A 57,552-nucleotide genomic window follows, 5' to 3' on the forward strand; every position below is an offset into this window, starting at 1 on the left:
CTTGCCGAGTCCAGCTGGTTTATCCTGTTTAACATTGTGATTGCCGTTTCTTTTCCGTTATTGTGGCTACCGGCAAAATCAACGCATTTTTCCGATTTAATAACAGAAGCTGAGAGAGATCCGATTAGAAATAAAATTGGGCAGTTAATGCAGTTTCTTGTCTTTCGGGAATTCTCCATAAGTGTAGGGCGGCTCTGCTTTTTTCTCCTTCTCGTTGTCGGATTTGATTTCGGACTCGGTTACACCTATTATTTTATGGTCTTGTTGGCCTGTGTCATGCCGATAGGGATTTGGATTCTGAACAGGGAGATTCTACAGTAAAGGGAAAGAGGAGAGCTGTTAAGCTCTCCTCTTATTCGTCCACAAGGGCCTCGAGTTCCCCTAACAAACGTTTGAAAACGTCCAAGGCGCTTTGTACTGGTGCAGATGTTGTCATATCCACTCCCGCCCCTTTTAACAAGTCAAGCGGATAATTCGACCCTCCGCCTTTGAGAAATTGAAGATAGCGCTCGACAGCCGGTTTTCCCTCGTTCAAAATTTGTTGTGAAAGGGCTGTAGCCGCAGAAAATCCAGTGGCATATTTATACACATAAAACCCGTTATAAAAATGAGGAATACGCGCCCATTCCATTTCAATCTGATCCCCAATGACCACATGGTCGCCGTAATAATCCTTGTTCAGATCCTTATACATAGAACACAAGGTTTCTGGTGTCAGGGCACTGCCTACTTCCACCTTTTCATGGATCAGTTTTTCAAATTCGGCGAACATCGTTTGTCTAAATACGGTGCCTCGGAACTGCTCCAGATAATGGTTCAACAAATACATTTTTTCTTTACGGTCGGTTGTATTTTTAAGCATCCAATCCATCAATAGCGATTCGTTTACGGTCGAAGCCACCTCAGCGACAAAAATCGTATACTGTGCATACAGATATGGCTGTTCTTTATCGGAGAAGTAGCTGTGCATTGCGTGCCCCATTTCATGGGCAAGCGTATACATATTGTCCACATTGTCTTGGAAATTTAACAGAATATACGGATGTGTTCCGTACGCTCCCCAGGAATAGGCCCCGCTCGTCTTCCCTTCGTTCTCATACACGTCAATCCAACCCGTGTTTTTGGCTTCCTTTACAATGGAAATATACTCTTCACCAAGCGGTGAGAGACCTTTCAGCATCGTTTCATAAGCCTTATCGTAAGAAATTTTCATATCCAGGTCTTGGACCAACGGAACATAGATGTCGTACATATTTAATTCATCCAGTTTCAGCATTTTCTTACGGAGTTCCATATACCTGTAAAAGGTCGGCAAATTGCTTCGAACCGTTTTAATGAGGTTTTCGTACACTTCAACCGGGATATTGTCATCATCTAATGATGCTTGCAAGGCTGAATCATATTTCCGCACCCGACCATAGAAAACATCTTTTTTGACGCTGGCATTTAGGGTTGCAGCGATTGTATTGTTATATTTCCGGTATGTATCATACATCGCATTGAATGCGTTCTTGCGAACCTCTTGATTGGAGGATTCCATGAATTGAATATATCTGCCATGGGTCAGTTCGACTTCGTCCCCGTCCTCATCCTTGATTTTTGGGAACTTTAGATCGGCATTATTCAACATCCGAAAGATGTTCTGCGGTGCCCCTGCCATCTCTCCAGCTTGGGCTAAAATAGCTTCCTGCTCTGCAGAAAGGACATGCTGTTGCTGCCGGAATAATTCCTGAAAATAAAAACGATATAACTCTAACTCTTTCTTTTCCTGCATGAACCCTTGGACCTTTGCTTCGTCCATAGTGAGAATCTCTGGAACAATAAATGAAGTAGCACTGCTTACCTTAACACTTAACGAAGAAGCCCTATCCGCTAATGCCTGATATTTTGTATTGGCATTATTTTCATCACGGCGCATCCGCGCATATGTAAACAACCTTTCAATCAAAAGGGAGATCTCCCCTTTTAATTGCAGACACTGGAAAAGTTGTTCCGCCTGATCTAACTTCCCTTTGAATTGTTCAATTTGTGGCAACATCTCTTGTACAGCTGAAAAGTCTTTCTCCCATTCCTCTTCACTGCTGAACATATCCTCCAGCTTCCATTTTACTTGTGCTTCCAATTCTTCACGTTTTGGCAATTTACGTTTTTCTGTTGCCTCCATGATTTCTACCTCCTTGAAATGACGTTCATTCCTATACCATATCCTATTTTAGCCCAAAAAGAAAAATAAGGAAATTTCCCCATCCGTTCTATATTATTTCCAACAACTGTTAATTTCCAATTTTTCGGGCATACTACGAGGGGAAAAGATGGCAAATCATTTCACAAAAGGAGGGCTTTATATGCCTTCAATTCTTGGAGCCGGAACGGCACATCTGCCTTATACGTTCCATCAAGCCGATGTAAAACCGTTTGTTAAAGATATGTTCTCCGATATTTTTTCCGATATTGATCGCTTGATCGGGTTGTTTGAAAACACAGGAATTGACACGCGTCAATTTTGCGTACCGATGGAATGGTTTAAAAACAATCCTGGATTCAAGGAAAAAAACTCGATCTATATTGAAAACGCAGTTCTTTATGGTAAGGAAGCCTTAATCCATTGCATGGAAAAATGCCAAGTCGACATCGCGGACATCTCACACCTCTTTTTTATTTCCACCACAGGGATGGCTACACCTAGCATTGATGTGCGGATACTAAATGAATTGGGTGCTAGTACACATACGAAACGGACACCGATCTGGGGACTCGGGTGTGCAGGCGGTGCTGTTGGTATTTCCCGTGCCCTAGACTATGTAAAATCTTATCCCACAGAGGTCGTAGCTGTCGTTGCCGTTGAATTATGCGGACTGACCTTCCAACCGAATGATTTAACCAAAAGCAACCTGGTTGCCACTTCATTATTTGCAGATGGAGCCGCAGCTGTTTTAATCGCAGGGGATCAGGCGGAGATCAAGGTGAAGGCGCCAATTCAAGCAATCAAATCAATGAGTACCTATTGGCCTGATTCGTTAGATGTCATGGGCTGGGATTTTTCTTCTTCTGGTTTTCATGTTATCTTCTCCCGGGATATCCCTACAATCGTGAAAACACGTGTGGCAGACGAAGTACATTCTTTTCTGAAAGCTGAACAGATCGAGCAAATTGACCATTACATCATTCATCCTGGCGGTAAAAAAGTGTTAGAAGCTTTTCAGAAGGCGCTTGATATTCCGGAAGAAAAACTTGGCATTACAAGACAAGTTTTAAAAGAAAATGGGAATATGTCATCATGTACCGTACTATATGTATTAAATGAATTCATTAAGCAAAAGCAAATGAACCCGGGTGAAAAAGGTCTGATTTCCGCTCTCGGGCCCGGTTTTAGCGCTGAAATGATTTTGGTGGAGGGAACCCATTGATGAGCGGTTATTTTATTGTCTTTTTTTGTTTCCTGCTGATTCAACGGATAGGTGAACTTCGATTGGCCAAAAAAAATGCGGACTGGATGAGGCAGCGTGGAGGGTATGAAGTCGGCGCCAATCATTATAAATATATTGTTGCGATCCACGTCGGTTTCTTTCTCACGCTTGCTGTGGAAGTCCTTGTGTGGAATGCCGTTGCCCCTTCCTGGTGGCTTCTTCCTCTTATCCTCTTTTTCTTGACCCAACTGCTTCGTTACTGGTGCATTCAATCTCTTGGTCCCTATTGGAACACAAGGATTTATATCCTCCCAGAGGCAACTCTGATTAAAAAAGGGCCCTATCGCTTGGTGAAACATCCAAATTATTGGATCGTGATCACAGAGATTGCCTTGGTTCCGCTTATTTTCGGTGCCTACTATACTGCTTTTGTTTGGTCTCTCATCAATTTTTGCTTCTTGAAGGCCGTACGCATCCCGACGGAAGAAAAAGCACTTCTGCTTTTAAAAAGTGAGGGGCCATAGGAGAAGAGTTTTCGATATCTTCGAGTGAAGAGACCCTTAACACGTCCATTATGCAGAAAAACAAAATTCCTACGCTATTAAACGGACAGAGGATCCACGAATTGAGCATCCCCCATGCTCTACCAACGTGAAAAACAAACTAAACCATGTTACACTGAAAGAAAAGCTTGGGGGAAAAACTCTGATGATTAGGGGAATGTCCTACCCAAAGGGAATTTTTTATATGGATAAGGAATATATCGCCCATTCAGGGGTTGATACAAAGGGGAACATAGTTACACACCTTTTCACCTACGATAAAAAAGGGATGCTATTTTTCGCGAAAAGAATTATAGTAACGGTTCCGTGGTATTTAATAGTAGGTATCCTAGGCCTAATCATCTGGATTATTCGCCAGCCTGATTATCCCTTTTATCTATTGCCTCTCGCTACCTTTGGCTATCATTTCTTTTTTCCCTACCCGTTGCGGCAGTTTCATGGGGCAGAACATAAGATGTTCAGCCATCAGGGGGAGAAATCACTCGAAACCCTTCATGATATTGCAGAAAGTGATATTGTCAATTATCATTGCTCAACCAATAGTGTGGTTACTTTCTATCTATTATTCTTCCTAGGCCTTGGGCCTTTCGGCGGGAATTTGGCAGCTATCCTCGGTCTTATTGGTGTAGTCGTTATTCCCCGCTGGTTAAAGGGGCTCCAACGGCACGTCATTTTTCCAATTTCAAAAATCATTCAGCGGCAAATTACAACCGTTGAACCAGATCTGAAACACCTCAAGACTGCCCTTTTTTCATATCTTACCCTCACACGCAGACAAGTCGTAAGCGAAAAACTATTGCGTGATGAAATGAAAAAGGCGAAGGAAGAGCAAGAACTTGCCATACAAAAAGAACAGGAACAAAAACAGCTACTCCTTCGCGAGCAGATTATCCAGGAAACGGAATGGGTAGAAATTTAAAGCCCCTCATACGAGGGGCCCAATAACATGCACTAATCTCGGAATTCCTTTAATCTTTTGGTAATTCTTTCAAACCATTCTTTGTCTTTAACGTTCAGGGCAAGGTCAGCCATTTGAAATAGATGTGCTTTCTGCAATTCACGCTGTTCTCGATGTGATAGATGTTTCACCAAATCATAATGGTACATTTCACATTTATAGCCGTTATTAAATTGCAAAAGATACTTATTCGTAAATTCATCAAACATGAGGATTTCGGCTACTTCATCATAGAAATGGTTATTAGGATTGATGACCTTGACCGTGTCACCCTTTTTGAAACGAACCTTCGTTTTCATAATCCTCTCACCCTCTAATTCATTTTCCCTCAGGTCCTAACTTTTTTTTGGTCTTATATACTATGCAAGAAACCCTCGGTCTAATTCGCCCTTTTTTCGAATTATCTTACTTCAGATTCCCTTGTTGGATCGTAGCCAACTTTAATCGTTGTTTAATTGGAAATGAAGAAGGGAATCAGTTAAAATACTAAGGTATAAAAAAAGATAGAAAGGAATCGCAATGGAAACCTTTAATAATGAGGATAAACAAAAAGAACAACAAACAAAAATCTCCCGCAGAGTCCAACTGTTGTTTACTGTCGTTTTTGTCTTTTTTGCTGCCCTCATCCTCCGTTTATCCATTGTCCAGATTGCTAAAGGGGAAGAATATTTAAAGATCGCCAATGAAAAGTCAATTCAAACGATTCCGATTGCTGCCCCGAGAGGGAAGATCTTAGATAAAGGTGGACAGGTGCTAGTTGACAATAAAGTATCCTATACAGCCGTCTTTCGTGAGGAAGATTGGATGACAAAGGATTATATTTTGAAATTGGCCAAAAAAATTTCACCCCTTTTAACCATGACGGAAGAAGATATCATTAAAAAGATGGACACTGGATTTAATGAGAAAGGTGAGGCTGTTATTCGTAAGGATCCTAAGTTTTTGGAAAAAGACTTGAAATTCGATATTACCTTGAAGGAAATGTCGATTCTTTCAGAAAGACGGACAGAACTAAAAGGGATCGACGTCGTTGTAAAACCGATAAGACAATATCATGCTTTTGACAACCAATACCCATCGGTGCAAACGATTGGGTATGTCAGACCCTATGCGGTAGCTGAAACAGCCAGTGCAACAGGAGACTACTATAAAGATAAAAAAGATATTTACGTTCCCAACCAATATGTTGGGATGGATGGTGTGGAATTCAGTTATGAAGATGAACTGATGGGTGAAAACGGGAGCAAGAAATTACTTGTAAACGCCCGTGGGACATTGCTTGAAGAGCTTTCTGTAAGCAAACCAAAGCCGGGCAGTAATCTGTATTTGACCTTTGACCATCGAGTGCAGTTAGAAACACAACAATTTATTGCCAATTACCTGGAGAGTCTGCGGAAAAATCCACGCACTCCTCCAAGTGCCCGTGTAGTGAAAAATGCTTATGCAGTGGCTATTGAAACCGAAACGGGGAAAATTGCCTCGATCGTTAGTTTCCCAGATTATAATCCAAATCTATGGGTGCAGGGCGTGGACCAGGAAAAATATAATGACATCCAATTTTCTATTATCAACGGAACGATTCGACCGGCTCCTTACGATGCCCGTCCGCTCCCTTATAAAGAGGCAGAAGGACATCCACTTTCCATTTCGCCGATCGGTTCAGTTATTAAACCTTTAACTGTTTTAATGGCTTTAAATGAAAAGCTAATCACCCCGAACGATCAATGGCAAGACGCCGTAGTTTATCGCTACGGAAAAGGGTCAGATACAATTACGAATGCCAGTAGACGAGATTTGGGGCTATTGACACCTCAAAAGGCCCTGCAAAAATCCTCGAACACCTATATGGCGAGGATTGGTGAGTTATTATATGAGCAAAATAAAAGTTCCTTAAAAACATTTCAAAAGTACCACCATGCGTTTGGACTGGGGATAAAAACAGGTGTCAACCTGCCTTTTGAAAGCAAGGGGGTGGAGGATTATATCTCAACAAGTCAGTCTGTAAGTACCCTGTTTGCCTTGGTACAAGCCTCTTTCGGTCAGCAGGAAAAGTATTCTGCCATGCAGTTAGCCCAATATGCTGCGACGCTTGCGAATAAAGGAAAAAGATTGCGTCCACACATTGTTGATCGAATTGAAACAAACGGTAAATCAAAGACAGTGCAGCCGGATGTTTTGAGTAAAACGGAGTACCCGGAAGAATATTGGAAGGTTATCTACCAAGGAATGAAAATGGTTACCCAGCCAGGTGGGACTGCAGCAATTCCTTTTCAAGGATTTCCATATACTGTAGCAGCAAAAACAGGGACATCCGAACAAGATATGTTTGTTGAATATGAAGAAGGAAAATGGAAAAAAGATCGTCGAGTCGAAAATGCAACTTTTATTGGCTTTGCTCCTGCTGATCATCCAAAACTGGCAGTGGCCGTGATTGTTCCTGAAGGCGGTCAAGGGACCAATTCAGCCACATACATTGCCCGGGGGATCTTTGATATATACAATAAATACGTTGGCCTAAACGGCCAGCCTGCTGGAGAGGAAACACCATAATTTCAAATGAAAAGAGGATGGATCAATGCAACATCACGTAATTCTAAAAAAAGATAATTGGAATATGATTCTTGTCGATGTAAAGGGAACAAAAATTGAAGTGAGGGAGATCTCTACCGAATGGGGCGAAGAAAAGCACGTCTTCCACTCCAGACCGGAATTAATGAATTGGGTTCATTCGCACTATAGAGCAGTTGACTACGTAGGACAAGAAGAAGAGTACGAACAAATCATTGAGAATTTCAGTAAAGTATAAAAGAAAAAGGATGGAACCGGCTACTTTGCCGATTTCATCCTTTTTTTCCCTTCACGGCATAGATCGCTTAAAGGGCAGATCTCACAGGACGGGTTTTGCGCTTTACAATGGTATCTACCAAAAAAAATCAAGCGATGATGTGTCTCTGTCCATTCTTCGCGAGGGACCTTTTTCATTAAATTGTTTTCAACCTCTAAAACAGTATCTTTCCAGCGGCAAATTCCAAGCCTTTTGCTTACCCGCTCCACATGCGTATCGACGGCAATAGCAGGAACGCCAAAGGCGTTACTCATCACCACATTTGCCGTTTTTCTTCCTACTCCTGCTAATTTTGTCAAGGCATCATGACTTTGTGGCACCTCGCCCCCATACTCTTCAAGAAGAGTTCGACAAAGTTTTTGGATGTTCTTCGCCTTACTTCGGTATAACCCAATTTGCTTAATATCCTGTTCCAATTCTTTAAGCGGGACGGAGAGGTAATCTGATGGGGTTTTGTATTTTTTAAATAATTCCTCCGTTACTTGGTTTACCTTCTTATCAGTACACTGGGCACTAAGCAATACGGCAATGGTTAATTCGAAAGGATTGCTGTGATTCAATTCACAATGCGCATCTGGAAACATGTCTTTTAATGTATCTAAAATTCTATTCATTGTTTGTTTATTCATTACGATTCACCCACTCTATCATAACAAAAAGGAACATAAATGCACATCAATTGTCATAGAAATAAATAAGTATAGATATGGGAGGTAGGGAAAATGTACACTCACAACAAACCTTTAAACCTGTCACCCTATGATCATCCGGATATCTATCCCGGTCCTTCTCCTTCGTCTTCTTTTCTCTACTATAAAGATCAGGCATTTCCCTTATCCGGCGTTCAAACGCTGGATAAACTTCAATTAAACTATAACGGCAAAAAGCAATCGCTTGCTGCTTTTCTTGAGCAATTGGGCGCTGCCCCACTACCTGATCGCTATCCCATGTTAAGCTATGGATCCAATGTATGCCTCGCGCAACTTAAATATAAATTTCATTTAAATCCTCAAATTAGTGATATAACAATCCATATCCGTGGACGAATATGGGATACGGATGTGATTTATGCTAGTTATATGGCAAAATACGGTGCCTTACCTGCCACTCTTGGGCCAATGAAAGGAGCAAGGTGTCAAGTTTGGTTAAGCTTTCTCGATGAAAAGCAGTTTCGACTAATTACGCAAACCGAAAGTGTCTATACCATCGCCAGACATCAAGCGAGGAAGCTGGTTTTAGATAACGGTATAACCCCCTCCGAATTTTATGCTTATTTTTATCCTGACGCATTTACATTTGGCAGAGGGTTCTTTCGTTTTCCCGATATCCCTGCAACCAATACCAGGGCTCAAGCAGTTTGGGAAGCCCATATGCTTCAGCAGATTAGCAATCTGCTGGGGATGGAACGAGAATTTTTTATCAAAGAGGTTCGTAATAAAGCTGGATTCCGAAAACAGGTTCAGGAATTTCTCCGCCTATTTTCCGCCCCTATTTCGCATCCCGACTGGGAATTGGCAAAAAAAATTAAAAAGTGGAAAGAGATTAAATAAAACCCTACTGTCGATAGGGTTCTTTTTGTTTACTTATATATAAGTTTCCATCTGACTCAAGCAGAGCTAAAAAAACATTACTTGCATCATCAATCCCGTTTTCCTTTAGCTGATTATTTAGCCAGTCTTCCGTTAATTGATTTCTCATTAAATTTCCCTCTTGAACATGCCCGTCCTCAATAAGGACTGTTGGCATTTTTACTTCTGACGGAGCTATATTTTTATTCAAATCATCAAGTGTGATAGGATTTGCCTTCGCTTTTGTCAACATACTAATTTCCCCGTTTGGTTCGAGGATTGCTACTTCCACATCGGAAAGTTTGGAAATATTATTAAGTCTCGCAGCCATTAGCAACATGTCTAATGTAACTTTTGATTTTTTCATCATATTTTTCAGGATTTTCCCTTTAGATATAAGGATGATCGGCTCCTCATCAAAAAAACGGCGAAGTTTTAGTGATCTTAAAGCTAGAGTAGTAATTAGGTAATGGATTCCCGTTAATGTTAAGGCTACCGCAAATGGTCCGGTGAGATTAGTTTCCCCAGTAACTAACGGTTCCCCAATCACATCACCAATCACGATTGCAAACAAAAAGTCCTGGGCCTGTAGATTGCTTAGCGTTCGCTGGCCAAGGAATTTGATAATGCCAAACAGGAAGGCATATGCCACAACCGCTCGAACAATAAAGCCCCATACAGTCAGGTTCACGTCCCCTTGCCAGAAATCCATCATGTTCGCCCCCCTATTTTATTGTCCCTTTAATATGTACCGTTCAGTGGAATATCATCCCTTGAAGAGACAAAAGCAACATTATTCAATAATTTGTTAAAATGTTTTCGTACAAGATCCCATTTAAGTAGTATAATAATCTTGAAATACTATAAAATTCCTGTGGGGGTGCTCCGGTGTACGCCAGAGAAGTATTACAAACAGCATTAACTGATCAGGGAATCTCTACAGAAATAGTGGGAGATGCGATTTATCGTTTTACCCAGTATGAATGTGAGTGGATGGTTCCTCAGCATATCATTAATCAAATGCTGGATCGGAATGATGTTGATCAAACCACGAATTTTATTGCCTCAAAATTATTTTATCTTGTTCGTCGAATTGATGAAGAATGATTGAGGTCCTTTGAAAAGGTTTACACTTCCCTACAAAAGAAAAAGAAAAGGCTGACCCAAGTTGGACAGCCTTTTCATTATTATGATTATGCATCAATGCTTTGTACAGCGTGCTCCCAAGACGGAAAATAAAACAAGGCGTTTCTCATTAAACGAGGATCCTTTTCCTTCACTTTCTTTTTGCTTAAGGACTCACCCTTCACCTTCAACTGCTGCAACCGACTCCGGACTTCGTCTAACCTCATATCTGCTTCCACATACAACACTCCTTTTTTAGTATTGTTGTTGGAATATTCCTGAAGTTTGTCTACTATAATTATAAGACAATTGGACAGTGGATGCAAATCGGAAAGAAAGTTTATTTTTTTGTTGCGTTAGCTCCTTTATTATAGGTACAATGACTCTATATGAGTTTTAGAAATAGGAGGATTTTGGAATGCCTTGGTGGACATCAACGATTATAATTTTGGTAGTGTTAGGGGTTGCGTATTATTTTCTTTACCGTAAAATGAAACAAAGAACAAATGATTTCAATAAAATGTATTCCGCGCATAAGGAAGTTCGGGAAATCTTTGTTTTAAATAAAAAGATTGTCAAACAGCCGATCCGTCCCGGATTAAAATTCCCCAAAGTTAAAACATACCAGGTCACAGCAAGAGTCACCCTCTCCCAAGCAAAAAAGGGAGCTAGCTTCAGCACAACCCAGACCTTCTCATTCATGACCGAGAAGAAAGAGTATGAAAAAATTCAAGTCAATCGTAAATACCGTGTAGAAATCGCCGGTAATTATATAGGTAAAGTATTGGGCGGGAAAAAGGTAGGATAAATAAAAAAGGTGCTTTCGCACCTTTTTTTATTTATCCAACAAATCCAATGTGGAATGAATATCCAGTTTCCATCTTTCCAACAGGCTTGTCCTAGAAAAGATAAAAGGTAAGGTGATTTTTTCTTCCTGCTCCCCTTTTCGCTTGATCAAAATATCTGCTTGTTGTTCCACATATAAAGGAGATAGCCTTTGTTGGTTTGTCCAAACCCGGTACAGCCGAAATCCGTCTAAATCCTGTAGTTGATTGATAAATCGATCAATACTTTTTGCATCCGCTTGGTTCAACATTAATTGAATCATACTGTAATCTTGCTCTTGAGCTGCTGCAAGAAAAATTTGGATCAATTCATCAGGGGTTCCCTGTACAATTTTTTGCAATATATGACCTGATGCCTTATCTACCATTAAATCATGTCCGGGGTCTGGGTAGCTCCTTCGATGTGTCGTACTGTTTTTGAAATGAATACAAAAATGGCCTGGGAAGTTATTCCAGGTAATCGCACCGCCACCATGTGGCATGCCATGCATGGATGCTGCCAAAATCTTTCCGTTTACTTTAATCAAGATTGCTCTTCGTTTCCAACTCCACTTTCCATTATAAATCCTTTTCATGATCACTGTATCTTCTGCTGAAGCAGGTTGTACATCTGCATGCTGACTACCTGCTCTTCGCTGAACCCGGAAAGAAAGCCCTGTCTCCAGATCAATCACTTGTGCAAAATCCATGCGTGGAAATAGTTGATTGGCCTCCTCCCAGCTTACATCACGTCCAAAATGGTGTTTACGTAAGAGAAGGATACTTGATTCCAGTTCATCCTTTAACGGTTGTGATAACAAAACCTTTTTACCGGTTTCAAAGTGATATAAATTTAAAGAATAACCAATTGTATATCTTTCCGTTTTTCCCTTTTGCGTGATTTCTATATAGGCATAGGGAAGTTCTGGGAGTAAATCGCCCTGCCCTTTGCTTTGTTTCATTCCTTTTACTAACCTTTTAACAAATGATTGATCCTGTAACACCAAATGACTGACAAATCCCGAGTAAGGAGAAGATTTAACCATTATTGTTACAGTTGCATTTTCCTTTGCTTCGATATCCGTACAAAGCAGAGGGAGTAAACATAGAAGCAATGCAATCCTTTTATAGATCGTCATAAGAAATCACCCCAGGGAAATCAATTGAAAATCAACATCGTTTATCTTCCCCATCCCTCTGTTTTTCATGAAACCTTTATTTTTTTCTTCACAATTTTCATGCCAACCCATAGTACCAACAGAAATACAACAAGTACGACTACAAAACGAATCATGTTTTCCTCACTTAGATGAAAAAAATCATGCCCTAGCCATGATTGAATCCAGATTGCAGGCAATTTTCCTATTAATGTTGCAGAGATGTAAGCCTTTGTGCCAACGAGAGAAAGGCCAGCAAGAAGATTTAAGACCATGGGCGGGATGATGGGGAATAAACGGAGTAAAAATATGGTCTGAAAGCCTTTCCTGGCTAAGTACGCCTGAAGAGCTCTTGAGCCCTTATATCTTCCCAACCTTTTCTTTGCCCAATCAGCCCCAATTGTACGAACTGCCCAAAACATGAAAACAGCCCCGGTGACAGCGCTAAGCCAATTTAATAGAAATCCCCACCAAAGCCCAAACACGAAGACATTCGCAGCAGCCACAACGATAAACGGATAGATTGGGAAAAATGTTTGAAAAATAATTAAGCCAGCCCCAATTAACGCTGCCCACATCCCTAATGATTGCAAATAGGCGGAAACCTCTTCAACAGAAAAGGAAGAAAATAAATCCAGAAAAACCTCTCCTTTCATTCCCTTTCACTATTTTTACCGTTTTCTTTTTCCTGATACTCTGCTAACTTGGGCAAGTGACTATGCCCTATTTCCAATTGCCACATATGATAGTATATAAACTGACCTAAGGAGAGGATTTCTGTGTACCAGCAGCGTAAGTACCAATATGTAGCCAGCAAATGGACAAAAACCCATCTATTAATGCAAGATGATCAAGTCAAAGCCAGAATTCCGGATACCCGGCCTCTTACCTATGAAAATCTGACGGATATGTTATCTCTTTACTCTGTTCTGTATCTTAAACCCGATAATGGGATGAAAGGGCAAGGGATTATACGACTCACCCATGTTGAGGATTCCTATTTATTTCATACACGTGAGGCCCAGTGGGAATTTCTCACTTTCGAAGACATGCTTCCTATTCTAAAACAATTGACAAAAAACTATAAATTTGTTATTCAACAAGGGGTTTCTTTGCTAACTTACCAGGAGCATCCGATCGACTTTCGCGTGCTTCTGCAAAAGCCTAAAGACAAATGGGTATATTCAGGGATTGTTGGTAAAATGGGCGAAAAAAACAGTATCGTGACGAATATGGCTTTGGGTGGTAAGGGTGTTTCTTTTAAAACAGCTCTTACTCAAACGCTGCAGATGGAAGAGGAGGAGATCAAAAGTCTGCGTGATGCCATCCGCGACTTATGTTTTCGCATCGCTGACCAGCTAACCAGTAAATATCACGGTTTACGGGAATTGGGGATCGACTTGGTCATTGATCCAAATCGAGAGGTGTGGATCTTGGAAGTTAATACGACACCAGGCCACCAACTTTTTCGAAGTTTACCAAATGAAAAAATATATCAAAGGATCGTACGAAATGTTCGTTTAATTAATGAACAATATTAGTTTGATAAAACGAATCCTACAGGATCATTAATTAACCCATTCCACCGTCCGCTCATAGGATATACCAAAAAGCCGGAGGGCGGAAATAATGAAACAAGTGGACCCAATTATCCTTTGCTTCCATGAAGAACAAGAATATCTTCATTTTTGTACTAATTTGCCTAAAAAAATAAGAAAACGAATGAGACATTACCCAAGATGGCACTGTTGTGCCATGGAGAAGGACGATTATAATCACCTTAAAGAGAGAATGAATCAGGCAGAAAATCAGGAACATGAACGAAAGGTATCGATTGAAAGTAATGTCCAGTATCATTTGCATGAAACAGTGAGCGCCAACCAACAGATTACCCCTTGGGGTGTCTCCGCGGTCAAAGCCCCAGAAGTATGGAAAATATCAACAGGCAGCGGTGTACGCGTAGGTATTCTGGACACAGGGATTGACGGCAAGCATCCTGACCTGCGAGAGAATATCAAAGGTGGAGTAAACACCGTTGATCGCACAAGTCCGTTTATCGATCAGAATGGGCATGGTACCCATGTGGCTGGCACTGTTGCTGCGCTTAACAACGACTACGGGGTTGTTGGGGTAGCTCCGAATGTAGAACTCTATGCCTTAAAGGCCTTTTCCAAGGATGGAAGTGCAAGTTTAACAGATATCGCGGAAGCCATCCATTGGGCGATTGATCATAAAATCCAAATAATCAATATGAGTTTCGGCTCAAGGGAAACCAGCACCGTTTTGCATAGAGCGATCAAAGAAGCCCTAAAACATGGAATCTTGATGATTGCCTCTTCAGGAAATGCGGCGGAAACACTTGATTATCCCGCAGGACATAAAGAGGTTCTTGCCGTTGGAGCAATTGATCGAAAAGGGAAGGTGGCGGAATTCAGCAATTTTGGCCGGACATTGAATTATGTACAGCCAGGGGTAGATATTCTCTCCACATGGCCCACCCCCCCAAAATACAACGTCCTCTCTGGAACCTCCATGGCCACCCCACATCTTGTCGGACTTTGTGCCCTTCTCCTATCAAGGGCACCTCATTTAACTCCTGTTCAGGTAAAACACCATCTTGACCGCTCTACGGTTAAACTAAATAAAATATCATCTAGAAGACAAGGACGGGGCGTTGTCGTTGCCAGCAAATTGTTGGCACAGTTAAATGACTGAGGGGGGCCTTATGAGCCTTCCCCCTCCTTATCTTTCTTCTTCCATGGCGGGTCGCCGTATTCATGCAGTTTTTGATTCAGGTAGTAGACAGCGACCGGAATTACAAAGGATAAAATAGCACAGATTAATATAGCACCTGGAGGTGCATAGCCGTAGATTCTTTCCCACACTTCACCTAATCCTCCTGTAAAGGCTCTGTTTGATTCACCGTACCTGGGTTACGAACAATAACCCTCGCTTTAACATGAAGCGTAGCCTTGGAGAAGTAATTTTCCCCATGATCCCAATCCTTGCCGACTGACTTCCATAGTTCAGGATAATTCTGTGCCAGATAAGTGCTAAGACCAATAACATCAAGCTTCATCTCTTTTTGTAATTTACGAATCGTTTTTTCGGCCATGCGTTTCATTTCATCTGCCACCCTATTTTGGACAAGCACCCATTTTGCAGGGTCATTCAGGTAATCGATGGTTTCCATCGACTCCGTGATAATTCCTTCAGACTCTATCGTGAATATAAACTTCATGTTTTCCTTATCAGATATATCTGCTTTAATTTTTCGCTTGATATCACCTTTAGTCTCATAGCTGACAAGATTATCCCCTACGTTGATATTGATCGCCCCACCCTTTAGGGTTCCTTTTAAAATGGCTAACCCCATTACCTCTTCCCCTCCAAGCCATTCCACCATCTTATTTTCCTCGCCCTCAAAAACAGCGACACCGCCAATTTTCACTTCCTTACCTGCTGATTTAATGCGTGGAATAATAAAGCTTTCCCGGGTTAGTAGTTTTTCATTTAAATCCCCGATTCGCAAAGGGTCGGGGAGTGTGGCTGATGAGCTACGTTCATTTTCCGTCACAGAATCAATATACATTGCAGGGAGCTTTTCGTTCACCGGCTTTACGCCTAATACCTCTCGAGCCTCTCCCTTCGAGATCATGACTTTAACTCCCCTGCGCATTTCCGAATCCCGCAGAAAGAAATCCATGATATCAGGCAGATGTCCTGATCTGGCAACCTCCTCTGAGATAATTAAAATCTTCATATGAGGAAAGAATGGGGAACGACTGACGCGATTTGCCAGTTGTCGGTCCGTTTGAAACATCGTATCCCCTACTGATGATATATTATAATAAGCATCGCCACCGCTTCCTGCGCCACCTCCGGTTTTTGCACCTTGCGACATTGAGCCAGGAACGACCAATTGCAAAGTAAGCAGATATCGATGTTTTCCATGAGGCTTGTTAGCTGCATCTTCTTCCATCTCGTTTCCCTCGTCACCTTCTTTAGGAAAATCGACCGCCGCCCCCACGACAAACCCCCGTTCTTCAATTTCTACACGATCCCAACACCCGCCAAGGAAAACGACCAAAATCAACAAACTGTATTTCCATAGCGTTTTAGGCATTTCCTTTGATCCCCCTTAGCTTCGCAATCCCAAACAATATGGTAGGCATTAGAATAGCAAAGATAAACCCGCTAAACCCAAGCCAATTCCCAACTTCATAAACTCTTATAAGATTTGGGGGCATCATGCCAAACAGATAGATGATTGGTGCTAAGAAAAAAATTAACCATACGCGTTTGATCTTAGGAAAAACGGATCGAAAAGCGAGCACTGAAGCATCAAATGCCAATGCAGAAGTGTTAAAGATCGTCATGATCCAAATCGTAAAGAAAAGGGATTCAAAGCGTTCAAAAAATTCACCTGGCACCTCCACCTCTTTTGCAATCTCAATCGTTGGGTCTGTTAATTGAATCATCGCTGTATGACCAAAAACACCAACAACTATAATAAACACAAACAAATATAATAAAAGTGGGATCGACATCCCAATCATGACGGCTTTTGGAGTTTTCTCAGGTTGATTTGTCATGGCGATGTATACCAAAAGGATCTCAAAGCCGAGGAAAGCAAAAAGAGTTTCCCTAGCCCCTTGGAAATAACCTGTCCACTTTGTTGAAAACACGGGTTTTAAATTCCCTGGTTCAAAGTAACCAATATTCATGATCAACAGAAGGATTGCGATCAGCAGAACAATCGGAAGGAACAACAAATTTAATCGAAAAAGTCCTACACTAGAACAAGCAACCCCATAGGTTACAACTAGTAGAAAAAGAAGCGCAATTACTTCTACAGGTGTCCTGTCAAACAAATAAACCTTGGAAATATTGGCAACCGTACGCATTTCATAAGCAGTGAACTGCATTAAGTGGAAGGCAAGCAATATGGTAAGAAAAATTGCCACTGGTTTACTAACCAGAGTAGTTGTGTATTGTAAAAAGGTCTGCCGGGGAAAGCGGGAAGCAAGCTTTGCTACTAACCAGGCAAAAAATAATGCCAACACTCCCCCGAGAAGAATGGATACCCAGCCATCACTTCCTTTTGTAACAGAACCAACGGTACGCGGAAGGCCAAAAATTCCAACCCCAATGACCATGGAGGAAACGGCATAGAGAATTTCTCTTGAACCAATCTCTTCATCTCCATATTCAAACGATTTCATCATGATTTTCCTCCCTTGCGCATCCTCTTTTCATCATCTACCTGCATCATGATCGGGCGTTTACCAATCATCATAATCGGCGCCCTTAAAATCAAATCCTTCCAATCAGCATAAAAGCTTGGGGCAAACGGGGTCGAATAGGGAATTCCAAAGCTCTTTAAATTGACCAAGTGAATATTAATCATGATGTACCCTAAGATCAACCCAAAGAGACCAAACCCAGCTGCTAAAAACATCATGCCATACACCAAAATGCGAAAGGTGATAGCTAAACTATAAGATGGAACAGAGAAGGAGGAAATTGCTGTAAGTGCAACCACAATAACCATAACGGGACTTACGATCCCTGCGGAAACAGCTGCCTCTCCAATGACCAAACCGCCAACGATGCCAATCGTTTGTCCAATTGGTTTGGGCAGGCGAATCCCTGCTTCACGTAGTAGCTCCAGCACTGTAATCATCACTAAAGCTTCAATCACAGCAGGAAAAGGGACCCCCTCCCTAGCAGCCGCGATAGAAAAGGCCAGTTTAGAAGGAATCATACCTGGATGATAGGATACAAGCGCAATATAAAGCCCCGGAAGAAATACCGCAAGAAAGGCTCCGAAATACCGCAGAAACCGGAGAAAGGTTCCTACCCACCATCTCTCATAATAATCTTCAGGCGATTGTAGAAGATTGCCAAAGGTAATCGGGGCAACTAACGCAAACGGGGTTCCATCTAATAGCAGTCCTACCTTTCCCTGAGTTAAAGCAGCACAAACTTTATCTGGGCGTTCCGTAGGGGACAATGTTGGAAATGGAGACAAAAAACTGTCTTCAAGCCATTGTTCAATAAAACCGGATTCTGGTGCATCGTCCAAATCAATGGTTTTGATGCGGCGTTTCACTTCGCCCACTAGATCTGGATGAACGATCCCGTCAATATAGGTGAGTACTAGGTCCTTTTTCGATCGTCTTCCGACCGAGAAGTTTTCGAAGCGCAAATTGGGGTCACGAATATGCCGACGAATATGTGCAGTATTTGTGCGCAGATTTTCCGTAAAGCCATCGCGTGGACCACGTACCAACGCCTCGGTGCTCGGTTCATTTACACCCCGGGACGCCCATCCCTTACTTCCAATTAATAAAACCTGATCTGTTCCCTGCACAAAGAGAGCCGTATCACCGGAAAGGACGGATTGCATGACCTGATCGAGTGTATTCAATTTTTTCACTTCGATTGCAGACAGTACATGGTTTTCAAATTCTTTCAGCAGCTCTTCACCAGAAGCCGGAATCTCTTTCCCCGAATTGGCCATGCCGAGCTGGATATTTCTAATGATCTTATCGTTTATAGTCGTTTGATCTACTAAACCATCAATGCAAACAATGGCACAACGTTGTTTCGTATTTCCAACGGTGAATTCCCGAGTGACTAAATCAGATGGGGTATTTAATATTTTTTGGATGTTTTCAATGTTTTTTTGCACGTCAAGAAAAATTTCTATTGGAAAACCATGTGCGTCCTTTGTTGTCTCCAACTGATTCTCTTTTTTCGTAAGTTGTTTTCTTCTCAACATCTTAAACAGAGGGACACCTCTTTTCAAAATGACTCATCCTTTCATATTTCCCTTTTTCTTCATCCTTAAACTTGATTTGGATGGAAAAGGACATGTATCGCTTATTTTCTGAATTGGATGTATAATAGGAAGGATGAAAAATAACGAGTTAAAAAGGAGGTAGATTCCTTATGGATTTGGGGTTAAAAGGGAAAGTAGCAGTTGTTACTGGCGGAAGCAAAGGAATCGGCATGCAAACAGCACTACAGCTCGCAAAAGAAGGGGCCGAGGTGGCCATTTGTGCAAGAAGTAAACAAGCATTAAGGGAAGCAGCGGACAAGATCCGAGAAGAGGCAGGAGTTGATGTGCTGATTATTCAAGCCGATGTCTCTTCGAAAGAAGATTGCCAACGTGCGATTGATCAAGCAGCGAAGCATTTTGGAAAATTGGATATCCTTGTGAACAATGCCGGAACCTCATCGGCCCATCCATTTGAAGAGGTAAGCGCAGAACTTTGGCAGCAGGATCTCGATCTCAAATTATTCGGGGCCATCAACTGCTCACGAGCGGCTATTCCTTATATGCGTCAAGCTGGTGGCGGGGCGATTGTCAATGTAACAGCCTCGATTGCGAAAACACCGAGTGCTTCTTCCTTGCCGACAACGGTTAGCCGTGCTGCCGGGATGGCTTTAACGAAGGCGATGAGCAAGGATCTTGGGCCTTCGAATATACGCGTGAACACAGTATGTATTGGGCTAATTCGCAGCGACCAGATCGAACGTAAATGGCAAATGGAAGCTCCTTCACTTACCTGGGAAGAGTATGCAAGGGAACCAAAGCACCAAATCCCGCTCGGGAGGATTGGCGATACGGACGAAGCGGCGAGGGTGATTTCCTTCCTCGTTTCCGACGCAGCCTCTTATGTGACTGGAACTTCTGTTAATATTGATGGAGGGAAAGCTGGGGCGCTATAAGCGCCCCCCTTTTTAAGATGCCTGTTTCTTTTCGTCCTGTGGCTTGTGCTTTGGAATCAGCCCTGTAAACAGGGCACTCACAATAGCTATTCCGGCAAGAATAACAAATACCATATGTAATCCGCCAGCAAGAATATCGGGTGGAACCTGCTCACCAGAAGCTGAATAAGCTCCAATATGTTGATTTAACACCGTTCCTAAAACAGCAATGCCTAATGTCTGTCCCAAGATCCGCAAAAACGTATTGGAGGATGTCGCTGCCCCACGCATATTCCAGCCTACTGCAGACTGTACAACGACGGTAAATACTGTAAATGACAAGCCAAACCCAAGACCTACAAAAAACATAATGACAACCAAAACCCAGTTTGCAGTCGCAGCGGTAACCAAGGCTAAAGCCAAGGAACCAATAGCAACCAAAACTGTCCCTAACAAGGAGATCGAGCGAGCACCTAGACGAACCAGTAATCTTCCACTCAACACCGCACCAATGGGCCAGCCAAGCGACATCGGAGTTAGTGTAAGTCCAGAAGAAGTAGCGCCCATCTCTAACACCCCCTGAATCCAGAGCGGAAGATACGCAGTTAATCCGATCAAAATGGCACTCATAAAAAAGCTGACCAAATTGGAAACCGCCAAATCCCTGTACTTAAATAGACCAAGCGGAACCATTGGTTCTGGATGCCGTAATTGAATGCGGATAAAAAGTGCCAGAAATACGAGAGCAACCCCAAAAAGAAAATACATTGCCTTAGAATTCCAAGGAATTTCATTTCCACCAGAAAGAAGGGCATAGAGTAAAGCGGTCATCCCGATCGTAAAGGTCAGCGCCCCACTGTAATCGATGATTCTCTCCTTCTTTTCACTGCTTTCTTTCAAAGACCGTCCTAACAACAGCATGGATACCAGACCAAATGGAATATTGATAAAGAAAATCCAATGCCAAGTTAAATAATCTACAAAAAAACCACCGACAAGTGGTCCAAATATCCCCGCAATCCCCCAGATCGCACTGAATAACCCCTGTACCTTCGCCCGCTGTTCATAGTCGAAGATATCTCCAATGATGGTAAAGGTGGTTGGCATCAAGGCACCTGCACCGATCCCTTGCAGAGCACGAAACCAAATCAACTGCTCCATGGTCTGTGAAAACCCGCAAAGCGCTGAACCGAGTAAGAATAAAGACACTCCTACCATAAATATCATTTTCCGTCCAAACAAATCAGAAAGTTTTCCGAAAATCGGGGTTGTAACGGCAGAAGTAAGAAGGTAAACTGCAAAAACCCAACTAATTAAGTCCATGCCCCCAAGCTTGTTTACAATGACAGGCATCGCAGTACTTACAATAGTCACCTCAATTGCGGACAAAAACGTTGCAATCAACAGTGCGATTGTTATATTTCGTTGATATGTATTCAATATCTTTTCCTCCTGAAACGACTCATCCAAGCCGTATTCGTAATCATTATCTTAGTATAGAAAAGCGGCCACACTTCGTCAATAAAAGAACCATTTTTGTGAAGGACTGACATTCGCTTATACCAATCGAATGGTTCATGCGTAATGTATTCTAGAAGGAGGATCAAGTGATGGATGACTTTAGTGAGGAATCGTTGAGACCATTAATAGGCTCAAAGATCTGGGTAGAATGGCGCCAGCGAAAGATTATGGGAAATCTTTTAGCTGTTCGTGACAATATTCTAGAAATAAAAACATTCTCAAACAAGCAACAATCCAAAGTCTTAACCATTCCCCTTAACGAATTAGACGCGGTTGCCTTTTATGTCCCAAGCAAAAAAGTAGGCTACTAGCCTAAACAATAATACAAAAATCCCCTCTACTGTAAAGTTGTAGAGGGGATTTTTCTTGCTAACCCAGTCTCTTCTTCCGCAGCGGATTTAAAACCCTTGTAGCCCATCCCAACAAGAAAACACTCAGTCCTAAATAGAGGATGCTGAATAAAATCCAAGGCTCCATAAAATAGGTCAGTGAGGGAGGAACAACCTTTTCCCCGATAATTTCCGCCAAGACAAATCCCGGATTTATACTAAATAAAAAAGGAAATAGGTCAGAATCAACGGCTTTCCACTCCATCATCTCAAAAAATTGCCAAAGGAAGAAAGTGATCAAAGCCGTTCCCACCCCAACAAGAAAGGTCAGCCCGTAGGAAATAATTGTACTTACTCCCGTTCGTCTAAAGCGTGCGGAACAGAATACCCCTAGACTGCCAAAGAAAATAATATTAACAGAGAAAAACCAAAATATTTTAATCAGCTGCACTGGTGAAATTCCGCCATATAAAAACACAAAGCTGTATAACGGTAAGGAAGATAAAACCACAAGGCTAATAAAAAGGAGCGATGTGAGCATCTTGCTGGATACGATGGAAAAAGGGGTCAAGTGGGTCGTCAACAAGACATTCAATGTCTGCCTTTCCCTTTCCCCGCTGATTGTTCCTGCGGTTAATGCTGGGGCGATGAAACCAATCATACCGAGTTGGATCACCGTTAACAGAATGAAAATTTCCCTACTCTCCCCCGGCCGAAAATAGACCTTGTTTGCAGTTTCTACATAAATGACTCCAAACAGAATCGCGCCCATCACAAATAAATAACTTCCGAGTATCCAAGCGGTTTTTCCAGTTCGAAAACGCTCTCTTAATTCTTTAATAATCACAGGATTGGTCAAAAAACCCCTCATTAACTGCCCACCCCCTCTGTAATCGCCAGGAAGACGTCTTCCAAATTCTCCTTCGCCTCAGAGAAACTAACGACCGGAATTCCCTGACTTAAGAGATTAGCTAACAAGGCTGCCTTGTCCACATCGCTTCCGGTAAATTGAAAACGAAAATAACGATTTTTGTTATCCACTCTTTTCACAAAAGGAGAATCGGTTAGGATTTTCTCAGCAGCTTCTGCTTGATCCAGGACCTTCAGCTGCATAATCGAGATGCCTTTTACCCCCACCGTCATATCCCCCACGGAACCGTAGGCGATCAATTTTCCCTTCTCAATCACACCAATATCATTACATAACTCCGCTAGTTCAGGAAGGATATGTGAACTAATGATAATTGTCTTCCCCATTGCGCGAAGTTCTTTGAGAATTTCCCGCATTTCAATTCTTGCCCGTGGGTCCAATCCGGAAGCCGGTTCATCGAGAATCAGCACCTTTGGGTCATGCACCAGACAACGGGCCAAACCCAAACGCTGCTTCATTCCGCGTGAGAGCGAATCGACATAGCTGTCGGCCTTGCCCGATAAATTGACCAACTCTAATAGATCGGCAATTAAAGCTGTTCTCTTTCTCTCTGGGATCTGGTAAGCCCCACAATAAAAATCAAGATATTCAATAGCTTTCAGATTATCATATACACCAAAAAAATCGGGCATATATCCAATTAATTGTCTAACCTCCCGTGGATTCTTCTCCACGTCAAAGCCTCCGACATACGCCTTCCCCGAACTGGGTCGGAGCAGTGTGGAGAGGATCATCATGGTTGTTGATTTTCCTGCTCCATTCGGTCCAATAAAGCCAAACACTTTCCCCTGTTCAATCTTCAGGTTCAAATCCTTGAGGGCTTCAAGCTTTCCATATCTTTTCGTTAATCCTTGTGTTTCAATCAATTCTTTTCCTCCCCTTCCACTTGGAAATATGGGACGGGAAGAACGATGTTTTGTGCTGTCTTATTTCTAAAACGGAGCACAATTTCCCCGCCGGAAGTCATATAAGGTGCCCATTCATCACCTTCAAAAACAAGTGGCACATCTGTTCGAATCGCTTCCCATTGATCTTGCTCCACATTATAGATCTTCTTCTCAAACGGCTTATACGGCGCTTCATTAAGTGGAATCTCCACCCGTTTTACTTCGATTCCGTCCGGGTGAACCTTCAGCGCGAAGTTGATAAACCCTTCCGATAATTCCCAAACATTTTGATCAAATTGGCTCCACGATCCTTGTGCCTCCCCCATTCTCGCTGGTAATGTTCCATAGGGAAAAAGAATCATGCCCCCTGGTTGGGAAGATAGATTGGCTTGTTGACGAACCAAGGTGGAATAGTGGTGAATTTCAGACCGATCGAGAACATCAAACGGATCAAAGCCCTGATCACTACTAACCCCTGTGATCAGAATCGGTTGCGAAGATGCCTTGCCCCACTCCCATGCTGTCGATTGGGCTAAGGATTGAAGCCTGTCAAGACGTGTTTGTTCTTTTATTCTACTTCGATCCGCCGGTTCCGGCAGGGACATATAGATCTTTTGGAAAGGGTGGTCGATCTCCATTTGCTGTCCCTTTTTTAACGCACCAATCGCAAACTCCTGCATCCCCATTCTTATCACGACATCCTGAAGATCAAGCGCGGTATTATTTTGGATCCTTCCTTTTAGCCGGTTATCCTCTACATATAGCTTTGTTTCAAAGCTTCCAACATCATTTCTTACAGATTTCGCATAGGCAAGCTGGGTCGATAGATAAGGTACATTTTCATAAGCGATATTCCCGTTTTCCTTTATTATTACTGGATTAGATAGGTCAGGACGCCCCAACCCGTTACCCGGAATATATAGGCTGTTATCGTTTGGTTGCAAGGCATAGTTTCCACCATTCACCATTAACAAGGAAATTGCACTATCTACCTTAGCAAAATGGTCATTGAAAATATTCACCATGGAAGCCGTATGGGTCGTATCTGTTTTGGCCACCTGATATTTTCCGAAAAAATAGACGCCTGCCGTTAATCCAATGGATAGGAGAGGAATCACAACCCAGGCGACCTCTCGTTTATCCTTTCTTTTTAAATAGTAATAGAGAACTGGGGAGACAATGAAGATGTAAAGCAACCATATTAAAGCAATAAAAGCTAAGTTCGGCGAGGTCACCCCAGGAATCATATAACTAAGTTCAACAACCCCATAATTCATATCAAGCATAGGCCCCGCCTCATAACCGTTTAAGGAAGGGAGAAGCGATTCTTGAAAAATTTTAAGCCATACTTCTTTATTTCCCTGCCAGGTAGCCAGGGGCTCTTGTGAAATATCATAAGCCACAACAAGAACCTTTCCCGCCCCCTGATCTTCAGTATGGAAAAGGGTTGGCAACTCTTTTAAGGCTGGAACGTTGGGAACAGGCGGATCAACCCTGGCCCATTCCGCTAATTCCGTTAACGGACGCTGAGCGAGCTCTGTTGAAGTAACAGGCAACACTTCCCCAAAGGAAGCTTTTGCAGTTCCAAATGATTTTCCGCCAGATACGATTAGGATTCCGCCACTTTGTACCCACTCTTTGATTGCCTCTTTCTGCAACTCTGTTAGATCCTTCGGGATTTCTCCCAAAGCAAGGATATCCAAATTGTTCAGAATCCAGGATTCTTCCGGCATATCTTCCGCTGTTAACGGTTTTACAATGGTGTTCCGCTGCTCCCAAGGCTTTACAAGATTAAGGAAATCATACGCTTCCGGATTTTCGGAAAGGACGCCAATAACCAAATCATTATAATTACTGCTTTGAGCAACAGGAAATTGCGCAACAACCATATCCCTTTTAACCAATCCGACTGCCACTTGTCCATTTAAATTTTCACCCGGAACGTTTAGGTGAACCGATTTTTCTTCCCCGCTTTGCAGGGTGATCTCCTTTTTCATGGTAGGGATTTCACTTGCATTGGGATTCATCTGTTTAATGATCATATAGCCGGAAAAGGCTTCACCATTATTTTTTAAATGGACATTCAAACGAACCATATTATTGCTCTTATAAACCCCGGCGAGTGGAATTTCCACTGTTCCCTCAATATCTGCTTGCCTATTCTCCGCATAGGCCCCTGTTCCTAGCAACAAAACAAATAATAGGGTCAATAGACTAATAAGGTTTCTCTTCACTTTCTTCCCTCCCCCTTTAACGCCATCTAGAAGTCCCCGTATAGACTGAAATCTCATTCTTATTCTCATGTCCGATCATGATGATTTGAGATCCATCCACAGAAGAATGCAATTCGCCAGGTAAACCATGAAGTTTACCGGACAAGCCAAGCGGCACCTGCTTTGTACTCGCTTCTAGAGGATTCACAGCAACCAAGTCTTGCTTAGCCGAATCAAAGAAAACCAGCCATTTTTCATTGATCCACTGTGCTTTTTCACCCTTTCCTATCTTTTTCACTTGTTTCTCTTTTTCGCTAAGTACAACGATTTCGCCGTTCTGTTCTATTGCAATATGGTTTCCACCAGGTGATACAGAAGGTCGCAACCCTTGACCTATATGCATAGCCTGTGTGGAATTGGTACTTAGCTTCCATATTTCCTCGCCTTTCTGCACGTAGAGCCACTTCCCATCAGATGACCAATTTAAGCTTTGAATCGGGACATTCTCCGCATCATAAATGAGTCTTTTTGCGCCACCGTACAAGTTGGCCGCCCAAATTTCCGATCTTTGCTGGTCGCGAAGGATAAACGCCGCCTCTTGTCCCAAGGGAGAATAAGCGACAGAATCAACCTCACTTTGTTCAGGCAGTGGGATCGAATTGATTTTCTGTCCCTTCGTATCGTAAACAAGTAAAGATTCTTTGGTAAGGAGAATAATCTGTTTTCCATCTGGGGATAGATCTGCGTCGACAAATTCGCCCTGAACAGGAAAAGGTTTGAGATCCTCTACCGCGGGTCCCTGCATGGTCTTCCATAGGACACTTACCATAATAACCGCTGTTACTAAAGCAATTGATGTCACCCAACGTCTAGTTCGTTTTGATCTGTTTTGTATTACCGGTACCTGTGCTTTATTTACATTCCCCATTTGCTGCATTTGGGCTAACAGCTTTTGCTTTAGGTCTTTCTTTAGCTGATAATTGACAGGAACTGCTTCCCTCATGGTTTTCAAATGAACCAACAGCTTTGCGATTGTGGGATCACGTTCCACATCAGAAGATTGTTTGAATTTATCCATGGTTTCTTTCTGCCCACCGCTCATCCCTGTCCCTCCATTTCATACAGTTTCTGCAGCTGACGAAGTCCACGATGGGAAATCATCTTTACTGAGGATTCTGTTTTGCCCAACACCTCGGCGACTTGGCTAATTTTTAAATCACCAAAGTAACGAAGCGATAATACATCCCTTTGGTCCTGGGTTAATTGCTCCATTTTTTCGTGAAGAAAATAGACTTGTTCGTCGTTCAGCAAGTTTTTTTCCGGTTGCCACGTATCATCATGATCCTCATGGCTCCCGTTCATCCATTCCCCAGGCTCCATTGGATACTCCTTGACCTTGCGAAGATAATCGATAAATGTATTGTGGGCAATGCGAAAAATCCAGGAGGCAAAAAGGTTTCTTCGGTCGTACTGATGAAATTTCTCTAAGGCCTTCATAAACACGACCGTAGTTAGGTCATCAGCATCCCACATATTATGGACCCGGCTCCGCAGATAGCGATTGATACGGTCAAAATATTCATCATATAATTCACTAAAATCCCTGTCTTCATAGGACTCATTTTGAATCATCTCGGGATCTTCAGCAGTATGTTCTTTTTTTATCGCCATACCCATCTATAAACCTCCCCACGCGACATCATCCACTGGCCAGTTTCTGTGTGTCTCTACGTAGAATGACGAACACATCGTTAGAACGTCACGCCCGTAAAAAAATTAACTGATTAGCTTTAACCCTACTACGGATCCGATAATCATCGCGATAAAAAACAATCTACGCGCATCTTTGGGTTCCCCGTACCGATACATTCCAACCAATGTGCTTCCCACCGTACCAATTCCAGACCAAACCGCATAGGCGGTTCCCATCGAAATCCCTTTCATTGCAAGCGATAAAAAGGAAAAACTCAATACGAAGCCTCCAAACATGATCAAATAGGACTTTACAGATGGAGATTGGTTCACTTTTGTAATCCCAATGACCCCGACCATTTCAAATACTCCGGCAACAATCAGAATCACCCAGTTCACTTTGCTTCACCTTCCCCTCTTTCGGTTTCTTCTGTCTCATGTGTCACTAACTTTAAACCAATAATTCCTGTCAGCAGGACGGCGATCAACCCAACCTTTAGCCACTCAAACGGCTCTCCCCACCAAACCATCTCACTTGTAACCGTTCCTGCAGTCCCTAATCCCACAAATACCGCATAAACCGTACTCGTTGGCAACTTCTTTCCGGAATAGATCAGTAAACCAAAACTAACAATAATGGCAATGAGTGTGATTGCCCAACCAAGCACCCCTTGTGCATGCTTTAACCCAATGACCCACATCACTTCAAATAGAGCAGCAATAAAAACGAGCAGCCAATTTTTGTTCATTGTTTAACTCTCTCCCTCTAAAAATTTACCGAAAGAAACAGCAAAGCCCAGAAGAAGACCATATGGTCATTCTCCCGGGCTTTTATCCCTCCGTGTACACAGCCAATGAAAGCTGTGAGTTTTCTCTCGGTCCAGTCCAGATAAACTGCGGAACCCTAGAAAACATGAAATCTAAAAAATTACTTTTCACTATTTTAGCATAATCGTCAATGATTACAAGTTCCTAACGCTTTTCCCCTAGATTATTCCCTAAGGGACATCAGCCATTCTTCATAACATGAATCACAAAGCAACTCGTTCTGTTCCTCTTGTTCCTGGTAAAACGTCACCTGATGGATGCTTTCTGTTGGATGGTCACAGTAATGACAAGTGTAACTTCCCATTCACTACCCCTCACTTTATCGTTATTCTCGATTCCATTTTCGATCCTATTTTTTGATTGAAGTAAGGGCTTTATGCAGGGGAAAAGAGGGGGTGAACCCTCTTTTTGGTACTGATATAAAAAATTCATTATCGCAATAATACAATAGGAACAAAAATTAAAAGGGGGAAAAAGGGATGCCTCAAACTTTAACAACTTATGAAAAAATCGGCGGAGAAGATGCCATTCGTAAAGTTGTGGATTACTTTTATGAATTAGTCCTTGCAGATGATACGGTAAATCAGTTTTTCCTAAACACAGATATGGAAAAACAACGCAGCCATCAGACCAAATTTATCAGCTTTGCCTTAGGTGGACCACATCAATATTCGGGACTTTCGATGGAGAAGGCGCATGAAGGAATGAATCTGCAACCCGTTCATTTCCAAGCCATTGTAAACCACCTTCATGATGCTCTGGCACACTTCAACGTAAGTGAATCTGATATTAGTGAGGCATTAGCTAAAGTGGGATCATTAAAGGACAGCATTTTGAATAAATAGGACAGACCGGGCTATGCCCGGTCTTTTTTACGGTTAGTTATTTGCCAGACAAAGTTTGCACAATTTCCCTTAAGGTCTGATCTGTTCCGACATTCCCTGGAAATACTATGTAGGGGACATTAGGGAATTTTGCTTCTTCCCCAGTTAACCAAACGGGGATACCAGCCGCTGCCTGTCCAAGAATTTTCGCCTTACGAATCGATAATCCCTTCGTTGCTACATCACTGGAGGTGATTCCTCCTTTGGCAATAATAAATTTAGGCGCAATCTGAAGAGCCTGTACGATATCCGTGAGAGCAGTGGAAACCTTTTGACTGATACTTAAATTATCTTCCTTGCTGGAGGCCGTAATTAATTTACGACTGCTGTAAAGAACCGTATCTTGTCCATCTTTTATTAGCTTATTTACTTGATCAATCAAGCGCCCCACTTCTTGGTCTCTTTGCATTTGATTTAATATTTTTTCTACATTCATTTCAACTGGGGAAACCTGTTTTCCATCCAAAAGCGCTTGCAATTGTCGCGTTGTTTTCTGTACATGTGAGCCAACAATGATCAGCCCGCCGTGTGTCTCAGTTCCCAGGGTGAGCATTCTCTCTTTGGAAAGGAAAGGTTGAACACCAATCCCTCCATATGATTTCACAAAAGATGCCGCCGTCCGAAAAAGGAAACGTTTCCCTTTTTCCTCTACCCTTTTAAGAGCTAAAGATAATACATCTAGATCTTCATAGCTCGTTGCATTAATAATGACTGGTTTATTGCGTGTGATCTCGGTTAGAATCCCTTGTACGGCTTCAGCTCCCTGTTGCATCTGTTCAAGGGAAACGTAGACACAATCGCCTTTACGGAATCTCCCTTCGGATTTTTCCTCCACCCATTGGCCTAAGTGAGCATGTGTAAAGCCAAAAGCCGGGTCCTTTGCAAACTCGGTTTCATTCGCCGGGATTAGTTTTTCTCCATCCTTCACAAAGTGGATGTTGTCTCTCGTTATCCTTCCGCCTTCAAAAAAGGCAGGAATAATCAAATGACCATCATATGTTCTTCCGGTCTGAAGAAACACTTCATCTGCCAATACGTCTATTTCCAGGGGATAATGACCTCGCAAGGTAGAATCACTGCGGCTGATAAATTCAAAATCTGTGTTTTCTTCCTTCGCCACCTCAACCACATTTCTAGCAATCTCTCGATTAATTCTTTCCGTTTCTTCAGCAGCGAAACTCCTTGTATTCGTCAGAATATAGAAGACAGCATGCGGCTGGCGGAAAGCTTCGCGCAAAAGATCCTTATTCCATTCTGTCAAAACTTCAATATCCTGCACCGTCTGCACACCCGTCGGATCATCATCCAAAACAATAATTTTCCTCTTCGTTTTGTCGTTCCACTCACGTAAACATTCACGCAGTTTTGGATCATAGTCTGTTGACTTCATGGCTTCTCCCCCTGGGGCAATATTATCTATTGTTAAACAATTCAGTTCCTTCTATTCTAGCAAAATATTGAGGGGAATTCCATTAAGGACTTTCGTTGTATAAAACTATTACATGCAGAAAAATAATTTTCAGCCCTTCTTGCAACTGTTTCAAAATCCCTAAACTCGCATCAGATCCCCCTTTATAAATATACGAACCACCATTTCCCTAAAGAAAACCACTACCCGTTAAAAATTTTTTGATAAAATAACATGATCTTATGTTAATTTAATTTATGAATACTTGATTCACTGTGCTGTTTACCCATTCGGTTGAGCTCTGTGCAAAAATGTATTCCAACGAATCATAGGCATCTTGAGACTAGAAATGGGGGTGATTGATTTGGAAAGCATTCTCCATGGAATGATTTTAGCCTTCGGACTTATTTTACCTTTGGGTGTGCAAAATGTATTTGTATTTTCACAAGGAGCCACCCAGCCCCATATCTTTCAAGCACTTCCGGCGACCATCACTGCTTCGTTATGTGATACATTGTTAATCCTTTTGGCGGTTTTCGGGGTGTCCGCAATTGTATTACAATTCGAATGGTTACGGCTAATCCTAATGACGGCTGGCATTCTCTTTTTAGTATACATGGGATACGCAATTTGGAAGAGTGTACCAACTACAACTAATACGAATAAAGCATTATCCATCCGTCAACAGATTTTTTTCGCCTTATCCGTTTCATTATTAAATCCTCATGCCGTTTTAGATACTGTTGGGGTTATCGGGACAAGTGCATTGAAATATGCAGGAACAGAACAGGTTTTTTTCACAATCGCTTGTATCACGGTATCTTGGATTTGGTTTCTAGGATTAACGCTGGCTGGTATGGTCATGAAGAAACTGGATGGTAAGGGTGGTTTAATGAACCTATTCAACAAATGTTCGGCATTGTTTATTTGGGGAACTGCTATTTACCTAATGGGTGGGTTGTAATCCACTTACTTGCGTTGCCAGACAGTAAAAGTTGAATTATGGATAAGAAAAAGGGTGTACCCAAGTGGCTACACCTCCTCTACATCATATACGGGAATGTTAACGGAAAAGGTGCTACCTTCCCCTGGTATGCTTGAAACCTCAATCGTTCCATGATGGGCGTTTACTATCCACTTTGCAATTGCCAATCCTAAACCGGTTCCTCCCATCTGTCTTGATCTATTTTTATCGACTCGATAAAAGCGGTCAAAAATCCGCTCCTGATCTTCTTCCGGGATGCCTAACCCGGTGTCCTTCACTGTGATGTGTAAAGCTGATTGTTTTTCGATCTGTTCCTTGGTAAGGGTTAGATCTACTTCTCCGCCACTTGGGGTGTATTTAATCGCATTATCCAACAGGATATAAATTAACTGTTTTAATCTATCATGATCTCCGTTAACAATCAGAGATTCCGGAGTCTGTAAGTTCAACTTGATTTCCTTTGAATTCGCAAGCGTTTGGGCAGAACCAACCAATTGTATGGCGGACGGAACCAAGTCAAAACTATCTAGCTTCAGTTCAGGCACTCCTGAATCCGATCTTGCCAAGGTTAACAAATCACTTACTAAATGGGTCATCCGTTTGACTTCATCTTTCATATTACGCAATACTTTTCGTGAATAATCCGAGAGTTGATCGCCATCTTCCATTTCTACAACATCCAGTGAGGAGTTTAAAATGCTAAGGGGGGTTCTCAACTCATGGGAAGCATCAGCTACAAACTCACGTTGGCGGTCAAACGATTTTCGTATGGGGATCATAGCTCTTTTTGACATGAAATAACTAAGCCACAACGCTACCCCTAAAAACAAGATACCTAGTATTACCAATATAGTGAGTAATTGTTCCAGAAGTTGATTAATAAACGAAACATCTTTCCCAGTATAAAACATTCCTACTAATTGATTCCCCTGATAAATCGCTCTGCCAGTTATCATCAATTCGATCACACGCCCACTAGGTGATCCAAGGTCGGGTCCCCGTCGCGGAGGAGGAATCTTTACTGTTCCATAACGAATTTCATGCGAACTGGGAATCCATCCCTCGATTTGATGTAAAAGTTTAGGTTGTAAACGGGGGATAAATGCATCTCCAAAAAGGACTTGTCCTTGCGGATCAACTATATAATAAAAAAATTGATTGCCACTTTCTCTAATTGTATTGAGATTCTCTAATTCTTCCTGGCTCAATGTATGATCAATCAATGCCTGTCCAAGAACCTTCATTTCTTGATCGGTGATCGATTGTAATCGCCTCTCTTGATCAAAGGAAATAACGGTATCCACAAGAAAGTAAACGATCGCTACAAAAAGGGTAAGGAAGATCATGATCGTTATGCTATACAGAAAGGTTAATCGGGTTTGAGTGTGAATAAACAGATCTGCTTTCCAATTTCGGAAACGGGGTAACCAATTAAAGTTCAAGCTTGTATCCCACCCCTCGAACACTTTGAATAATGTCATTTTCACTGCTCAAATTTAATTTTTTTCGAAGAAGTTTTACGGTAGCATCAATGGTTTTCATCGATACATCCGCTTCATAACCCCAGATCCGGTCAAAAATAATGTCTCTTGATAAAACTTGCCCTTTATTCCGAATGAATAAATCTAATAATTGGTATTCTCGAGGGGTTAACTGGATTTCATCTTCTCCGTTAAAGACAGTACGGTTTATCAGGTTTATAGAAATATGTTTGATTTGAACGATTTCTTCCTGCATAGGAGCAAAGTTTCGCCGAGATAATGCCCTGATTCTTGCCAAAAGCTCATCTACTTCAAACGGTTTAACCAAATAGTCATCGGCACCCGCATCTAATCCAACAATCCGGTCTTGAAGGGCATCTTTAGCAGTTAACATAATAATAGCACCCGAATACCCATGTTCGCGAAGCCGACGACATATACTAACTCCTTCTTCTCCCGGCAGCATCCAATCGAGAACGAGGATGTCGTAATGAGATACTGTAGCATAACTGAAAACTTCATTTCCTTCAGTCAGCCACTCTACGTTATATCCACCCTTCTTTTTTAATAAGTGAGCAGTGAGCTCACCCAGTCGAATATCATCTTCAGCCAATAAAATATTCATACACATGCACTCCGTTTTAGAAAGATATTATACTCCTATTATTTTATATCTCTGTAATCGTATCAGTAGAAACTTCATAGCCATAGCATATCAATAGTTATAATTTAGTTGTGCTTAGTGAAATTTAGATGAAATTTTTTAAGTTGTTCTATATATTTCTCCCCGCGTAATTGGTTTACCTTTTTCATTCTCATGAATGCATTCTAGGTTTTCTACAGAAAAAAGGGACTGAGGTCTCCCCCGTCCCTTTCTTTTATCCTTCTATTCAATCGAATTGACATATTCCACAAGTGCGTCAAGCTCCTCTTTCGATAGAGAAGAAACATTACCATGCTTATTTTCCGGGTTTCTTGTCACTAATACATCATAAATTGTTGCTGCACTTCCATCGTGTAAATAGGGTGCTGTTGCCCATACCCCACGTAAGGTAGGAGTATCAAACAAATGAGGCTTTCGGGGATTTTTATAATGCGCCCGTGCATCACCTTTTGTTCCTTTGTCAAGCGGGCTGGTTGTTCCAACATCATACAGATAGTTTGTGTTTGCAGTCGTCAGATTTCCCGATCCGTCCACTGCTTTTACACTATCGGTAAAGAATTCCCCAGCATGACACTGGATACAACCTGCTTTTCCTTCAAAAATCTGTTTTCCTTCTTCCGCTTTCGTGGTCAAGCTCCCATTTGCCTGGTGGTATGGGCTCTTGGGAACCGGGAAGGAATTCGGATCATCGAGGTAGGCGAGCAGGGCATCGTAGATCTCCTGCTGTTCTTTGGGCAATGGCTGGGCAGGATCTGTATCCATCATTCCACCCATCTCATCTTGAACCGTAATAAGATAATCGGTAAAGTCATCACGGCTACCATCCCACATGAAAAGTCCTGCTTTTGTTGTAAGCACATTGCTTGGTATATTTCGTGGCCCTTTCGGAGTTGTAAAAGTTAAACCATTAACCTGACCATCACTGTGACAAGAAACACAACTCATCCAGTTATTCCCTGTGATCGGGTACTCATCACTATTTGCGCTATTAAAGATCGTCTTCCCTTTTCGTACCAAGGGTGGCAGCGGATCTTTTGCAACCAGCTTCAAATTATCCGCATCAAGCGTTACTTCTCCATATGGATCATCAGCATTGGTTTGTATAAATGCTAGATCGTGACTCATCGCGTTGTGGATGAAGAGCTCGTTGCCATCGGGAGATATGGCAATGCCTCGAGGGTTATCGCCAGGTATTCTTCTCAGGATTTGCGTAGCATTTCCCCCTCGTGCCAGATCAAAAACGAGCAAATCTTCGCTTCCCCCCATCACAGCATAAGCTTTTGTTCCGTCCGGAGAAAAAACAAGATCATAGGGATTCGAAACAATGATCGTTTCGTTTTTCACGTCACCCAGATTAATCTCTTCAAACAATTCTTTCCGTTGCTCCTTTAGCTCTTCATCCTTTTCTGTATCAATGACAGAAAAGGCAGGGAATATGGTCTCTTCAAACTGAATAGGGGTATCAATATTGCTCAGTAAATGGGCGATCCAAGCTGTCTTCCCATCCGGAGAAAGAGTAATCTGCTCTAAAGTATTGGCAATCCCTTGGCTTTTTTTTCGATCTTTCTGATCCGGGGAAGGGGCCAATGAGACGACTTTGGTCACCTGATCTTGTTTGGTATCCCATATACTAAGTTTACCGGTCAAGTAATGGGTGATATAGAGCTTTCCTCCATCGGCCGTCATGCTAAGCCCGCGAGGCCCTTGCTCCACCGAAATCGATTTGAGTACTTCGAATGTCTCCAAGTCAATGATTGATACCGTGCTAGAACGATAGTTTACTACATACAATTTCGCTCCATCTATACTCGTTAACAGTCCATAGGGCTCTATTCCAACTTTAATCTTTTGGACCACCTCTTGCTTTTCCAGATCAATAACAGCAACTTCATTGTCCAGCATATAAGAAACATAAAGTTGTTTTTCATCGGGGCTTAACGCGATTTGCCCTGGTTCTCTGCCAACCGGAATTTCCGCAATTACTTTCTTTTGCTGAACGTCGATGAGGGAAACCGTGTTGACATCCATGTTCGCCGTATAAAGGGTACTCCCTGTCCGGTTGATTAAAATATTAGCACTGTTCGCCGGGGTATTCCTCATAACCCGTTGATTCACTGCGTCCTTTCCACAACCTGCTAGGATCAGAAGAACCAATACAACGCCCCAAAACAGAAATTTTCTATTTTCCTTGGTGTGTTTCATCTTGCTCACCTATTTCTTCACTTCAACTGGTACAAGGACCGGGGCAATTCCATATTCACCATGTCCTGCCTGGATCTGTGGTACATTGTCCTGATCTGTATTCCCCGTTTGATCCCCTTCGATATACACATCTCCTGTATCCCAAAACTCACTGGCTTGCATCCCCTGATCAAGTGAAGGTCCGTCAATGACCTGATCATAAAAATCAACATAGCGGGAGATGATCGTCTTTCTATCCAGTGCTTCAGGTTTGTTTTGATCTCCATTTACATTACGTAACGAATTGATGGCCGAACGGAAAACCCCTGATACTGCACCAGCAGTGAAGGCATCATATTGGAAAGTGTCGTTTCCCTTTGTTTTGTATGCTTTCATAGCCGGATCCCATAGTTTTTCATCAACCGCTGTATATATTGTTCTAGCTGCATCCCGGTATTTTTCATCCTTTGTTGCCAAGAAGGCGGCTGTCAAACCGCGAATTGCACCTAACTGCGCTTTAAATTCTGGAGTAGATGCTTCTTTCCCCTTTCCTACGGTCCAGCCATTTGCAATCAAACCATCTGTACCGATCATATTTTCCATCATAAAATCTGCTTGTTTTCGGATCATCTCGATAGCCAACTGGCCTTCTTTTGTACTCAAACCTTTCGCATCATCCCCATTTGCATAACCGACAGGTAAACCATCGATAGCCCGCTGAAACATACGAAGGGCTTCCATCGTATATCCCGCCTGGAATGTATCCAAATAGTCACCTTGCTCTTTCCCATCATGTTCAGAAACAAATATTCCTTCTTTCGCGTTCCAATGCATTGCCTCTAAGTTGCGGAACACCTGCAGCAGAACATCACGGTTTACAGTAAACGGATCGTCTGACGCGATATCATTCCCTGCCTCTTGATCAAGATTTTGTGCCGGTGCATCCGGGAATGGAGCCCCATCAAATACTGCCCGAAAAGCCGGATTCGTATTTGGATTTGCCGAACGCTGGTCTGTTGTTCCATAAAACTCAGCTGCAGGCCAGAGCATTAACCATTGATCTTGAAGTAGACTTCTAGCATCCGTTACTTCAAGTGTCTTCGCGCCAATAAAATCCGCCTCACCATCCTCTGTCACCTTGATAGCATGTGGCAGATAACTGAGTCCCTCGCTCGGATCATACCCGCTTCCTTTTGCTGCTTCTAACTTTCCTGACGTAGGATTATAAAATAAATGATTACGGATAAAATTTAATTTATTCCAAATCTCCTCTGTCAAAATCATACCTTGCATCCCATCCGCGCTACTCACGCCAAGCACAATATTTGGATCCTTATCATCTGTCGCGTTTTGTGCTTCTAATTCTTCATCCGTATCTACTGTATGCATGCCCCCGAGGAAATCTCCTGCCCAAAGCGCTTGCTTTAAAAAAGTCGCCCCATAAGCGGACGGCGTTAGGATTTTATCCATTTTATTTCGATCCCATCGCAAACTGGCATAATCCAATTGGTACTTTGGTATGTAAGCCCCGTTCTCCCCATCCGTAAATTTAGAAGTGTCTACAGGTTGAATGTAGTGCGGATCTGCCGATTGGTACTCGATAAATGTCGGATACATATTTTGAAAGATCTCTTCCTGCGGATACCCTACTGACTCAGCTAACTGAATAAAACGATTGGCGAGAACCTCATTTGCGCTTTTCCCGGATTCTTTCGCAAGCTTATTAATTGTCGGCCCCTTCACCAAATGTAAACCAAGTCCCGACTTTTCAACGACCTCATACATCGCCTCCTCAGAATATTCGTAGGACTCAACCCCTGCAGTATAATCAAATTTGGTTGGTTGATCCAATTTCGTAACATCCAGGACATCCAAATCCAGACCTAACCCTTCCACCATCGGCTCGCCCGACAATTCAAACTCTGCATAAGCAAGCATGTTGCCTGCTGTATCAAAAGTATAGTCAATAACAGACACGTTTTGCTCTGTTGTCCCAGTAGCTACTCCCTGCTTGGCATCTGCGCCTTCCTGTTTCAACGTTTCTTCCTGCGAGCACCCTATGATACCTGTCGCTAAACTTGCAGCTAAAATAGCACTTACCCCGCTCTTTTTCCAACTTTTTGACAATATTTCTCACTCCCTATTTCCATCATATTCACGTTGCTAATGATAAACGTTTTCAATGTAATTATAATAAATGAGGTTGAGAATCGTTGTCAATTGTTTTTGGGATATTGGCGTGTAGTAATTTTCAGATATAAAAAGACGTATTTCTGATCAAAGATACGTCTCGTGCAAAGTATAACAGAGGGTGCCGCATTTATGGATTAAATTCAATCCTTCACATATCTTCCCTTTCCATACGGAATGCATAAGGGTGTGCCAAACAATGGATCGACTGTGATCTCGCATTCCATTCCAAAAACAGCGCGAATCATCTCCTTACTTACAATATCCTCCGGTTTCCCCTGTGCAATGATGGATTTGTTCTGTACCGCTACAATTTGATCTGCATACCGGCAAGCCAAATTCAAATCGTGAAGAACCATTACAATGGTCCGTTTTTCTGTTCTATTCAGATCAAATAATAAATCAAGAATTTCCACTTGATGGGACATATCCAGATAAGTAGTCGGCTCATCCAAGAGAATCGTATCGGTGCCTTGAGCAAGTGTCATCGCGATCCATGCTCTTTGCCGTTGACCCCCGGATAAAGAATCGACAGGACGCTCCGCCAAACTTTTCATTTTCGTAGCCTCCAAAGCATGATAAACCATCTGTTCATCTTCTTTAGACCATTGTTTCAGCCAGTTCTGATGAGGATATCTCCCCTGTTTAACGAGTTGTAGAACGGTTAATCCTTCCGGAGCAGTGGGTCCTTGGGGCAAGATAGCCAACTTTTTGGCAATTTCCTTGGTAGGATGTTTACTCATTTCATAACCGTTTAAAAGGATAGAACCACTCTGCGGCTTTAACAACCTAGCAAGGGATCGGAGTAAAGTCGACTTCCCACACCCATTACTTCCAATAAAAACCGTTATCTTCCCCTTAGGAATCACTAAATTCAACTGGTCAATAATAATGTCATTTCCGTATGACAAAATAAGGGACTTTGTTTCCAATGCAGGCATTATGCTTCCTCCCTTCTCACATATTTCGATTTTTATAAAGTAAATAAATAAAATAAGGGGCACCAATTGAAGCTGTGAAAACTCCCGCTGGTATATCTAGTGGTGAAAGAGCAGTCCGTGCAATAAGATCTGCCAATAAAACGATAAGCCCCCCGATAAGACCGGATACTGGCAGCAAGGCTCCAAATGCTGAACCGACCAATTGTCTGGCCAGATGTGGTGCCAGGAGCCCGACAAATCCAATACCCCCAGCAAAGGCAACTGCCCCGCCAGCTAAAGCTGTACTAACAAGCATTAAAATTAACCGTTGACGCTGAACAGCGGTGCCCGCCCCTTTTGACAAATCATCCCCTAACTCCTGGATATTCAAATTTCGAGCAATGACAAAGATAAAAGGCAGAAAAAAGCAAAACCAAGGCAATAGCGTCCACACATTCTCCCAGGTCGAACCATAGACACTCCCTGTGAGCCAAATTTTCTCTTGAGTCGCGAGAATTAAAGGACCAAAAATCATCATCACCGTAATTACAGCATGCATGGCGGCATCTAGCCCTACCCCCACCAAAACAAGCCGAATTGGTGACACCCCTTTATTCCAAGCTAACCCATAGATTAGCAAGGCCATGACCGTTGCACCAATGAAAGCTACTACAGGGAGCCACCCCATGCTGACTGTTAACGAATTATCTTTCACATCTAGGAAAACAGTTAAAAAGGTAACGACGGCAGCCCCTGCGCCTGCCGTAATTCCGATGATATCAGGGGAAGCTAAAGGATTGCGAATCACTCCTTGCATAATAGCTCCCGAAATTGCAAGTGAAGCGCCCACGATAAAGCCAATAATAATTCTTGGAACGCGAAAAGTCTGAATAACAACGGTATGCATCTTCTCCCCCGCGCCAAATAAAGCCCGAATAACATCCAGAGGATGAATATTCATCTCTCCCATTCCAATACTCAATATCATTACGATTAGCGTAATAGTAGAAAGAATAGCAAATATGATTAGCGCTTTAACATCAAGAAGGAAAGAAATTGGTAATTTTTTAAAACGGAACGGTTGGTATTTGCTCATGATTTCGAAAACCCCTTGCGTGCAATATAGATGAAAAACGGTGTCCCAACCAGAGCAGTCATCACACCCACGGGAACTTCCTTGGGCATAATAACAAAACGAGCACCTATATCGGCCAGCAGTAATAAAATTGCCCCCAGGATGGCGCAATAAGGAATAATCCAACGATGGTCAATCCCCACCATTGCACGTGCTATATGTGGGATGACGATTCCAATAAACCCAATCGGACCAGCAACCGCCACAGAACTTCCCGCAAGCAAGACTATTAGCATCCAAGTAATTGTCTTAACCCATATAGTTCGTTGCCCTAGTCCCTTAGCAACGTCTTCCCCCATAGCAAGCGTATTGACTTGTTTAGCCATAAAAAAAGAAGCTAGCCACGCAAAAATCATAAAAGGCAAAACAGGAAAAAGCATTTCCAGTTTCCTCCCTTCTACTGACCCAGCCAACCAGAACAGAACCTCATCGAGGGCTTTTTCATTCAGGGTCAAGATCCCTTTTGTCAAAGAGGAAAATAGTGCAGCTATAGATGCACCTGCCAGCGTTAATTTCATTGGAGTCAGTCCATTTCTTCCTACAGATCCTAAAAGGTAAATAGCCAAAGCGGAAATGCCAGCGCCTAGGAAGGCAATCCAGATAAAACTGGATAATGAGGAGGTTCCTAAAAAGGCAACTGAAAAAACAATAAAAAAACTGGCCCCTGCATTTAATCCAAAAATATCGGGTGCTGCCAAAGGATTCCTGGATAAAGCCTGCATAAGTGCTCCAGCAATCGCTGAACTTACACCCACTGCGATGGCAACAAGCATTCGCGGTACACGGGAGGTCTTAATAATTAGCTGCTCATTAGAACCATCAAAGTTTGTGTACGCATGGAGCACCATCTCCCAGCTAATATCTGTTAATCCAAAGAGAATACTAGAAATTCCAGAAAAAATAAGCAGGAACACTCCAATTAAAATCCCTATTATTTTTAAAATTCGTGTTGAAAATAGAAATGTCATTGGAAAGTCCCTCTCCCTTGCCCATTATCGTAATTCTAATAACAGTCTAATAGATAATGATAATTATTGTCAATAAAGTTATTGACAATAGATGCATCTGGATTATATTATTATTGTTAATGAAAATCATTATCAAAAGGAGGGGGACCATGCGTTTAAATACATATTACAAAAGATCTTTATTTTTCCTTATTTCTGTTTTGCTTACTTTCGCTTTTCTCTTAGTAGGATGTGGCAGCCAACAACAAAGCAATGAACAACCAAAAGAGGAACAAAAGGCGAAAAGTGAAACACCGACTGAAGCTCGAGTTATTGAACATGCCATGGGGAAAACAGAACTCAAAGGAACCCCGGAAAGAGTAGTGATCCTCACTAATGAAGGGACTGAAGCCCTTCTTGCACTGGGGGTAAAGCCGGTGGGTGCCGTTCAATCCTGGATAGGAGAACCATGGTATGACCACATCAAAGCAGATATGGACGGGGTAACCGATGTAGGAAAAGAAAGCCAAGTTAATTTGGAAGCCATTGCTGCACTTAATCCTGACCTCATTATTGGCAATAAAATGCGCCAAGAGAAAGTCTATCAACAATTATCTGCCATTGCCCCCACTGTATTTTCTGAAACCCTAAGAGGCGAATGGAAAACAAATTTTGAGTTCTATGCAAAAGCCCTAGGTAAAGAAGAGGAAGGCAAGAAGGTTATTGAAAATTTTGACCAGCGAATTTCTGCGTTCAAGGAAAAATATGCCGATAAGCTTAATCTTCAAGTTTCGGTCGTTCGTTTTATGCCAGGAAAAACTCGCATCTATTATAACGATACTTTCTCTGGGGTGATTTTCAAACAAATTGGTATTTCCCGACCGGAAACTCAGAATAAAGAAGCCTTTGCTGATGAAATTACGAAGGAACGCATTCCCGAAATGGAAGGTGACCTGATGTTCTACTTTACCTATGAAACAGGTGATGGTGGAGCAACCAATCAAGAAGAAGAATGGATTAATGATCCCCTATTTGAGAATCTAAATGTAGTCAAAAATAGTAAAACCTTTAAAGTAAATGATGTCATTTGGAACACCGCAGGTGGAGTTAAAGCTGCAAATTTGTTGCTTGATGACCTAGATAAGTTTTATTCTGAATTAAAATAGTATTAACCAAACAGACTGCTTTAATTCAGCAGTCTGTTCTGTTTTAGTGCGCCCAGCGCAGTTTAAAAGTTTACTTCGTAAACTGAGTTTTCATTTCCCTTTTGATGTAACCCATAAATTCCTCTGCTTTTTGGGTTGGAGGCTTTGTTATTAGGCTAATTGTGATAAATAGAATGCCCGAAATGATCAATCCCCATATCCCTGATCCTAAACCTAAGGGCTTGTACTTTGTAAATTCCAAAATAAGTACTAGCGCGCCCCCAACAATCACACTTGAAATCACGCCAGCAGGCGTCCCTTTTTTCCAAAAGAAGCACCCGATAATCGCTGGTATCGCCACTGTTAATCCTGCAGAAGAGGCAACAGATAAGACACCGATCAGATTCAGTTGCATTTCCGCGAAAACAAAAGCTAAAATGGCGATGATTGGCATGATGATTTTCCCGATGGCTAATTGTCGCTTTTCATCAACATTTTGTTTCAGATTCCCATAAACATCCCGGGCAAAAAGTGATCCAAGTGTCAAAAGGATCGAATCGATAGTAGAGATTGCCGCTGCAATAATGGCCACCATGACTATAATCCCAAGGACTGGTGGCACAAATTTTGAGGCTAATAAACTTGGTGTCGCGATATCTGGATTATCCAACCCGGGGAATATGCTTAAAGCGGAGAATCCCCATAAGACTGACACAAGAGTATAAATAAACCCGAAAACGAGGAATCCCATTAGCATTCCTCTTAAACTTTTGGGTGAACTTGGCATGAACAAGCGTTGACTGACTTGAGGATTTGACAAACTAAAAAAGACCCAAGGTATGGTCATGGATAAAAAGGTAGTGATACTCCAAAATCCATTACCTGGTACGGTTAAGGATTCGGAATGATTTTTTTCTAGGTTCCCAAAAAATTCTCCAAACCCGCCTAAACCTTGTATGACTAATATAACCACTGTAGTGGACGCAATAATCATCAATAAGGCTTGTAAAGAATCTGTCCACATAACTGAACGAATTCCTGCAATGAAAGAGAAAACAATGGCTAGAATCATAGCTAAAATAACCCCTGTTGTAAAGGAAATCCCTCCATTGGTCATTCCCTCAACTAAATACCCTACACCCGCTAATTGCACTGCACTATATGGAATAAGAAAAATACAGCTAGAAACAGAGATCACAACAGCTACTAGTTTATTATCATAACGGTCACCAAGCATTTCTGAGGGTGTAACATACCCGTACTTTTTACCTGCTAACCAAAACCTCGGTCCAAAAAAAGCAACTAGACTCACCCCAGCAAAATAGATCATTTCAAATCCAAGGGCACCGACCCCGCCTTTATATGTTAAACCAGACAATCCAACCATCATAAAGGCACTATATGTAGTGGCGCTATAGCTGAGGGCAGAAACGAAACCGTTCATTTTTCGGTTGCCAAGAAAATATCCTGACATCGTCATTTCTTTTCCACTCCGGGATAAGTAGGCAACAAATAGGGACAGTACCGTGTAGATCGCAAATCCCCACCAAATCAAGTGGTTAGCCAAATTAAGACCTCCAATCCTTTGTGAAGATTATATTGAAAAGAATAATTACAAAACCTAACAGAACCCAGAGTAGAAAACTTCCATACCATTTAGCAACATCCGTTAAAATGGTATAAGGAATGATGTAAGCAAGCAAAATCAACAAACCACAAATTATCAACCAGAATGCCTCTCTTTTTCCCATATCAATTGCTCCTTTACCTGTATCAGACATAATTCATGTATAATCTTACCATATTGTTCCACAATCCATTAAAATATGAAAGGATAGCGGAAAAATTTTCCGCTATCCTTTAGAAATCGTCACCACCGAAAAAGTCAAATCCTCCTCCATCATCCCCATCATCCCCACCGTCAGCTGCCTCCATTTCATCGCCACCGAACAGCAAATCATCGAGCAGCATTCCACCTAACATTCCTGCAGCAAATCCGCCCATTGCTCCGGCCAACCCACCGCCGTGACGGCCACGGTGGCCAGATTGCACGCCTCCTTGATATGGTGTGTATTTCGATGCTGGGTAATCTTGAGGATTTCGGATCATTTCTTCAATGACACTTTTCATTTTGCTTGATGTTTTCTCCATGTCATCAAGTTCTTCATTCATGAAGAACACTTCCCTTTTCAATTCCCTCTCCCCAAAGCCAAATGCAGACCTTAAATCTAATTCAAGCAATAAGCGAATCCCTGTTTCCTCAATGGCTGCAATAAATTCCAATTCATTGAGCTGATCCCTCAGATAATTGGTAGGAGAAAATGCAAATTCTTGGCTGTAGCCGTCAAATTTTCGAGAATCCATTTTTTCACGGAATCCAAGCATCCCCAGTGCTTGGACAAGCTGATTAAATCTTGCAGGCGGCACGATTTGAATGAAATCCTTATCTAAATCATCAACCCCTCCAGCAATATCCATTCTAGTGGAGAAGAAATACGCTACCGTTCCCCCAGATATCAGAAGATCGAAAGGTAGTTCATATGTAAACGGAATCACTTTTCTTTCCCCCGCCCGAATTATAAAAGACGAATGAACCGGAATAGAGGCAACAAGCTGTGTAAATTCTTTACCTTTAAGATGGATTTTCAAGTTGAGGTCTAAAGAAACTTTATTGATTTCCTGATCGACCGCTCCTCCCTTTACCCTAAATTCTCCTTCAACCCTCTCCCCCAAGACATACTCCTGCTTCGGTAAAACAAAATCAATGACAGCTGAGCCAACCCCTAGTTTGGCCATGAATTTCTTGAACATCGCTATCTACCTTCCTTTTCATTTCAGTTGAATGGCTAAGGTGGCACACTCTTTCCTACAGGGTTCTACGTTTTAAATCCCTTTGAAGTTCCATTTTTAATTAATTTTTATTCTATTAGAGACGAATCAAATTACCCGTAAGGTGAAAAATTCCACTTTTATCTATCTTTTCATTGTCGAAAGCAGAATCATCGATTCTTTTCTTGTTGATATTTCAATTACGATAAAATGGTTATTATTTCCACAACCCTCATAAGGTTAAGTATAAAAACGAATTTTATATATGCTTACCACTTACCTTCTTTATCTTTAAACCACTATCAACAAATGATTGGGGGAACTATATGAAAACGACATCTATGGTCCAATTGTTAGAAGTGGGGAATTTCTTATTTCATAAGCAAAACCAATTCAAAAAAGTATTTGATGTAGAATATGAATTCCTGGAAAATGAAATCAAATTAGTATTACAAATTATTCTCACGTCCATGGGGCTGCTTAAACGGGAGGTCGACGGGAACAGCAGTTATGTTGTCCATACAGATCACTATGAGCACCTGACACAGGCATTCTTTGCCTACTGCAAAAATGAACTTACAACAGAAGAAATGGTTGATCTTATTTATGCCCTAAAGGTAGAAGAAAAATATGTAATAAATGGAGCACCCTTATCTAGTGGTTACCCCCATTCTATCAATGCACTTTTCACACTAAAGCATTCCATACAAACGAAAAGACAGAAACTTGCCCACGTTGCCCAAGAGGAATGTGATTTTATGCGCGCTGAAAAGAAAATTGTAGAAATCGCATTGGATGAACTAGGTAATAGGCGGTATTTTTCTTTCTAGGTCAAACGTTTAATTTTGCTTTACCCCACAGGCACCCAAGCCAATTCGTCCCTCTCTCATATATTAGTTAAGAGCACAATAACCGTTATCTTCGCCCTAAATGGTTCAGTACTCGACGAAAAAAAGAATGAATTTATGGGGGAGTGACGATGGAATACTTTTTCGAAATCCTTTCAGACAATGAAACCATGAATCGCTTATGTCTTCCATCTATGCATGCAGAAAGACTGGGAATCCAAGACCGCAAGCAACTTCTTCTTACCTTCGGCACCAAGAGCGTGCCAGTGGAACTGAAATCCGATGCAATATCGAATCATTCTACCCTACGCATCTCTACGTCAATCCTTGAACAGCTTCAATTACCTAGTTTCCCTCGTTATCAAATCCGCTGGCGAGAATCCAAATTAATCATTGGACCCTATATTGGAATCCTTGTTAGCCATACACATTCATTTTTAGATAATCATATCCAAATACTTTCCAGTTTCATCCAAAACTATGAACAGCTAGGAGGGGCCATTCTTGCCTTTTCTTTAGAAGGCGTCAACCCCAATGACAGATTGATTCGTGGGTTTCTTTACAATCCTTACGCCAAACGGTGGGAGAAAGGCACCTATGCCTATCCTACGGCACTGTTCTCCATCCTGGAGGAGCATTTTCCTGAACATCGAAATGATTTGCATTCCATTCTAAAACACTTCTATGGAATCCTTGGTAAACGGGTTTTCAATTTCCCGACTATTAATAAATGGGAAATGCACCAATGGCTACAGCAATACCCCTTGATTCATGGCTATCTGCCAGATACACTTTTGTACAATGAGCCTAAGGAAATCCATCAGATGTTAAAAAAGCATCAAATCGTTTGTATACGACCAGTTCATGCTCATCCCGGATTGTGTCTGTTAAAAGCTGAAAAGGTGAGAAATGGCGTAGCCGTACGATACCAAAATAAAGACCAAAGTCAGCAAGTTTTGCTGCGTAATCGAAAACAATTTTTTTCCTTTTTTCAAAAACATCTTACTCCCCATGAATATCTCATACAAGAAGCCATCGATCTGCCCACGATTAAGGGAAGAAATGTTGATTTTCGCCTCTCTCTCGTTAAAGACGGGAAAGGTGAGTGGACGAATCTAGGCATATTTGGTAGATATGGAGAAAAGAAAAGTATGACCGGTACAGACGGATATGTGGAGTCAGGTAAATTAACGCTACAAAAAGTCTTAGCACTTGGGCATGAAGGTGCTGTTTCATGGAATGAGTGGATGACCTACCTCTCCGTCCAAGCAGCAAGAGCGATGGAGGAATATGGAAGCCATTATGGGAACCTCGGCCTTGATTTAGCCCTCGATAAAAGAAAAAGATTGTGGCTTCTTGAAATTAACAGTGAAAAGCCCACCACCTATATCGCCCCTTCAGCAGGAAAAGAAGAATTATTGCAGCAGACTAGGCAAATGAGCATGCTGTATTGTAAACGACTCGCGGGCTTTTAAAGGGGACTGTCAGTCCCCTATCACCAAAAAATCTTGAAACCTCATAATCTCTCATAATATGCAACTAACCATCAGAAGTAGTTATCGGAAACCCCACCTTTTTTTTATGGAAGTTTTCTTTATTGACTAATCCCGGCAACAGAAAGAAATGTCTTCATACGGTGCACTGCTGTTTCTGGATCTCTTAACAGACCTGCCTGATCAGCGAGCATAAACAATTCAGATAAATGAACAATGGATCTTGCATTTTCCAACCCGCCAACCATACGAAAATGGGATTGATGACCGTTTAAGTAAGCCATAAATACCACTCCAGTCTTGTAAAAGTAGGTAGGTGCTTTGAATATATGTCGTGATAAAGGAAGCGTCGGCGCTAGTAATCGTTCATATTCATCCAACTCTCCACGATCTAGTGCCCGAATGGCAGCAGACGCTGCAGGGGCAATCGGGTCAAAGATTCCCAACAGTGCATCACTGTACCCTTGCCCATCACCACGAATAAGCGTTGGATAATTAAAATCATCTCCGGTATACATACGAACACCTTTTGGGAGCATACGGCGCATCGTAATTTCGAAGTCTTGATCGAGAAGAGAAACCTTAATCCCTTTTACCTTCTCTGGGTGGGAGGCAATGATCTCCAACACGACTTTTCTTGCTTCTTGCAAATCGCGATGCCCCCAATACCCTGCCAGAGCAGGATCAAACATTTCACCTAGCCAGTGAAGAATCACCGGTTTTTGGACTTGTGATAATATTTTTCCATAAATTTGGTAATAATCATCGGCCGACCTAGCACATGCGGTCAAGGCCCTGCTGGCCATCAATATAATTTCCCCATCGTATTTTTCTATGAACTCACATTGCTCGATATAAGCTTTTTCTACAGTTTCCAAAGTGACATGGACGTTTGTTGGAAGTTGGTCTGTGCCCGCACCACAAGCAATTCCCCCACCAACAGCTTTGGCTTCTGTCAATGAGCGCTGAATCAACTCTTGAGTAGCCTCCCATTTAAGCCCCATACCCCTTTGGGCCGTATCCATTGCTTCTGCTACAGACAACCCTAAAGACCAAAGGTAGCGTCTGTAGCTAAGCGTTGCATCCCAATCCATTTCTGCTGCTTCTGTTGGATTCGTATCCGCCAATGGATTACAAACCACGTGTGCAGCCGCGTAAACACTCCGACTTCGAAAACCGTCAACTGTTTCCGCATTTATCGGTATACCAATCAGACTATAAGTCTGTAAATTCCCACCTGAAGTTGGCAATACAATTTTATGGTGCAATCTTACACCTCCTATTCTCCGAATTTAATCATAATCTTAATTGAAGGTTCAGACTTATCGTAGGCAGTTTCCATCGCTTTCTTTATGTCCTGAAACAGAAATTCTTGGGTGATTAACGGCTGGACAATGATCTTTTTGGACTCAATTAAACGGATGGCGCGGTCCCAAACCCGAGCACTGGCCATATTTCCATGCAGCCTCACATCTTTAGATATAAGTTGATTTGCATCGCACTGCACATTAGCTGAGTATAAGCCTACCAGGGAGATTTGCCCCCCTGGTCGAATGAGTTCAATCGCTTGACCAAACAAAGAAGAAACGCCAGCTGCCTCAACGATCACATCTACCCCATGTCCTAAGGTGATCTCCTCTATCTCATGACGCAATGCTTCTTTCGTAGAAGAAGTCACAAAATCACAGCCATACCGTCTCGCGAATGCAATTCGACCTTCATCAATATCCACTCCGATGACTTTGGCCGCACCAAGTACATTAGCCACTTGACAGACTAACAAACCAATCGGACCTAATCCAAATACGAGAACATTTGAACCCGCTAAAGTATCTAGCTTATCCAAGGCGTGAAGGGCAACCGTTAACGGCTCGACAAGGGCTCCTTCCTTATCTGTTACCCCTTCAGGCAAAGAATGGATGGCTCTCTCCGGCAAGAGTATATACTGAGCAAATCCACCATCCTGGCCAATAATTCCAACCCGAACTCGGCGTTGGCAGATATTCGTTCGCCCGTTTAAACATTCATTACATTTGCCGCAGCCAATATGACATTCACCTGTCACACGGTCTCCTGGGGAAAATCCAAGGACCTGATCCCCTACCGCTGACACTACCCCTGACCATTCATGACCCGGAATCATCGGATATTTCAACAATCCTTGTTTATAGTAGGGGATTGACCCATCAAAAATTTTCAAATCCGTCCCGCAAATCCCTGCATAGCTAATTTTCACTAAAACCTGATCCCCTTCTGGAACCGGAATCTCTCTTTCAGCAAATCCGATTGCCATTGGGGAGACGATTTCAGCTACTTTCATTTTATTCACTGATTCTCACCTCTCTACCATTTAAGAAAAACAGTGATCGCCAAACAATCACCTTTCTCATTTAGCCAGTCCACTCCTCGCTAATTCAATTTAATTTCCTTCCCCGTTGCTGACGACTCATAGATTGCTTCAATTAAAGCATAAACCTTTCCTGCTTCTTCACCTGTCACCAATGGCTGCGTTCCTGTTTCAATGGCTCTAATTACATCCTGGTACTGACCAAGGATAGAGTCCACCGATACCTGACTTGGATCAGCCACGCTCTCTCCTTTCGCCTGTGCTGTGATTTTTTCTTGGTCAATGCTGGAGTGATAATAGGTAAGTTCGTCACCCTCGATGGTCACGGAGCCTTGGGTCCCAAAAATATCCAACTTTGCCGAGTACCCAGGATAAGCACTGGTTGTCGCACTGATTACGCCGAGGGTTCCATTTGTAAACCGTATACAAGCCATCGCGATATCCTCGACATCAATCCCTTCATGCCCGATGCGGTCAGTATAGGCTTTCACGCTGGCAACTTCCCCCATGTACCAAAGCATAAGATCAATTGTATGATAGGCCTGTATCGCTAGTACTCCTCCACCTGCTTGGCTTCTACTGCTTCGCCAAGGATTGTAGTAGCTCTGTTCGCGATACCAGTTCACAAGGCAGTTGGCCCCTGTCATTTTCCCTAATACGCCCTGGTTCAACTTCGCTAGAACAACTTGCGAAGCAGGGTCAAAGCGATGCTGGGAGATACAGGATAATACCCTGTCTGATTCCTTGGCTTTTTGGAGAAACACTTTAATTTTTCCGATATCGGTCCCAATGGGTTTTTCAACAAGGATATGCTTTCCGCTTTCTAGTGTCGGAATGATTAACTCTTGGTGCACTCCAGGAGGTGTCAGATAAGTAACCATATGTATTTCAGGATCCAGCAGCAATTCAGAAACACTTTGATAAACTTTACATTGATATTCTTCAGCAGCCCTTTTTGCTTTTGGCAAATCCTTGGAGGTAATTCCCACCAATTTAACCTGTGGAATTCTTTTTATCGCTGTAAAATGTGCTTTGGAAATGGTGCCACATCCCACTACGCCTATTCCAATCGTCATGTCTGTTCCCCCTACTGCTTCTTAATAAAACCTTGTTTAGCTAGATTTTCAATATCTTCCGATGTGTAGCCCAATCCAAGTAGAATCTCTTCCGTGTGCTCACCGAGATTTGGCGGAAGCTTGCGGATCTTTAAGGTTTCCCCATTGTACTTAATTGGATGGGCAAGCAACCGTACCTTTCCCGCGACCGGATGTTGGAAGGACATAATGGATTGATTCCATTCCACCTGTGGATCTTTTTCAATGTCTTCATATGAATTTACAGGAGCATACCAAATTTCCAACTGTTCAAATTTTCCGAACCAATAAGATGTAGTTTGTCTCTTTATATGATCTGCAACTTTTGCATTCACTTCTTCTCGACGATTAAACTGATCATCACGTGTCCAATTATTAAAGCTTGGATCATCAAAAGCCTGAGCTAATTTATCTGTGGGTGTGAGGGATACGCAAATATATCCGTCGGAAGTTTGAAACACTCCATAGGGTGCTTGATGAAACTTGGAAGAAATACCCGTTTCACTCCGATCATAAAGCTTGGCCCCATTCAAATAGTAATTGAGCGGCTCAATTTGCATATCAAGTGCAGCACTTAGAAGATTGCTTTCTACCTTTTTTCCAATTCCTGTTTTTTGCTTTTCAAACAGGGCAGCTAGGACTCCAACAACGGCCAATACAGCAGCATGTTGATCAACCACCGCGGTTCCTACAAGGGTCGGCGGATCGTTCTTCCTTCCACTCAGCATAGCAAGTCCACTCATCGCCTGAATGAGCAAATCTTGACCTGGTTTATCCCGGTAGGGTCCTGTGGAACCAAAACCGGAACAGGAGCAATAGACAATGCCTGGGTTCACCTTAGCGATCTCCTCATAGCCCAAGCCGAGGCGATCCATGACCCCTGGGCGAAAATTTTCCACGATGACGTCAGCATCTGCAACAAGCTTTTGAACGATTTCCTTGCCTTTTTCAGAACGAAGATCAAGCGATAAACTGCGTTGGTTCCTACCCGCCATGAGATAAAATACACTTTCCCCATTGAGATAGGCTTCTGCCCCCGACCAGAACCTTTCGTAAGCCCCTTTAGGTGATTCAATTTTAATGACGTCAGCCCCTAAGTCAGCTAAAAACTGAACGGCAGATGGACCTTGTAAAAAGTGGGTGAAACTCAAAACTTTAACACCGTGTAACATATCTGTATCATCCTTTTCAAGTAAATTCTCGACATGACTCTCTGACAATTAATGAAGGTCTTAAAAATGCTTGCTCACGTTCTTTTCTTTCCCTTTTAATCCGCTCCATCAATTTTCGAACGGCCATCTGCCCCATTTCCTTAATCCGTCCGTCGACCGTAGTCAACGGTACTCGAGCTAATCTTGAGAAGGCCATATTGTCAAAGCCAATAACGGATAGGTCTTCAGGAATTTTCCACCGGAATAACCGGGCGGCATCAAGTACCCCTAGGGCAATCATGTCTGAGCTAGCAAAGATGGCAGTCACATCTTTATAATCAAACATGATCATTTCAGCAGCTTGAAAGCCTTCTTCAACACTATAACCACTTTCAATTATGACACTGTCTTCTAGAAGTCCATATTCCTTCAAGGTATCCTTAAATCCCTCGAGGCGATCCCGGGACTGATAGATCACTGCTGGTCCAGCAATCATCCCCAATTTTTTATGCCCTAAGCCAATCAAATATTCGGCAGCAAGTTTCCCGCCGATGTAACCGTCGATTGTTACGAAATCCACCACATCATTCGGGATATATCGATGCACCATCACCACATGTTCGAACGTCTCCCTTAAAAGTTCCAGGTCCATTCCTTCCCGCGCATTAGCCAAAATGACTCCATCAAGATAATGAAACTTTTCGCTTAAGATTTGTGGAATTTCTTTTTCCAATGAATAATCATCATTAGTGCTAACCAATACAACATGGTAACCATGCTTTCCTGCTTCGAGCTCGATCGCCTTGATTAATTCCACATTAACTAAGACATCAACCCCTGAGATTACCAGGCCAATAAGTCCCGATGTATGGTTCACCAGGCCTCTTGCGAATGTGTTCGGGCGAAAGTCTAGCGTTTGAATAGCCTGCTCTATTTTTTTTCTAGTTTCACGTGATACATAAGGTACATCGTTTAGAAATTTGGATACCGTTGATTTCGATACCCTGGCAAGATTAGCGACATCTTGAATGGTTGGTTTTCTCCTCATTCCCCTGACTCCTTCATCTGTCGCTTGCGCTCCGCGTCGTGTTGACTTACTTTCACAAACAATGTAGTTGTCTTTTAGAGCTATTTATTCTTCAATTCCTCGGCCCAATGGGAAACCACCCCAGCTGGTGAATAAACAAACATCATCACCATCTTCGCTGTAGAGTCGTTGATTAGTTCATGCTTTACATTCGAGGGAATATAGATTGCTGTTCCTTTCGTCACTTTCTGTTTCTCTTCCCCAATGATCATGGAGCCTTCTCCCTCGGCAATAAAATAAACCTCCTCATTTTCATGAGAATGCATCGGAACGGTACCGTTCGGCTCGAGTTCCACGTACCCCATAACAAAGTTGTCAGCCTGAACAGGACTATCCGCCCCAATCATTACTCGCGTTCTTCGACCGGTAGGAAATACCGTCCCCTGAATGTCTTCTAGACGAATGGTTTGCATTTTAACCCCTCCATTTCCCACTCTTATTTATGTAGGTTTCTGCATAGTGTACCGTTCCACCCTATATGACTGGGAAAAATCATAAAAGTATTTAATATTAACAAAACCAGGATAGTAAACCGGTTCACTATATGCTAAATTATATTTTAATTCAGATAATACGGTCAATGCTTTTGTAATAAACTATTATCAATACTCAGATACAGGCGGGTTGTTTGTTTTTCAGACATAGAAAAAAGCCTTCGCACAGACCAATAATTGTGCAAAAGGCTTTTTATTCTATCCTTTTTCTTAAACGGAAAACATCTTTTGTCGATGATAAACAATTCGATTGGTAATCTTCACTTTTAATCCATCATCCAGACAGTCCCTGAGCAACTGTTCATGATGGCAGTACCAGTAACAGTGCCATTGATATTTAAGTTTCTGAATAAATGACATAGAAATCCCCCCTAATCTTCCACACAAAACGACGGAGGCGGTCTTAATCTTGTATTCGGCAGCTGGCTGGCATTCTGATTCCTATCAGCTAAGCCCCTTTAGCTTTGCGTCACCACTTTTCAGTGGCTTTGCCATTATCGTACGATTTGTGTGTATATTACATATTATAATCTTACAGAAAAATCGACAAAACTCGAATGGGTCCATCGAACCAATTAAATAGGTCCAAATAACCGTTGTGATATGATGCGATAATACCTACACCGTTTATTCATAATCCTTAAAATCTATTCTTCGAATAGTGACCCTTGTTTCACCGTTGGGGGTGCTCACCGGAACAACTTCGTCAAGAGAACGCAACAATAACTGTCTACCCAACGGAGATAGAACGGATATATATCCACGATCAGGATCGCTTTGCTCAGGAAAACCAATAGTAAACTGATCTTCAAAATTATCCTCTTCAAATACAACGGATACTTTGCTGCCAATAAACACTTTCGGCAAAGATGAATCAGCTTGTTGATCAATTTCAACTAAAAACTTTTCAACTTCGTCTACATAAACATCAAAAAACGGATGATTTCTTTCCTGGTTTGGCGCATTGGCCTTATATAAGTCATGTAATTCCACACGCTTCTCATCAATAAATGTAAGCTGCTTAACCAAGCTATTACGAAGTGGATGATGGATACTACGGCTCATCGTAGATAGCCCCCTTACCCGGATTCATCCGCTTGCAAAATTTTGTTTCTAATCCCATGATTTTTCTCCTCCTGACCTATAAAAATAGAGATTCTCGGAAAGAATCTCTTCTACATTGTACCATACTAAAGGCATATTTACTCTATCCCCGTCCCTGCTAAAAATACTAATCGTATTTCTCATCATTTTCTTGTTCTACACCGTCGATAAGAAGGTCCAGTTCCAATTCAAAAGGTAGATAGAGGGGTTCAGGAAGTTTTTCAACTAAACATTTAATCACAGAATCCTGCAACCCTTCGTCTAAATCAGCAGGTTTTTCAATGGTACGAAACCATTCTTTAAAAACCTCAATAAATAAATAAAACTGATGCTCCAACAAAGTTGCTTGATCTTCAGCCCCTTCTAGAATATGTGTTTGTTGATTACGACGCCATTGTACAAGCAAAGTTTCCAAAGCCGCAAATAATTCTTTTTCCAATTTCCCAACTCACCTGCCCCGCATTTTTTTCGAATAGTGATGACCGTCACACTTTACTATAATTATTCACGTTAGAATAGTAAATAAGTGATATTGCATGCAGTTGATTTAACGAGGAGGGTTATTTATGGATATGTACAAGGTCTATACTGCCATGGGGGATTTTACCCGTAACGGAATTTATCAATATTTGTATAACATTAAAAAAGAAGTGACTGTAAATGATGTAGCTGAGGAATTTTCCATCCATCCCAATGTTGCCCGTTCACACTTGACGAAATTGGAAGCTGCCCATTTAATTAGGTCAACCACACAGGAGAAAGAAGGACGGGCCGGCAGACCTTCACGTACTTACTGTATTTCATCGGAAGAGGTTTCAATACAATTCCCTGTTAAAAAAGCGAATGTTTATGAGGATATCGTCCTCTCCAGTATTGCCGATCTAGGTGATATCGGAAAAGAAGCCTTTCAAGAAATTGGTGCCAAGATCGCCACAAAGCAAGCGACAGAACAGATGAAAAAGGATCACCTCAACGGTAGAGAGGATCCACGATTGTTGGATAGCCTGCAAAATTTCTTAGAATCTCAAAACTTAAATCCTGAAATAGATCAAACGGACAACCAAATTTCCTTAGAAGTTTATAATTGCCCGTTCCGTCAACAAGCTGAAAAACACTCAGAACTCGTCTGCTCCATGCATAGCCGCATGCTTAAAGAAATCATCCAGACCTATCTTGGCGAAGACGTTGAGTGGCAAGAAGAAGAAAATATGCTTTATGATGGGGAACGCACATGTGTGTACTTTGCAAAGTTGAAAGAAAAAGGGGCTCTAAATTAAAATAGCGGAAAACCTCCGCTATTTTTTGTATCCTCCCGTTTTTGGAATCCTTTTAGCTATCTTCACATATTTATAGTAAATATAAACTCATTGGCTGGGGGTGGTTCATTTTGGAGTTGAATGTATTTCTCCTATTTGAATGGGACTCTTATCTTGCCCTTCTTTTCTTCATCATTGGATTATCCACCTTTGCCATTACGATTCAACTCCTCACTGTTAGAAATACACCTACATTTTCCGTTCACTTAAACACGTCCATCATCACCACGAACATCAACATTAATTGGCTTCGATCCCCAATCAAACATCGGAAGAATCCCATCTTCATTTGGTTTAAACAATTGAAAAGAGATGACAAAATTGCTGAACCCCATTGTCCGAGAAAATTTCCGAATTATGAATAATAGTAGGGGATGATCAAATGGGGATAAACGAAATTATTGCTGATATACTTTTGTATATTTTGGCATTGCCTCTTATGGCTTTTCAATCTTTGGAACTAATCAAAGCATTTATTCAATTTGCTGCGGACATCGCAGAGTACTTCCAAAAATAAAGGGCAACCCCTTGTGGGGTGCCCTTTACCTTTGTGTTTCACCCGTCAAATTAGGAATCATCATCCGCAAATACAGCAATACCCCACCAAGCAAGGCTGCTACCCCAACCATTGCAAGCTGAACTGGAACCCCTATGGTTAAACTTAGTTGGAACGCCCCCACTCCTAATACCATGAACAAATTTTCACTAAAATTCTGGATTGCGATCGTTTTCCCGGAACCCACCATATCTTTTCCTTCTAATTGTAAAACAGCGTTCATCGGGATTAAGAATATAGAGCCAAGGGTGCCGATGAGAAACAATTCAATCACGGTGATGTACAAATGGAATGGAAACACGGAAACAAGAATAATCAGCATCATCAGGAATCCATAAAGATAGGACTTATAAAATCTATTTACGGTAGTAAGGTAAGGGGCAAGCAAAGCCCCTACAACAATTCCAACCCCTGTCACGCCGACAACCATGGACTGCTGAAACTTATCGGTAATGGAAAGCTGCTCCGCCAACCAAATCAAAAAAGCAAGCCGAAGTACGGACGAGGTCATCCAAAAGGCACTAGTGCCTAGAAGGGTAAAACGTGTTTTTTTTATGCTGAAAAGCAGTTTCACTTCCTGAAAAAATGCCTGAGCCGATTGCTTATATTGTATTTCCCCATTACCTGGATCACATTGAATAAAAGGGCTTAGAACTAACGAGATCAAATACAAAATGAAACATACTGCCATCCCGAAAAGAGGAGAATAAGCTGCTAAGTACCCGC

Annotated in this window: 61 protein-coding genes and 2 riboswitches (2 of these 63 cut by a window edge); of the genes, 21 read left to right on the forward strand and 40 right to left on the reverse strand. The window is 42.1% G+C overall.

Features of this window, described 5'->3' with window-relative positions; all coding sequences use genetic code 11:
* On the forward strand, window positions 1–321 hold the end of the coding sequence (locus J2Z37_RS18485; RefSeq protein ID WP_209811779.1) for a hypothetical protein. It extends 867 nt beyond the left edge of the window; the window shows 321 of its 1,188 coding nt (coding positions 868–1,188); the start codon falls outside the window, past its left edge; the stop codon is at window positions 319–321.
* A 31-nt stretch (window positions 322–352) separates the two neighbouring features.
* Here the strand turns inward: J2Z37_RS18485 and pepF are convergent, their stop codons facing one another.
* Entirely contained in the window at window positions 353–2,164 is a 1,812-nt protein-coding gene (gene pepF, locus J2Z37_RS18490) for an oligoendopeptidase F (RefSeq protein WP_209811780.1), read from the reverse strand.
* A 181-nt stretch (window positions 2,165–2,345) separates the two neighbouring features.
* Here pepF and J2Z37_RS18495 point away from each other — a divergent pair, with 181 nt between their 5' ends.
* The 3 genes from J2Z37_RS18495 (at window position 2,346) to J2Z37_RS25615 (ending at window position 4,889) form a co-directional block, all read left to right on the forward strand.
* The gene (locus tag J2Z37_RS18495) at window positions 2,346–3,407 is read left to right on the forward strand and encodes a type III polyketide synthase (RefSeq protein WP_209811781.1); all 1,062 of its coding nucleotides are present in this window, start codon (window positions 2,346–2,348) and stop codon (window positions 3,405–3,407) included.
* Window positions 3,407–3,931, forward strand: a complete 525-nt coding sequence (locus tag J2Z37_RS18500; RefSeq protein WP_209811782.1) for an isoprenylcysteine carboxyl methyltransferase family protein — start codon at window positions 3,407–3,409, stop codon at window positions 3,929–3,931. Before J2Z37_RS18495 ends, J2Z37_RS18500 begins: the two co-directional genes overlap by 1 nt.
* Window positions 3,932–4,058: 127 nt before the next feature.
* Window positions 4,059–4,889, forward strand: coding sequence for a DUF1385 domain-containing protein (locus tag J2Z37_RS25615; RefSeq protein ID WP_209811783.1), 831 nt, complete (start codon window positions 4,059–4,061; stop codon window positions 4,887–4,889).
* A 32-nt stretch (window positions 4,890–4,921) separates the two neighbouring features.
* Here the strand turns inward: J2Z37_RS25615 and J2Z37_RS18510 are convergent, their stop codons facing one another.
* On the reverse strand, window positions 4,922–5,227 hold the full coding sequence (locus J2Z37_RS18510; RefSeq protein WP_209811784.1) for a hypothetical protein: 306 nt from the start codon (window positions 5,225–5,227) through the stop codon (window positions 4,922–4,924).
* A 220-nt stretch (window positions 5,228–5,447) separates the two neighbouring features.
* Between J2Z37_RS18510 and J2Z37_RS18515 the strand changes: the two genes are divergently transcribed.
* The gene (locus J2Z37_RS18515) at window positions 5,448–7,478 is read left to right on the forward strand and encodes a peptidoglycan D,D-transpeptidase FtsI family protein (RefSeq protein WP_209811785.1); all 2,031 of its coding nucleotides are present in this window, start codon (window positions 5,448–5,450) and stop codon (window positions 7,476–7,478) included.
* Window positions 7,479–7,503: 25 nt separating this feature from the next.
* Window positions 7,504–7,734 (forward strand): hypothetical protein, encoded by a 231-nt coding sequence (locus tag J2Z37_RS18520; RefSeq protein WP_209811786.1) that lies wholly within the window; start codon window positions 7,504–7,506, stop codon window positions 7,732–7,734.
* A 20-nt stretch (window positions 7,735–7,754) separates the two neighbouring features.
* On the opposite strand, the gene nth is transcribed toward J2Z37_RS18520, so the two are convergent.
* The gene (gene nth / locus J2Z37_RS18525; protein WP_209811787.1) at window positions 7,755–8,402 is read right to left on the reverse strand and encodes an endonuclease III; all 648 of its coding nucleotides are present in this window, start codon (window positions 8,400–8,402) and stop codon (window positions 7,755–7,757) included.
* A gap of 93 nt (window positions 8,403–8,495) precedes the next feature.
* Here nth and J2Z37_RS18530 point away from each other — a divergent pair, with 93 nt between their 5' ends.
* On the forward strand, window positions 8,496–9,323 hold the full coding sequence (locus tag J2Z37_RS18530) for a hypothetical protein (protein WP_209811788.1): 828 nt from the start codon (window positions 8,496–8,498) through the stop codon (window positions 9,321–9,323).
* A 4-nt stretch (window positions 9,324–9,327) separates the two neighbouring features.
* On the opposite strand, the gene J2Z37_RS18535 is transcribed toward J2Z37_RS18530, so the two are convergent.
* A complete protein-coding gene (locus J2Z37_RS18535; RefSeq protein ID WP_209811789.1) occupies window positions 9,328–10,053 on the reverse strand; it encodes a YetF domain-containing protein in 726 nt (241 codons plus the stop codon).
* Between the two features lie 176 nt (window positions 10,054–10,229).
* On the opposite strand from J2Z37_RS18535, the gene J2Z37_RS18540 reads away from it, so the two are divergent.
* The gene (locus J2Z37_RS18540) at window positions 10,230–10,448 is read left to right on the forward strand and encodes a hypothetical protein (protein WP_209811790.1); all 219 of its coding nucleotides are present in this window, start codon (window positions 10,230–10,232) and stop codon (window positions 10,446–10,448) included.
* Between the two features lie 86 nt (window positions 10,449–10,534).
* Here the strand turns inward: J2Z37_RS18540 and J2Z37_RS18545 are convergent, their stop codons facing one another.
* Window positions 10,535–10,705 (reverse strand): hypothetical protein, encoded by a 171-nt coding sequence (locus J2Z37_RS18545; RefSeq protein WP_209811862.1) that lies wholly within the window; start codon window positions 10,703–10,705, stop codon window positions 10,535–10,537.
* Between the two features lie 179 nt (window positions 10,706–10,884).
* Between J2Z37_RS18545 and J2Z37_RS18550 the strand changes: the two genes are divergently transcribed.
* On the forward strand, window positions 10,885–11,274 hold the full coding sequence (locus tag J2Z37_RS18550; protein WP_209811791.1) for a hypothetical protein: 390 nt from the start codon (window positions 10,885–10,887) through the stop codon (window positions 11,272–11,274).
* A 27-nt stretch (window positions 11,275–11,301) separates the two neighbouring features.
* Here J2Z37_RS18550 and J2Z37_RS18555 read toward each other — a convergent pair whose 3' ends face one another.
* Window positions 11,302–12,429 (reverse strand): hypothetical protein, encoded by a 1,128-nt coding sequence (locus tag J2Z37_RS18555; RefSeq protein ID WP_209811792.1) that lies wholly within the window; start codon window positions 12,427–12,429, stop codon window positions 11,302–11,304.
* Between the two features lie 65 nt (window positions 12,430–12,494).
* The gene (locus J2Z37_RS18560; protein ID WP_209811793.1) at window positions 12,495–13,103 is read right to left on the reverse strand and encodes a TVP38/TMEM64 family protein; all 609 of its coding nucleotides are present in this window, start codon (window positions 13,101–13,103) and stop codon (window positions 12,495–12,497) included.
* 123 nt (window positions 13,104–13,226) lie between these two features.
* Here J2Z37_RS18560 and J2Z37_RS18565 point away from each other — a divergent pair, with 123 nt between their 5' ends.
* Together J2Z37_RS18565 and J2Z37_RS18570 are read left to right on the forward strand one after the other, a co-directional pair.
* The gene (locus J2Z37_RS18565; protein ID WP_209811794.1) at window positions 13,227–13,988 is read left to right on the forward strand and encodes a YheC/YheD family protein; all 762 of its coding nucleotides are present in this window, start codon (window positions 13,227–13,229) and stop codon (window positions 13,986–13,988) included.
* Between the two features lie 88 nt (window positions 13,989–14,076).
* A complete protein-coding gene (locus J2Z37_RS18570; RefSeq protein WP_209811795.1) occupies window positions 14,077–15,162 on the forward strand; it encodes a S8 family peptidase in 1,086 nt (361 codons plus the stop codon).
* A gap of 8 nt (window positions 15,163–15,170) precedes the next feature.
* Here the strand turns inward: J2Z37_RS18570 and J2Z37_RS18575 are convergent, their stop codons facing one another.
* From J2Z37_RS18575 to J2Z37_RS18590, 4 genes are read right to left on the reverse strand one after another with little or no spacing between them, the layout of a single operon-like run.
* Window positions 15,171–15,332 carry a hypothetical protein gene (locus J2Z37_RS18575; protein ID WP_209811796.1) on the reverse strand — a complete coding sequence of 54 codons (162 nt, stop codon included), beginning with the start codon at window positions 15,330–15,332 and terminating at the stop codon, window positions 15,171–15,173.
* A gap of 5 nt (window positions 15,333–15,337) precedes the next feature.
* On the reverse strand, window positions 15,338–16,573 hold the full coding sequence (locus J2Z37_RS18580) for a Ger(x)C family spore germination protein (protein ID WP_209811797.1): 1,236 nt from the start codon (window positions 16,571–16,573) through the stop codon (window positions 15,338–15,340).
* Window positions 16,566–17,675 carry a GerAB/ArcD/ProY family transporter gene (locus tag J2Z37_RS18585; RefSeq protein ID WP_209811798.1) on the reverse strand — a complete coding sequence of 370 codons (1,110 nt, stop codon included), beginning with the start codon at window positions 17,673–17,675 and terminating at the stop codon, window positions 16,566–16,568. The genes J2Z37_RS18580 and J2Z37_RS18585 overlap by 8 nt, the downstream gene beginning before the upstream one ends.
* Window positions 17,672–19,261 carry a spore germination protein gene (locus J2Z37_RS18590; protein WP_342453854.1) on the reverse strand — a complete coding sequence of 530 codons (1,590 nt, stop codon included), beginning with the start codon at window positions 19,259–19,261 and terminating at the stop codon, window positions 17,672–17,674. The genes J2Z37_RS18585 and J2Z37_RS18590 overlap by 4 nt, the downstream gene beginning before the upstream one ends.
* Window positions 19,262–19,404: 143 nt before the next feature.
* Between J2Z37_RS18590 and J2Z37_RS18595 the strand changes: the two genes are divergently transcribed.
* The gene (locus tag J2Z37_RS18595) at window positions 19,405–20,187 is read left to right on the forward strand and encodes an SDR family NAD(P)-dependent oxidoreductase (RefSeq protein WP_209811799.1); all 783 of its coding nucleotides are present in this window, start codon (window positions 19,405–19,407) and stop codon (window positions 20,185–20,187) included.
* Between the two features lie 12 nt (window positions 20,188–20,199).
* On the opposite strand, the gene J2Z37_RS18600 is transcribed toward J2Z37_RS18595, so the two are convergent.
* Entirely contained in the window at window positions 20,200–21,606 is a 1,407-nt protein-coding gene (locus J2Z37_RS18600) for an MDR family MFS transporter (RefSeq protein ID WP_209811800.1), read from the reverse strand.
* 170 nt (window positions 21,607–21,776) lie between these two features.
* Between J2Z37_RS18600 and J2Z37_RS18605 the strand changes: the two genes are divergently transcribed.
* The gene (locus J2Z37_RS18605) at window positions 21,777–21,998 is read left to right on the forward strand and encodes a hypothetical protein (protein WP_209811801.1); all 222 of its coding nucleotides are present in this window, start codon (window positions 21,777–21,779) and stop codon (window positions 21,996–21,998) included.
* 58 nt (window positions 21,999–22,056) lie between these two features.
* On the opposite strand, the gene J2Z37_RS18610 is transcribed toward J2Z37_RS18605, so the two are convergent.
* The 8 genes from J2Z37_RS18610 to J2Z37_RS18645 form a co-directional block, all read right to left on the reverse strand.
* The gene (locus tag J2Z37_RS18610) at window positions 22,057–22,887 is read right to left on the reverse strand and encodes an ABC transporter permease (protein WP_209811802.1); all 831 of its coding nucleotides are present in this window, start codon (window positions 22,885–22,887) and stop codon (window positions 22,057–22,059) included.
* On the reverse strand, window positions 22,887–23,813 hold the full coding sequence (locus tag J2Z37_RS18615) for an ABC transporter ATP-binding protein (protein WP_209811803.1): 927 nt from the start codon (window positions 23,811–23,813) through the stop codon (window positions 22,887–22,889). The genes J2Z37_RS18610 and J2Z37_RS18615 overlap by 1 nt, the downstream gene beginning before the upstream one ends.
* Entirely contained in the window at window positions 23,810–26,068 is a 2,259-nt protein-coding gene (locus J2Z37_RS18620) for a hypothetical protein (RefSeq protein WP_209811804.1), read from the reverse strand. The genes J2Z37_RS18615 and J2Z37_RS18620 overlap by 4 nt, the downstream gene beginning before the upstream one ends.
* Window positions 26,069–26,084: 16 nt before the next feature.
* Complete coding sequence (locus J2Z37_RS18625) at window positions 26,085–27,149, reverse strand: hypothetical protein (RefSeq protein ID WP_209811805.1); 1,065 nt, start codon at window positions 27,147–27,149, stop codon at window positions 26,085–26,087.
* Entirely contained in the window at window positions 27,146–27,724 is a 579-nt protein-coding gene (locus tag J2Z37_RS18630) for an RNA polymerase sigma factor (RefSeq protein ID WP_209811806.1), read from the reverse strand. Before J2Z37_RS18630 ends, J2Z37_RS18625 begins: the two co-directional genes overlap by 4 nt.
* Before the next feature lie 99 nt (window positions 27,725–27,823).
* The gene (locus J2Z37_RS18635; protein WP_209811807.1) at window positions 27,824–28,138 is read right to left on the reverse strand and encodes a DMT family transporter; all 315 of its coding nucleotides are present in this window, start codon (window positions 28,136–28,138) and stop codon (window positions 27,824–27,826) included.
* A complete protein-coding gene (locus tag J2Z37_RS18640) occupies window positions 28,135–28,488 on the reverse strand; it encodes a DMT family transporter (RefSeq protein WP_209811808.1) in 354 nt (117 codons plus the stop codon). The genes J2Z37_RS18635 and J2Z37_RS18640 overlap by 4 nt, the downstream gene beginning before the upstream one ends.
* A gap of 69 nt (window positions 28,489–28,557) precedes the next feature.
* A riboswitch (guanidine-I (ykkC/yxkD leader) is annotated at window positions 28,558–28,658 on the reverse strand.
* Window positions 28,659–28,730: 72 nt separating this feature from the next.
* Window positions 28,731–28,871: a hypothetical protein gene (locus J2Z37_RS18645; protein WP_209811809.1), complete on the reverse strand. Its 141-nt coding sequence runs from the start codon at window positions 28,869–28,871 to the stop codon at window positions 28,731–28,733.
* A gap of 175 nt (window positions 28,872–29,046) precedes the next feature.
* Here J2Z37_RS18645 and J2Z37_RS18650 point away from each other — a divergent pair, with 175 nt between their 5' ends.
* Window positions 29,047–29,412 (forward strand): group I truncated hemoglobin, encoded by a 366-nt coding sequence (locus J2Z37_RS18650; RefSeq protein ID WP_209811810.1) that lies wholly within the window; start codon window positions 29,047–29,049, stop codon window positions 29,410–29,412.
* A 37-nt stretch (window positions 29,413–29,449) separates the two neighbouring features.
* Here the strand turns inward: J2Z37_RS18650 and J2Z37_RS18655 are convergent, their stop codons facing one another.
* Window positions 29,450–30,841: a four-carbon acid sugar kinase family protein gene (locus J2Z37_RS18655; protein WP_209811811.1), complete on the reverse strand. Its 1,392-nt coding sequence runs from the start codon at window positions 30,839–30,841 to the stop codon at window positions 29,450–29,452.
* Between the two features lie 382 nt (window positions 30,842–31,223).
* Here J2Z37_RS18655 and J2Z37_RS18660 point away from each other — a divergent pair, with 382 nt between their 5' ends.
* Complete coding sequence (locus J2Z37_RS18660; RefSeq protein WP_209811812.1) at window positions 31,224–31,823, forward strand: LysE/ArgO family amino acid transporter; 600 nt, start codon at window positions 31,224–31,226, stop codon at window positions 31,821–31,823.
* 68 nt (window positions 31,824–31,891) lie between these two features.
* On the opposite strand, the gene J2Z37_RS18665 is transcribed toward J2Z37_RS18660, so the two are convergent.
* The 7 genes from J2Z37_RS18665 to J2Z37_RS18695 form a co-directional block, all read right to left on the reverse strand.
* Window positions 31,892–33,286: a sensor histidine kinase gene (locus J2Z37_RS18665; protein WP_245203930.1), complete on the reverse strand. Its 1,395-nt coding sequence runs from the start codon at window positions 33,284–33,286 to the stop codon at window positions 31,892–31,894.
* Window positions 33,276–33,950 (reverse strand): response regulator transcription factor, encoded by a 675-nt coding sequence (locus J2Z37_RS18670; protein ID WP_209811813.1) that lies wholly within the window; start codon window positions 33,948–33,950, stop codon window positions 33,276–33,278. Before J2Z37_RS18670 ends, J2Z37_RS18665 begins: the two co-directional genes overlap by 11 nt.
* 261 nt (window positions 33,951–34,211) lie before the next feature.
* Entirely contained in the window at window positions 34,212–36,191 is a 1,980-nt protein-coding gene (locus tag J2Z37_RS18675) for a YVTN family beta-propeller repeat protein (RefSeq protein WP_209811814.1), read from the reverse strand.
* Between the two features lie 9 nt (window positions 36,192–36,200).
* On the reverse strand, window positions 36,201–38,300 hold the full coding sequence (locus tag J2Z37_RS18680) for a hypothetical protein (protein WP_425340340.1): 2,100 nt from the start codon (window positions 38,298–38,300) through the stop codon (window positions 36,201–36,203).
* 203 nt (window positions 38,301–38,503) lie between these two features.
* A complete protein-coding gene (locus J2Z37_RS18685) occupies window positions 38,504–39,301 on the reverse strand; it encodes an ABC transporter ATP-binding protein (protein ID WP_209811816.1) in 798 nt (265 codons plus the stop codon).
* Between the two features lie 16 nt (window positions 39,302–39,317).
* On the reverse strand, window positions 39,318–40,376 hold the full coding sequence (locus tag J2Z37_RS18690; RefSeq protein WP_209811817.1) for a FecCD family ABC transporter permease: 1,059 nt from the start codon (window positions 40,374–40,376) through the stop codon (window positions 39,318–39,320).
* Window positions 40,373–41,383 (reverse strand): FecCD family ABC transporter permease, encoded by a 1,011-nt coding sequence (locus J2Z37_RS18695; protein ID WP_209811818.1) that lies wholly within the window; start codon window positions 41,381–41,383, stop codon window positions 40,373–40,375. The genes J2Z37_RS18690 and J2Z37_RS18695 overlap by 4 nt, the downstream gene beginning before the upstream one ends.
* Window positions 41,384–41,532: 149 nt before the next feature.
* Here J2Z37_RS18695 and J2Z37_RS18700 point away from each other — a divergent pair, with 149 nt between their 5' ends.
* On the forward strand, window positions 41,533–42,528 hold the full coding sequence (locus J2Z37_RS18700) for an ABC transporter substrate-binding protein (protein ID WP_209811819.1): 996 nt from the start codon (window positions 41,533–41,535) through the stop codon (window positions 42,526–42,528).
* Window positions 42,529–42,598: 70 nt separating this feature from the next.
* On the opposite strand, the gene J2Z37_RS18705 is transcribed toward J2Z37_RS18700, so the two are convergent.
* Complete coding sequence (locus J2Z37_RS18705; protein ID WP_209811820.1) at window positions 42,599–44,074, reverse strand: sodium:solute symporter family protein; 1,476 nt, start codon at window positions 44,072–44,074, stop codon at window positions 42,599–42,601.
* A gap of 293 nt (window positions 44,075–44,367) precedes the next feature.
* Window positions 44,368–45,318, reverse strand: a complete 951-nt coding sequence (locus tag J2Z37_RS18710; RefSeq protein ID WP_209811821.1) for a sporulation protein — start codon at window positions 45,316–45,318, stop codon at window positions 44,368–44,370.
* Window positions 45,319–45,662: 344 nt separating this feature from the next.
* Here J2Z37_RS18710 and J2Z37_RS18715 point away from each other — a divergent pair, with 344 nt between their 5' ends.
* Complete coding sequence (locus J2Z37_RS18715; RefSeq protein ID WP_209811822.1) at window positions 45,663–46,166, forward strand: hypothetical protein; 504 nt, start codon at window positions 45,663–45,665, stop codon at window positions 46,164–46,166.
* Between the two features lie 149 nt (window positions 46,167–46,315).
* Entirely contained in the window at window positions 46,316–47,659 is a 1,344-nt protein-coding gene (locus tag J2Z37_RS18720; protein ID WP_209811823.1) for a YheC/YheD family endospore coat-associated protein, read from the forward strand.
* 119 nt (window positions 47,660–47,778) lie between these two features.
* Here the strand turns inward: J2Z37_RS18720 and J2Z37_RS18725 are convergent, their stop codons facing one another.
* The 9 genes from J2Z37_RS18725 to J2Z37_RS18765 form a co-directional block, all read right to left on the reverse strand.
* Entirely contained in the window at window positions 47,779–48,945 is a 1,167-nt protein-coding gene (locus J2Z37_RS18725; protein WP_209811824.1) for a dihydrodipicolinate synthase family protein, read from the reverse strand.
* Window positions 48,946–48,956: 11 nt separating this feature from the next.
* Window positions 48,957–49,997, reverse strand: coding sequence for a zinc-dependent alcohol dehydrogenase (locus J2Z37_RS18730; protein WP_245203945.1), 1,041 nt, complete (start codon window positions 49,995–49,997; stop codon window positions 48,957–48,959).
* Window positions 49,998–50,086: 89 nt separating this feature from the next.
* Entirely contained in the window at window positions 50,087–51,100 is a 1,014-nt protein-coding gene (locus J2Z37_RS18735; protein WP_209811826.1) for a Gfo/Idh/MocA family protein, read from the reverse strand.
* Window positions 51,101–51,111: 11 nt separating this feature from the next.
* Window positions 51,112–52,338, reverse strand: a complete 1,227-nt coding sequence (locus tag J2Z37_RS18740; RefSeq protein ID WP_209811827.1) for a CaiB/BaiF CoA transferase family protein — start codon at window positions 52,336–52,338, stop codon at window positions 51,112–51,114.
* Window positions 52,307–53,317, reverse strand: a complete 1,011-nt coding sequence (locus J2Z37_RS18745) for a LacI family DNA-binding transcriptional regulator (RefSeq protein ID WP_209811828.1) — start codon at window positions 53,315–53,317, stop codon at window positions 52,307–52,309. The genes J2Z37_RS18740 and J2Z37_RS18745 overlap by 32 nt, the downstream gene beginning before the upstream one ends.
* An 80-nt stretch (window positions 53,318–53,397) precedes the next feature.
* Entirely contained in the window at window positions 53,398–53,769 is a 372-nt protein-coding gene (locus J2Z37_RS18750) for a dimethylsulfonioproprionate lyase family protein (protein WP_209811829.1), read from the reverse strand.
* 291 nt (window positions 53,770–54,060) lie between these two features.
* Window positions 54,061–54,210, reverse strand: a complete 150-nt coding sequence (locus tag J2Z37_RS18755; RefSeq protein ID WP_209811830.1) for a hypothetical protein — start codon at window positions 54,208–54,210, stop codon at window positions 54,061–54,063.
* A gap of 54 nt (window positions 54,211–54,264) precedes the next feature.
* Window positions 54,265–54,353: riboswitch (cyclic di-GMP riboswitch) on the reverse strand.
* Window positions 54,354–54,477: 124 nt separating this feature from the next.
* Window positions 54,478–54,915 (reverse strand): GreA/GreB family elongation factor, encoded by a 438-nt coding sequence (locus J2Z37_RS18760; protein ID WP_209811831.1) that lies wholly within the window; start codon window positions 54,913–54,915, stop codon window positions 54,478–54,480.
* Between the two features lie 166 nt (window positions 54,916–55,081).
* Entirely contained in the window at window positions 55,082–55,393 is a 312-nt protein-coding gene (locus J2Z37_RS18765) for a hypothetical protein (RefSeq protein WP_209811832.1), read from the reverse strand.
* 127 nt (window positions 55,394–55,520) lie between these two features.
* On the opposite strand from J2Z37_RS18765, the gene J2Z37_RS18770 reads away from it, so the two are divergent.
* From J2Z37_RS18770 to J2Z37_RS25890, 3 genes are all read left to right on the forward strand, one after another.
* Window positions 55,521–56,231: a helix-turn-helix transcriptional regulator gene (locus tag J2Z37_RS18770; protein WP_209811833.1), complete on the forward strand. Its 711-nt coding sequence runs from the start codon at window positions 55,521–55,523 to the stop codon at window positions 56,229–56,231.
* Window positions 56,232–56,341: 110 nt separating this feature from the next.
* Window positions 56,342–56,635 carry a hypothetical protein gene (locus J2Z37_RS18775; RefSeq protein WP_209811834.1) on the forward strand — a complete coding sequence of 98 codons (294 nt, stop codon included), beginning with the start codon at window positions 56,342–56,344 and terminating at the stop codon, window positions 56,633–56,635.
* Between the two features lie 17 nt (window positions 56,636–56,652).
* Window positions 56,653–56,787, forward strand: coding sequence for a hypothetical protein (locus tag J2Z37_RS25890; RefSeq protein ID WP_280922238.1), 135 nt, complete (start codon window positions 56,653–56,655; stop codon window positions 56,785–56,787).
* A 25-nt stretch (window positions 56,788–56,812) separates the two neighbouring features.
* Here J2Z37_RS25890 and lplT read toward each other — a convergent pair whose 3' ends face one another.
* Window positions 56,813–57,552, reverse strand: partial view of a lysophospholipid transporter LplT gene (lplT, locus tag J2Z37_RS18780; RefSeq protein ID WP_209811835.1) — the 3' portion only. 457 nt of this gene lie beyond the right edge of the window; the window shows 740 of its 1,197 coding nt (coding positions 458–1,197); its start codon lies beyond the right edge, outside the window; it ends in the stop codon at window positions 56,813–56,815.

Source organism: Ammoniphilus resinae, from assembly GCF_017873965.1.
Taxonomy (GTDB): domain Bacteria; phylum Bacillota; class Bacilli; order Aneurinibacillales; family RAOX-1; genus Ammoniphilus_A; species Ammoniphilus_A resinae.

What these genes read in the sequence shown, in the direction of transcription:
- pepF (WP_209811780.1), bottom strand. Translation starts at nt 2,164, where the DNA reads ATGGAGGCAACAGAAAAACGTAAATTGCCAAAACGTGAAGAATTGGAA.
- J2Z37_RS18495 (WP_209811781.1), top strand. Translation starts at nt 2,346, where the DNA reads ATGCCTTCAATTCTTGGAGCCGGAACGGCACATCTGCCTTATACGTTC.
- J2Z37_RS18500 (WP_209811782.1), top strand. Translation starts at nt 3,407, where the DNA reads ATGAGCGGTTATTTTATTGTCTTTTTTTGTTTCCTGCTGATTCAACGG.
- J2Z37_RS18510 (WP_209811784.1), bottom strand. Translation starts at nt 5,227, where the DNA reads ATGAAAACGAAGGTTCGTTTCAAAAAGGGTGACACGGTCAAGGTCATC.
- J2Z37_RS18515 (WP_209811785.1), top strand. Translation starts at nt 5,448, where the DNA reads ATGGAAACCTTTAATAATGAGGATAAACAAAAAGAACAACAAACAAAA.
- J2Z37_RS18520 (WP_209811786.1), top strand. Translation starts at nt 7,504, where the DNA reads ATGCAACATCACGTAATTCTAAAAAAAGATAATTGGAATATGATTCTT.
- nth (WP_209811787.1), bottom strand. Translation starts at nt 8,402, where the DNA reads ATGAATAAACAAACAATGAATAGAATTTTAGATACATTAAAAGACATG.
- J2Z37_RS18530 (WP_209811788.1), top strand. Translation starts at nt 8,496, where the DNA reads ATGTACACTCACAACAAACCTTTAAACCTGTCACCCTATGATCATCCG.
- J2Z37_RS18535 (WP_209811789.1), bottom strand. Translation starts at nt 10,053, where the DNA reads ATGGATTTCTGGCAAGGGGACGTGAACCTGACTGTATGGGGCTTTATT.
- J2Z37_RS18550 (WP_209811791.1), top strand. Translation starts at nt 10,885, where the DNA reads ATGCCTTGGTGGACATCAACGATTATAATTTTGGTAGTGTTAGGGGTT.
- J2Z37_RS18555 (WP_209811792.1), bottom strand. Translation starts at nt 12,429, where the DNA reads ATGACGATCTATAAAAGGATTGCATTGCTTCTATGTTTACTCCCTCTG.
- J2Z37_RS18560 (WP_209811793.1), bottom strand. Translation starts at nt 13,103, where the DNA reads ATGAAAGGAGAGGTTTTTCTGGATTTATTTTCTTCCTTTTCTGTTGAA.
- J2Z37_RS18570 (WP_209811795.1), top strand. Translation starts at nt 14,077, where the DNA reads ATGAAACAAGTGGACCCAATTATCCTTTGCTTCCATGAAGAACAAGAA.
- J2Z37_RS18580 (WP_209811797.1), bottom strand. Translation starts at nt 16,573, where the DNA reads ATGCCTAAAACGCTATGGAAATACAGTTTGTTGATTTTGGTCGTTTTC.
- J2Z37_RS18585 (WP_209811798.1), bottom strand. Translation starts at nt 17,675, where the DNA reads ATGATGAAATCGTTTGAATATGGAGATGAAGAGATTGGTTCAAGAGAA.
- J2Z37_RS18595 (WP_209811799.1), top strand. Translation starts at nt 19,405, where the DNA reads ATGGATTTGGGGTTAAAAGGGAAAGTAGCAGTTGTTACTGGCGGAAGC.
- J2Z37_RS18605 (WP_209811801.1), top strand. Translation starts at nt 21,777, where the DNA reads ATGGATGACTTTAGTGAGGAATCGTTGAGACCATTAATAGGCTCAAAG.
- J2Z37_RS18610 (WP_209811802.1), bottom strand. Translation starts at nt 22,887, where the DNA reads ATGAGGGGTTTTTTGACCAATCCTGTGATTATTAAAGAATTAAGAGAG.
- J2Z37_RS18625 (WP_209811805.1), bottom strand. Translation starts at nt 27,149, where the DNA reads ATGAGCGGTGGGCAGAAAGAAACCATGGATAAATTCAAACAATCTTCT.
- J2Z37_RS18630 (WP_209811806.1), bottom strand. Translation starts at nt 27,724, where the DNA reads ATGGGTATGGCGATAAAAAAAGAACATACTGCTGAAGATCCCGAGATG.
- J2Z37_RS18640 (WP_209811808.1), bottom strand. Translation starts at nt 28,488, where the DNA reads ATGAACAAAAATTGGCTGCTCGTTTTTATTGCTGCTCTATTTGAAGTG.
- J2Z37_RS18645 (WP_209811809.1), bottom strand. Translation starts at nt 28,871, where the DNA reads ATGGGAAGTTACACTTGTCATTACTGTGACCATCCAACAGAAAGCATC.
- J2Z37_RS18650 (WP_209811810.1), top strand. Translation starts at nt 29,047, where the DNA reads ATGCCTCAAACTTTAACAACTTATGAAAAAATCGGCGGAGAAGATGCC.
- J2Z37_RS18655 (WP_209811811.1), bottom strand. Translation starts at nt 30,841, where the DNA reads ATGAAGTCAACAGACTATGATCCAAAACTGCGTGAATGTTTACGTGAG.
- J2Z37_RS18670 (WP_209811813.1), bottom strand. Translation starts at nt 33,950, where the DNA reads ATGAATATTTTATTGGCTGAAGATGATATTCGACTGGGTGAGCTCACT.
- J2Z37_RS18675 (WP_209811814.1), bottom strand. Translation starts at nt 36,191, where the DNA reads ATGAAACACACCAAGGAAAATAGAAAATTTCTGTTTTGGGGCGTTGTA.
- J2Z37_RS18685 (WP_209811816.1), bottom strand. Translation starts at nt 39,301, where the DNA reads ATGCCTGCATTGGAAACAAAGTCCCTTATTTTGTCATACGGAAATGAC.
- J2Z37_RS18690 (WP_209811817.1), bottom strand. Translation starts at nt 40,376, where the DNA reads ATGAGCAAATACCAACCGTTCCGTTTTAAAAAATTACCAATTTCTTTC.
- J2Z37_RS18695 (WP_209811818.1), bottom strand. Translation starts at nt 41,383, where the DNA reads ATGACATTTCTATTTTCAACACGAATTTTAAAAATAATAGGGATTTTA.
- J2Z37_RS18700 (WP_209811819.1), top strand. Translation starts at nt 41,533, where the DNA reads ATGCGTTTAAATACATATTACAAAAGATCTTTATTTTTCCTTATTTCT.
- J2Z37_RS18710 (WP_209811821.1), bottom strand. Translation starts at nt 45,318, where the DNA reads ATGTTCAAGAAATTCATGGCCAAACTAGGGGTTGGCTCAGCTGTCATT.
- J2Z37_RS18715 (WP_209811822.1), top strand. Translation starts at nt 45,663, where the DNA reads ATGAAAACGACATCTATGGTCCAATTGTTAGAAGTGGGGAATTTCTTA.
- J2Z37_RS18720 (WP_209811823.1), top strand. Translation starts at nt 46,316, where the DNA reads ATGGAATACTTTTTCGAAATCCTTTCAGACAATGAAACCATGAATCGC.
- J2Z37_RS18730 (WP_245203945.1), bottom strand. Translation starts at nt 49,997, where the DNA reads ATGAAAGTAGCTGAAATCGTCTCCCCAATGGCAATCGGATTTGCTGAA.
- J2Z37_RS18735 (WP_209811826.1), bottom strand. Translation starts at nt 51,100, where the DNA reads ATGACGATTGGAATAGGCGTAGTGGGATGTGGCACCATTTCCAAAGCA.
- J2Z37_RS18745 (WP_209811828.1), bottom strand. Translation starts at nt 53,317, where the DNA reads ATGAGGAGAAAACCAACCATTCAAGATGTCGCTAATCTTGCCAGGGTA.
- J2Z37_RS18750 (WP_209811829.1), bottom strand. Translation starts at nt 53,769, where the DNA reads ATGCAAACCATTCGTCTAGAAGACATTCAGGGGACGGTATTTCCTACC.
- J2Z37_RS18755 (WP_209811830.1), bottom strand. Translation starts at nt 54,210, where the DNA reads ATGTCATTTATTCAGAAACTTAAATATCAATGGCACTGTTACTGGTAC.
- J2Z37_RS18760 (WP_209811831.1), bottom strand. Translation starts at nt 54,915, where the DNA reads ATGAGCCGTAGTATCCATCATCCACTTCGTAATAGCTTGGTTAAGCAG.
- J2Z37_RS18770 (WP_209811833.1), top strand. Translation starts at nt 55,521, where the DNA reads ATGGATATGTACAAGGTCTATACTGCCATGGGGGATTTTACCCGTAAC.
- J2Z37_RS25890 (WP_280922238.1), top strand. Translation starts at nt 56,653, where the DNA reads ATGGGGATAAACGAAATTATTGCTGATATACTTTTGTATATTTTGGCA.